General features: G+C 69.7%; 36 protein-coding genes and 1 pseudogene. 20 read left to right on the plus strand and 17 right to left on the minus strand.

Going from position 1 to position 43,517, the window contains the following annotated elements:
- The 4 genes from KIT86_RS12275 to KIT86_RS12290 all read left to right on the plus strand — a co-directional run.
- The coding region (locus KIT86_RS12275; protein ID WP_297398713.1) for a class I tRNA ligase family protein at positions 1-516 on the plus strand (516 nt) is incomplete at its 5' end.
- Positions 516-1,028: a signal peptidase II gene (gene lspA, locus KIT86_RS12280; protein ID WP_297398715.1), complete on the plus strand. Its 513-nt coding sequence runs from the start codon at positions 516-518 to the stop codon at positions 1,026-1,028. The genes KIT86_RS12275 and lspA, both read left to right, overlap by 1 nt.
- A gap of 70 nt (positions 1,029-1,098) precedes the next feature.
- A complete protein-coding gene (locus KIT86_RS12285) occupies positions 1,099-2,763 on the plus strand; it encodes a Na/Pi cotransporter family protein (protein WP_297398718.1) in 1,665 nt (554 codons plus the stop codon).
- A 76-nt stretch (positions 2,764-2,839) separates the two neighbouring features.
- Positions 2,840-3,988: an aminotransferase class V-fold PLP-dependent enzyme gene (locus tag KIT86_RS12290; protein ID WP_297398719.1), complete on the plus strand. Its 1,149-nt coding sequence runs from the start codon at positions 2,840-2,842 to the stop codon at positions 3,986-3,988.
- 25 nt (positions 3,989-4,013) lie between these two features.
- Here KIT86_RS12290 and KIT86_RS12295 read toward each other — a convergent pair whose 3' ends face one another.
- Positions 4,014-5,009, minus strand: coding sequence for a quinone oxidoreductase (locus KIT86_RS12295; RefSeq protein WP_297398721.1), 996 nt, complete (start codon positions 5,007-5,009; stop codon positions 4,014-4,016).
- Between the two features lie 120 nt (positions 5,010-5,129).
- Here KIT86_RS12295 and KIT86_RS12300 point away from each other — a divergent pair, with 120 nt between their 5' ends.
- Complete coding sequence (locus KIT86_RS12300) at positions 5,130-6,071, plus strand: DMT family transporter (RefSeq protein ID WP_297398723.1); 942 nt, start codon at positions 5,130-5,132, stop codon at positions 6,069-6,071.
- Positions 6,072-6,074: 3 nt separating this feature from the next.
- Here KIT86_RS12300 and KIT86_RS12305 read toward each other — a convergent pair whose 3' ends face one another.
- The 9 genes from KIT86_RS12305 to KIT86_RS12345 form a co-directional block, all read right to left on the minus strand.
- The gene (locus KIT86_RS12305; protein ID WP_297398725.1) at positions 6,075-8,003 is read right to left on the minus strand and encodes a methyl-accepting chemotaxis protein; all 1,929 of its coding nucleotides are present in this window, start codon (positions 8,001-8,003) and stop codon (positions 6,075-6,077) included.
- A 204-nt stretch (positions 8,004-8,207) separates the two neighbouring features.
- The gene (locus KIT86_RS12310) at positions 8,208-9,005 is read right to left on the minus strand and encodes an SDR family oxidoreductase (RefSeq protein WP_297398727.1); all 798 of its coding nucleotides are present in this window, start codon (positions 9,003-9,005) and stop codon (positions 8,208-8,210) included.
- Between the two features lie 16 nt (positions 9,006-9,021).
- Positions 9,022-9,951, minus strand: a complete 930-nt coding sequence (locus tag KIT86_RS12315; protein WP_297398729.1) for a DMT family transporter — start codon at positions 9,949-9,951, stop codon at positions 9,022-9,024.
- Positions 9,952-10,036: 85 nt separating this feature from the next.
- On the minus strand, positions 10,037-11,602 hold the full coding sequence (locus KIT86_RS12320) for a tripartite tricarboxylate transporter permease (protein WP_297398731.1): 1,566 nt from the start codon (positions 11,600-11,602) through the stop codon (positions 10,037-10,039).
- A gap of 22 nt (positions 11,603-11,624) precedes the next feature.
- Positions 11,625-12,131 carry a tripartite tricarboxylate transporter TctB family protein gene (locus KIT86_RS12325; protein ID WP_297398733.1) on the minus strand — a complete coding sequence of 169 codons (507 nt, stop codon included), beginning with the start codon at positions 12,129-12,131 and terminating at the stop codon, positions 11,625-11,627.
- Positions 12,132-12,156: 25 nt separating this feature from the next.
- A complete protein-coding gene (locus KIT86_RS12330) occupies positions 12,157-13,974 on the minus strand; it encodes a GspE/PulE family protein (RefSeq protein WP_297398735.1) in 1,818 nt (605 codons plus the stop codon).
- A gap of 7 nt (positions 13,975-13,981) precedes the next feature.
- Positions 13,982-14,764, minus strand: coding sequence for a spermidine synthase (locus tag KIT86_RS12335; protein ID WP_297398737.1), 783 nt, complete (start codon positions 14,762-14,764; stop codon positions 13,982-13,984).
- Between the two features lie 164 nt (positions 14,765-14,928).
- Positions 14,929-15,426, minus strand: coding sequence for a DNA-deoxyinosine glycosylase (locus KIT86_RS12340; RefSeq protein ID WP_297398739.1), 498 nt, complete (start codon positions 15,424-15,426; stop codon positions 14,929-14,931).
- Positions 15,423-16,256: a TatD family hydrolase gene (locus KIT86_RS12345; protein WP_297398741.1), complete on the minus strand. Its 834-nt coding sequence runs from the start codon at positions 16,254-16,256 to the stop codon at positions 15,423-15,425. The genes KIT86_RS12340 and KIT86_RS12345 overlap by 4 nt, the downstream gene beginning before the upstream one ends.
- 80 nt (positions 16,257-16,336) lie before the next feature.
- On the opposite strand from KIT86_RS12345, the gene KIT86_RS12350 reads away from it, so the two are divergent.
- Positions 16,337-16,762, plus strand: coding sequence for an META domain-containing protein (locus KIT86_RS12350; protein WP_297398743.1), 426 nt, complete (start codon positions 16,337-16,339; stop codon positions 16,760-16,762).
- Positions 16,763-16,810: 48 nt separating this feature from the next.
- Here the strand turns inward: KIT86_RS12350 and lolD are convergent, their stop codons facing one another.
- Complete coding sequence (gene lolD, locus KIT86_RS12355) at positions 16,811-17,485, minus strand: lipoprotein-releasing ABC transporter ATP-binding protein LolD (protein ID WP_297398745.1); 675 nt, start codon at positions 17,483-17,485, stop codon at positions 16,811-16,813.
- Positions 17,478-18,734 (minus strand): lipoprotein-releasing ABC transporter permease subunit, encoded by a 1,257-nt coding sequence (locus KIT86_RS12360; protein ID WP_297398747.1) that lies wholly within the window; start codon positions 18,732-18,734, stop codon positions 17,478-17,480. Before KIT86_RS12360 ends, lolD begins: the two co-directional genes overlap by 8 nt.
- A 52-nt stretch (positions 18,735-18,786) precedes the next feature.
- Between KIT86_RS12360 and KIT86_RS12365 the strand changes: the two genes are divergently transcribed.
- Positions 18,787-19,782 (plus strand): phosphoglycerate mutase, encoded by a 996-nt coding sequence (locus tag KIT86_RS12365; protein ID WP_297398749.1) that lies wholly within the window; start codon positions 18,787-18,789, stop codon positions 19,780-19,782.
- Positions 19,779-21,515, plus strand: a complete 1,737-nt coding sequence (recJ, locus tag KIT86_RS12370; RefSeq protein WP_297398750.1) for a single-stranded-DNA-specific exonuclease RecJ — start codon at positions 19,779-19,781, stop codon at positions 21,513-21,515. Before KIT86_RS12365 ends, recJ begins: the two co-directional genes overlap by 4 nt.
- A 201-nt stretch (positions 21,516-21,716) precedes the next feature.
- On the opposite strand, the gene KIT86_RS12375 is transcribed toward recJ, so the two are convergent.
- Both KIT86_RS12375 and KIT86_RS12380 read right to left on the minus strand, forming a co-directional pair.
- Positions 21,717-22,457: a LytTR family DNA-binding domain-containing protein gene (locus tag KIT86_RS12375; protein WP_297398751.1), complete on the minus strand. Its 741-nt coding sequence runs from the start codon at positions 22,455-22,457 to the stop codon at positions 21,717-21,719.
- Between the two features lie 48 nt (positions 22,458-22,505).
- Positions 22,506-23,567, minus strand: a complete 1,062-nt coding sequence (locus tag KIT86_RS12380; RefSeq protein WP_297398753.1) for a sensor histidine kinase — start codon at positions 23,565-23,567, stop codon at positions 22,506-22,508.
- A 147-nt stretch (positions 23,568-23,714) separates the two neighbouring features.
- Between KIT86_RS12380 and argH the strand changes: the two genes are divergently transcribed.
- The 6 genes from argH (at position 23,715) to KIT86_RS12410 (ending at position 36,518) form a co-directional block, all read left to right on the plus strand.
- Positions 23,715-25,166, plus strand: a complete 1,452-nt coding sequence (argH, locus tag KIT86_RS12385; RefSeq protein WP_297398755.1) for an argininosuccinate lyase — start codon at positions 23,715-23,717, stop codon at positions 25,164-25,166.
- Positions 25,167-25,243: 77 nt separating this feature from the next.
- Positions 25,244-31,183 carry an MG2 domain-containing protein gene (locus tag KIT86_RS12390; RefSeq protein ID WP_297398757.1) on the plus strand — a complete coding sequence of 1,980 codons (5,940 nt, stop codon included), beginning with the start codon at positions 25,244-25,246 and terminating at the stop codon, positions 31,181-31,183.
- Positions 31,180-33,339 carry a penicillin-binding protein 1C gene (gene pbpC / locus KIT86_RS12395; protein WP_297398758.1) on the plus strand — a complete coding sequence of 720 codons (2,160 nt, stop codon included), beginning with the start codon at positions 31,180-31,182 and terminating at the stop codon, positions 33,337-33,339. Before KIT86_RS12390 ends, pbpC begins: the two co-directional genes overlap by 4 nt.
- Positions 33,323-34,213 (plus strand): LysR substrate-binding domain-containing protein, encoded by an 891-nt coding sequence (locus KIT86_RS12400; protein WP_297398760.1) that lies wholly within the window; start codon positions 33,323-33,325, stop codon positions 34,211-34,213. The genes pbpC and KIT86_RS12400 overlap by 17 nt, the downstream gene beginning before the upstream one ends.
- 129 nt (positions 34,214-34,342) lie before the next feature.
- Positions 34,343-35,497: a mandelate racemase/muconate lactonizing enzyme family protein gene (locus KIT86_RS12405; RefSeq protein WP_297398762.1), complete on the plus strand. Its 1,155-nt coding sequence runs from the start codon at positions 34,343-34,345 to the stop codon at positions 35,495-35,497.
- A gap of 34 nt (positions 35,498-35,531) precedes the next feature.
- Positions 35,532-36,518 carry a tripartite tricarboxylate transporter substrate binding protein gene (locus tag KIT86_RS12410; RefSeq protein WP_297398764.1) on the plus strand — a complete coding sequence of 329 codons (987 nt, stop codon included), beginning with the start codon at positions 35,532-35,534 and terminating at the stop codon, positions 36,516-36,518.
- Positions 36,519-36,545: 27 nt separating this feature from the next.
- On the opposite strand, the gene KIT86_RS12415 is transcribed toward KIT86_RS12410, so the two are convergent.
- Entirely contained in the window at positions 36,546-36,857 is a 312-nt protein-coding gene (locus tag KIT86_RS12415; protein ID WP_297398766.1) for a DUF4124 domain-containing protein, read from the minus strand.
- Between the two features lie 163 nt (positions 36,858-37,020).
- Between KIT86_RS12415 and KIT86_RS12420 the strand changes: the two genes are divergently transcribed.
- From KIT86_RS12420 to KIT86_RS12435, 4 genes are all read left to right on the plus strand, one after another.
- The gene (locus KIT86_RS12420; protein ID WP_297398768.1) at positions 37,021-38,172 is read left to right on the plus strand and encodes an alpha-hydroxy acid oxidase; all 1,152 of its coding nucleotides are present in this window, start codon (positions 37,021-37,023) and stop codon (positions 38,170-38,172) included.
- 26 nt (positions 38,173-38,198) lie between these two features.
- On the plus strand, positions 38,199-39,440 hold the full coding sequence (locus KIT86_RS12425) for a DNA polymerase IV (protein ID WP_297398770.1): 1,242 nt from the start codon (positions 38,199-38,201) through the stop codon (positions 39,438-39,440).
- Between the two features lie 86 nt (positions 39,441-39,526).
- Positions 39,527-39,805 (plus strand): hypothetical protein, encoded by a 279-nt coding sequence (locus KIT86_RS12430; protein ID WP_297398772.1) that lies wholly within the window; start codon positions 39,527-39,529, stop codon positions 39,803-39,805.
- A gap of 86 nt (positions 39,806-39,891) precedes the next feature.
- Positions 39,892-40,734: an enoyl-CoA hydratase-related protein gene (locus KIT86_RS12435; RefSeq protein ID WP_297398774.1), complete on the plus strand. Its 843-nt coding sequence runs from the start codon at positions 39,892-39,894 to the stop codon at positions 40,732-40,734.
- Positions 40,735-40,749: 15 nt separating this feature from the next.
- On the opposite strand, the gene KIT86_RS12440 is transcribed toward KIT86_RS12435, so the two are convergent.
- Together KIT86_RS12440 and KIT86_RS12445 are read right to left on the minus strand one after the other, a co-directional pair.
- The gene (locus KIT86_RS12440) at positions 40,750-41,280 is read right to left on the minus strand and encodes a cysteine hydrolase family protein (RefSeq protein WP_297398776.1); all 531 of its coding nucleotides are present in this window, start codon (positions 41,278-41,280) and stop codon (positions 40,750-40,752) included.
- Positions 41,281-41,299: 19 nt separating this feature from the next.
- On the minus strand, positions 41,300-41,725 hold the full coding sequence (locus tag KIT86_RS12445) for an Lrp/AsnC family transcriptional regulator (RefSeq protein WP_297398778.1): 426 nt from the start codon (positions 41,723-41,725) through the stop codon (positions 41,300-41,302).
- A 121-nt stretch (positions 41,726-41,846) separates the two neighbouring features.
- Between KIT86_RS12445 and KIT86_RS12450 the strand changes: the two genes are divergently transcribed.
- Together KIT86_RS12450 and KIT86_RS12455 are read left to right on the plus strand one after the other, a co-directional pair.
- Positions 41,847-42,929, plus strand: coding sequence for an ornithine cyclodeaminase (locus tag KIT86_RS12450; RefSeq protein WP_297398780.1), 1,083 nt, complete (start codon positions 41,847-41,849; stop codon positions 42,927-42,929).
- Between the two features lie 47 nt (positions 42,930-42,976).
- A pseudogene (locus tag KIT86_RS12455) lies at positions 42,977-43,517 on the plus strand (histone deacetylase family protein); the annotation flags it as partial.

Genomic DNA, 43,517 nt, shown 5'->3' on the forward strand with positions numbered 1-43,517 from the left:
CTGCACCCGATCACCCACGCCATGCTGCGCTGGATGGCGCCGTTCATGAGCTTCACCGCCGAAGAAGCCTGGCCGGTGCTGGCCGGTGCCCAGAGCCGGGGCTCGATCTTCTTCGAGACCTACGCCCAGCTGCCCAGCGCCGATGAGGCGCTGCTGGCCAAGTGGGCGCGCCTGTGCGAGGTGCGCAACCTGGTCAACAAGGAGATCGAGACCTTGCGCGCGGCCGGTCAGGTGGGTGCCTCGCTGCAAGCCAACGTGCGCCTCACGGCACCGGCCGACGACCACGCCCTGCTGGCCTCGCTCGGTGAAGACCTGAAGTTCGCGCTGATCGTCTCGGCCGTGGACCTCGTGGCCGGCGACGAACTGTCGGTGCAGGTGGTGCCCTCTGGCGCCACCAAGTGCGAGCGCTGCTGGCACTACCGGGACGATGTGGGGACGGACACCGCCCACCCCACGCTGTGCGGGCGTTGCACCAGCAACCTGTTCGGCGCGGGCGAAGCGCGCACGGTGGCCTGATGTCGAGCAAAACCCCCAACAGCCACCTCTGGCCCTGGCTGGGCCTGGCGGCCGCCCTGCTGGTGGCCGACCAGCTCACCAAGCAGTGGATCCTCGCGGTGTACCAGCTGGGTGACAGCACGCCCGTCACCAGCTTCTTCAACCTCGTGCGCGTGCACAACACGGGCGCGGCATTCTCGTTCCTGGCGGGCGCGGGGGGCTGGCAGCGCTGGTTCTTCACCGCCGTGGGCGTGGGCGCTGCCGTCTTCATCGTCTGGATGCTGCGCTCGCACCCGGGCCAGAAGCTGTTCGCGTTCGCGCTGTCGTGCATCCTGGGCGGCGCCCTGGGCAACGTGATCGACCGGCTGTGGCATGGCTACGTGGTGGACTTCCTCGACTTCCACTGGTCCTTCCTGGCCGGCCTGTTCCCCGGCGGGCACTTTCCCTCGTTCAACCTGGCGGACATCGCGATTTCGGTCGGTGCCGCCACCCTGATCCTGGACGAGATCCTGCGCGTGCGCCGCCGCCGCTGAGGCACCGCGCGGCCCCGCGAGTCCGCACCGCCGACGGGGCTTCGCCCCGGGGCGTATAGTTTTGAGGTTCATGAAACATCTGTTGGACCTTCTGGCGGCCATCGCCCTGCTGGTTTGGGGCACCCACCTCGTGCGAGCCGGCGTGCTGCGCGTCTTTGGCAGCAACCTGCGGCAGTTCCTCGCCGCGAGCATGGGCAACCGCTTCACCGCCGCCCTCTCCGGCCTGGGCGTGACGGCCGTGGTGCAGTCCAGCACAGCCACCGCGCTCATCACCGCCTCCTTCGTCGGCCGCGGCCTGATCGCGCTGCCCGCCGCCCTGGCGGTGATGCTGGGGGCCGACGTCGGCACCAGCCTGATGGCGGTGGTGTTCTCCTTCGACCTGTCCTGGCTCTCGCCGCTCTTCATCTTCCTGGGCGTGACGCTGTTCATCTCGCGCCAGGGCACCCCCGTGGGCGACTTCGGCCGCGTGCTGATCGGCCTGGGCCTGATGCTGCTGGCCCTGCGGCTGATCTCGGCCGCCACCAGCGTGCTGACGCAGAACCCCGCCGTGCAATTGATGCTGGCCTCGCTCACCAGCGACCTGCTGCTGGAGATCCTTCTGGGCGCCGCGCTGGCCGTGGTGGCTTACTCCAGCCTCGCGGTGGTGCTGCTGGCGTCCTCGCTCGCACTGCAGGTGGTCGGGCTGGACGTGGCCCTGGGCATCGTGCTCGGCGCCAACCTGGGCAGCGGGATTCTGGCCGTGATCACCACGGCCAAGTCCGGCATCAGCACCCGCCAGGTGCCGCTGGGCAACCTGCTGTTCAAAGTGCTGGGCGTGGCCATCGCGATCTGGCTCATTCCCCTGTGGCTGCAGGTCATGCAGCCGCTGGTGCAGGACCCGGCCACGCTCACCGTGCTGTTCCACCTGAGCTTCAACCTCATGGTGGGCGCGGTCTTCATCGGCCTGACCAAGCCGGTGGCCCGCCTGGTCAACCGCCTGCTGCCGCTGAAGAAGGACAAGAGCCCGCTGGACCGGCCCAACCACCTCGACCCCTCGGCCCTGGCCACGCCCTCGCTGGCCATTTCCTGCGCCGCGCGCGAGGCCATGCACCAGGCCGATGTGGTGGAGACCATGCTGCGCGGCGTGGTCACCGTGATCCGCAACAACGACGCCAAGCTCTCGCAGGACCTGCGCAAGCTCGACGACACCGTCGACAACCTCTACTCGTCGATCAAGTACTACCTCACCAAGATCTCGCGCCAGCAACTCAGCGAGGCGGAAAGCCGGCGCTGGACCGACATCATCAGCTTCACCATCAACATGGAGCAGATCGGCGACACGGTCGAGCGCGTGCTGCTGGACATCGAGGACAAAAAGATCCGCAAGGGCCGCAGCTTCTCCGAAGCCGGCATGGCCGAGATCACCGAACTGCACGCGCGCCTGCTCGACAACCTGCGCCTGGGCATGAGCGTGTTCCTCAACGGCAACGTGCGCGATGCCCAGAAGCTGGTCGAAGAGAAAGTGCGATTTCGCGACATGGAGCGCGAGTACGCCGCCACCCACCTGGACCGGCTCTCGGGCATGACCCCGCAGAGCATGGACACGAGCTCGCTGCACCTGGACCTCATCAGCGACTTGAAGCGCATCAACTCGCACATCTGCTCGATCGCCTACCCCATTCTCGACAGCGCGGGCGTGCTGGCACCGAGCCGCCTGCGCGAGGCGACCCCGCCGTCGCACGCCAGCCGGCTCTGAGCGACCGCACGGCTGCAAGCCCGGGAGGGCTGTGCTACGCTGGCCCTCCGTTTTTGCGCCCGACACAGGAGACAACATGCCCGGACTGCTGCCCCACATCGACCCCGACGGTCTGCTCGAGTTCTCGGTCGTCTACACCGATCGCGCGCTCAACCACATGTCCAAACGCTTCCAGGGCGTGATGACCGACATTTCGGCCATGCTCAAGCGCGTCTATGGCGCCCACGCCGCCGTGCTGGTGCCGGGCAGCGGCACCTTCGGCATGGAATCGGTGGCGCGCCAGTTTGCGCACGGCCGACACGTGCTGGTCATCCGCAATGGCTGGTTCAGCTACCGCTGGACGCAGATCTTCGACATGGGCGGCATCCCCGCCAGCCACACCGTGCTCAAGGCCCGCCCAACGGGCGAAGGCGCCCAGGCCCCATGGGCGCCCGCGCCGATCGAAGAGGTGGTGGCCACCATCGCGCGCGAAAAGCCGGCCCTGGTGTTCGCACCGCACGTGGAGACCGCCGCCGGCATGATCCTGCCCGACGACTACCTCAAGGCCGTGGCCGATGCGGTGCACGCCGTGGGTGGGCTGTTCGTGCTTGACTGCATCGCCTCCGGCGCGATGTGGGTGGACATGAAAACCACCGGTGTCGACATCCTCATCTCGGCCCCGCAGAAGGGCTGGAGCAGCTCGCCCTGCTGCGCCATGGTGATGCTCAGCGAACGCGCCCGCGGCGCCATCGACGCCACCCAGAGCACCACCTTCGCCATGGACCTCAAGAAGTGGCTGCAGATCATGGAGACCTACGAAGGCGGCGGCCACGCGTACCACACCACCCTGCCCACCGATGCGCTGACGCGCCTGCGCGAGACCATGAAGGAAACCGAGGCCTACGGCTTCGAGCGCGTTCGGCAGGAACAGATCGCGTTGGGCGCGCAGGTGCGCGCCCTGCTCGTGCGCCACGGCTTTCCCAGCGTGGCCGCCAGCGGCTTCCAAGCGCCAGGCGTGGTGGTGAGTCACACCACCGACCCGGACATCCAGTCGAGCAAGAAATTCCTCGCGCAAGGCCTTCAGACCGCCGCCGGCGTGCCGTTGCAGTGCGACGAAGGCCCGGACTTCAAGACCTTCCGCATCGGGCTGTTCGGCCTGGACAAGTGGCACGACGTGCCGGCCACGCTGCGGCATCTGGAGCGGGCCCTGGCGGAGGTGGCCCCAAGGGTGGCCCAGCCCGCCTGAAACCCAGCGGCCTCGGCCGCTTTTTTTACGGCAACAGCACCGTGCAGCCGGTGGTGGCGCGCGCCTCCAGGCTCTTGTGCGCGGCCTGCACATCGGTGAGGGCAAAGCGCTGATCGATGCGCACCTTCACCTTGCCGCCCTCGACCACCGCGAACAGGTCATCGGCCATGGCCTGGGTGCGCTCGCGGCTGGTGATGTGGGCGAACAGGGTCTGGCGCGTCACATAGAGCGAGCCCTTGGTCGCCAGGATGCCAGGGGCAAACGGCGGCACGGGGCCCGAGGCATTGCCGAAGCTGGCCATCAGCCCGAAGGGGCGCAGGCAGTCCAGCGACTTGTCGAAGGTGTCCTTGCCCACCGAGTCGTAGACCACCTTCACGCCCTGGCCGTTGGTGATGTCCTTGACCCGGGCGGCGAAGTCCTCGGTGCGGTAGTTGATGGCATGCGCCGCGCCGTGTTCCAGCGCCAGCGCGCACTTCTCGTCGGAGCCTGCAGTGCCGATCAGCTGCAGACCGAGCGACTTGGCCCACTGGCAGGCGATCAGGCCCACGCCACCGGCCGCCGCGTGGAACAACACGAAATCACCCGCCTCCAGCCCCTCGACGGGGCGGCAGCGCTTGAGCAGGTACTGGGCGGTCAGGCCTTTGAGCATCATGGCCGCGCCGGTCTCGAAATCGATGGCATCGGGCAAGCGGCAGACGTTCATCGCCGGCATCACCCGTACATCGCAATAGCTGCCGGGCGGGTTGGCCGCGTAGGCCGTGCGGTCACCCGCCTTGAGGTGGGTCACGCCTTCGCCCACCGCCTCGATCACGCCCGCGCCCTCCATGCCCAGTGACAGGGGCATGGGGAAGGGGTACAGACCGGTGCGCTGGTACACGTCGATGAAATTCAGGCCGATGGCGTGGTGCCGGATGCGGACCTGGCCCGGCCCGGGTTCGCCCACGCTCACGGTATCGATCACCAGTTGTTCTGGGCCGCCCACGGCGTGGATGCGCACGGCGCGGCTGGTCTGCTCGCTCATCTCGGTTCTCCTCGGGTTTCTGAAACGGCCATGCTGCCACGAAACGCCCGCGGCGCGGGAGCCGCTTCGCATCACCCCCAGGCCATCGCCGGGCATGGGTGCACGGTTACAGTGCGGGCCATGCCCCAGAACGCCAGTGCCCGCCTCAGCCCCACCACCCTCCTGCTGCTTGTCGTTCCGCCCTTGATGTGGGCGGGCAACGCGGTGGTGGGCCGCATGATGCAGGGTGTGGTGCCCCCGGTCACGCTGAACTTCCTGCGCTGGACCCTGGCCTTTATGCTGCTGCTGCCGTTCGCCGGCCAGGTGCTGCGCCCGGGCCCCCAGGGCCTGTGGCCGCATTGGCGGCGCTTCGCCTTGCTGGGTCTGCTGGGCGTGGGCTGCTACAACGCCTTCCAGTACGTGGCCCTGAAGACCTCCACCCCCATGAACGTCACGCTGGTCGCGGCCAGCATGCCGGTGTGGATGCTGCTGCTGGGCCGCGTCTTCTACGGCGTGGCCGTCTCCCGGCGCGCGGCGCTGGGCGCCCTGCTCTCGCTCTGCGGTGTGGCGGTGGTGCTCTCGCACGGCGAGCTCGACCACCTGCTGGCCGTCAAGCTGGTGCCGGGCGATGGCTGGATGCTGCTGGCCTCGCTGCTCTGGGCCTGGTACAGCTGGCTGCTGGTGCGCCCCAGGCCCGGCACCGAGCCCGCGCACATCAAGGCCGACTGGGCCGCCTTCCTGCTTGCACAGATCGTCATGGGAGTGATGTGGTCCGGCCTGTTCGCCGCCGGCGAGTGGCTCACGCTGCCCGCGCTGGCCGAAGGGCAAGGCCACATCCAGTGGGGCTGGCCGCTGGCCGCCGCGCTGGTGTACGTGGCCGTGGGCCCCTCGCTCGTGGCCTACCGCTGCTGGGGTGCGGGCGTGGCGCGCGTGGGACCGGCCATGGCCTCGTTCTTCAACAACCTCACGCCGCTGTTCGCCGCCCTGCTCTCGGCCACCCTGCTGGGGGAGCCGCCCCGGCTCTACCATGCGCTCGGTTTCGTGCTGATCGTCGGCGGCATCCTGGTGTCGTCGCGCAGGTGATCTCTAGGCCAGCCTGAACGCCGCCACGGCCTGCACCAGCTGCTCGGCCTGCGACTTCAGGCTCTGCGCCGCAGCGGCGCTTTCCTCCACCAGCGCGGCGTTCTGCTGCGTGGCCTGGTCCATCTGCGTCACGGCCTCACCCACCTGCGATACGCCCTCGCTCTGCTCCCGGCTGGCCGCGCTGATCTCGCCCACGATGTCGGTCACACGGCGGATCGAACTCACCACCTCGCCCATGGTGCTGCCCGCGCGGTCCACCAGCGCCGTGCCCTGCTCCACCCGGTCCACGCTCACACCGATCAGGCCCTTGATCTCCTTGGCTGCGGCGGCGCTGCGCTGCGCCAGGCCGCGCACCTCGGCCGCCACCACGGCAAAGCCCCGGCCCTGATCGCCTGCGCGCGCGGCCTCCACCGCCGCATTCAGGGCCAGGATGTTGGTCTGGAAGGCGATGCCGTCGATCACACTGATGATGTCGGCGATCTGGCGGCTGCTGTCGTTGATGCCCTTCATCATGTCGACCACCCGCGCCACGGCCTCGCCGCCCTGCACCGCCACTTCAGAGGCGCCGATCGCCAGCTGGTTGGCCTGCTGCGCGTTCTCGGCATTGAGCTTCACGGTGGCGCTCAACTCTTCCATGGACGCGGCGGTTTCCTCCAGCGCCGACGCCTGCTGCTCGGTGCGCGCGGACAGGTCGTGGTTGCCCTGCGCCATCTGCGAACTGGCCGTGGCCACGCCCTGCGCGCTGCCGCGCACGCTGCCCACCACCCGCGTGAGTTCGGCCTGCATGGCCGACATGGCTTGCAACAGCTGGCCCATCTCGTCGCCGCCGCCTTGGGGCACGGCCTGGCTCAGGTCGCCAGCCGCCACCCGGGCTGCCACCGTGCGCGCCAGCGCCGCCGCACGCGTGATCGAGCGGCCGATCGCGAGGGCGAAGGCCACCCCTGCGCCCAGCAGCGCCGCGATGCTGCCCAGCACCCAGCCCAGCTCGCCCCGCTGCTCGGTGTAGCGGCGATCGATCTCCACGCCCAGTTCCTTTGTCGCGCGCTCGCTCAGGCCGTACATGCCGTCGATCGCGGTGGTGGTGGCCTTGAAGTAGTCGGCCGATGCGTACTGCAGCACGGGCGCTTCGATGATCTGCTCGCGCGCCAGCCTGAGCGCCGCTTCGAATTCCCCGCGCGCCTGCGCGTGCGAAGCCGCCAGGCGGGCCTGGAGGCTGGCGTCGTGCTCGAAGGCCTTCTCCAGGCTGACGTCGAGCTCGCGCGCCCCCACCCGCGCGCGCTCGACCAGGCTGGCGATCTGCGCCTTCTCCTCCGGCGTGGCCGACTGGCGCACCAGCAGCGCGGAGCCGCGCGCACGCGCCTGGCCCAGCATCTCGGTCAGGCGCGGCATCTGCTGCAGCGTGCCGATGACCAGGAAGTAGGTGGACTTGTCCGGGTCGGCGGTCAGCCCGAAGTGGTCCGACACGCGGTCGTTGAGTTCGATCAGGCCCGAGATCATCGCGGTGTGGCGCGCGAAGCTCTCCGGGCCGGAGACGCCGCGCGCGGCCACGGCCTGCGACAGCGACTGCCATTGCTCGGCCACCGCGCGCCAGTCGCGGCGGATGCGCGCGTCATCCACCCCGCTGGCCAGCAGCGCCTCGAAGCGCTGCACCGCCTGCAGCACCTCGGCCGCGCGCGCCTGGCGCTGGGGCTCTGCATCGGCCTTGCCACCGAGCACGGTGGCCGTCATGCCCCGGTGGATCTGCGCCAGGCGCACCACCTCCAGCAGCGAGCGCGAGGGCGCCAGGCCCTGGCGCTCGGCGTCGATGGCGGCAAGCCCACCCAGCGCGTCGCGCACATAAGCCGTCAAGGGCACAGCCACCAGCAGCGCGGCCATGAGGCCGAGCAGAAGGAGCTTGTGGGCCAGGCGCAGATTTCGAACCAGGGAAGACATGCGGGCCGATCGAAAGAGGGGTTGAACGTGGTCCCACTATCGACGGCCCTCCCCACAAGTTGAGGCATTCGCGCACGCCTTGTCCACGGCGATGCTCATCCCGCCAAACCGCATGGAAACGGTGCGGAAAATGCGCGTCGGTGGTGCGTTTTCACCGCCCCGGCACGCCCTCGCACAAGCCTGGTGCGACGGCGCCGCGAGGCCTCAGAAGGTGCCTGGGTAGGCGCCGCCGTCGGCCAACACGTTCTGGCCCGTCATGTAGCCCGCGTGCACGCTGCACAGGAAAGCGCAGATCGCACCGAACTCCTGCGGCTGGCCAAAGCGCTTGGCAGGGATGGTGCTGCGGCGCGATTCCATCACGGCCTCCAAGGGCTGGCCGGACTTGCTCGCGGCGCCGGCCAAGGTGGTCTTGAGGCGGTCCGTCTCGAACGCGCCAGGCAACAGGTTGTTGATGGTCACGCCCTGCGCGGCCAGCGGGCTGCGCGCGGTGCCCGCCACGAAGCCCGTGAGACCGCTGCGGGCGCCGTTGGACAGGCCCAGGATGCCAATGGGCGCCTTCACCGCGCCCGAGGTGATGTTGATGATGCGGCCGAAACCGCGCTGCGCCATGCCGTCCACCAACGCCTTGATGAGTTCGATCGGCGTGAGCATGTTGGCATCCAGCGCCTGGATCCAGTCGTCGCGATCCCAGGAGCGGAAATCGCCCGGCGGCGGACCACCTGCGTTGTTGATCAGGATGTCGAAAGCCTTGCCCGGCCCACCCGCCACCGACAGCGCGGCCGCGCGGCCTTCGGCTGCGGTGATGTCGGCGGCCACCCCCAGCACGCTCACACCGGGTGCCGCCGCCCGCAACGCGCTCACCGCCGCGTCGAGCGTGGCCGCGCCGCGCGCCACCAGCACCACGTTGACGCCTTCGGCCGCGAGCGCCTGCGCGCAGCCCAGGCCCAGCCCCTTGCTCGCGCCGCATACCAGCGCCCATTTGCCCTTGATGCCCAGATCCATGTGAGTTCTCCAGAAGTTATCTTTTCGGTGCCGAGCCAAAGCGCGTCACCAGGAACACGCCGCCGAGCACGAGCACCGTGCCCGCGACGATCCAGCGGTTGAAGGGTTCGTCCAGAATCACCACGCCCATCACGATGGTGGACATGGGACCGATCATCCCGGTCTGTGCCGACAGCCCGGCGCCGATGCGCTCGATCGCCATCATCACCATCATCACGGGAGCGAAGGTGCACAGCGTGGCATTGAGCAGCGAGAGCCAGATGACCTCGGGCGCCACGGCCGCCGCGCTCATGGGCCTGAGCAGCGCGAACTGCAACAGGCACAGCACGCAGGCCACGCTGGTGGCCAGGCCGACCAGCCGCATGGAGCCCAGCCGCTTCACAAGCTCGCCGCTGTACACGAGGTAGATCGCGTAGCTCACGGCGCTGGCGAACACCAGCGCCGCGCCCAGCCACGCGTCGGGCCCCTGGAAGCCAGCCTCGTGGCCGAACACGAGCAACACGCCCGCATAGCTCACGGCCATGGCCATGGCCTGCAGGCCGGTGATGCGCCGCTGGTAGAGCACCCAGCCCAGCACCAGCACCAGCGTGGGGTTGAGGTACAGGATCAGGCGCTCCAGGCTCGCGCTGACGTACTGCAGGCCCCAGAAGTCCAGAAAGCTCGCGAGGTAGTACCCGGTGAAGCCCAGGCCGGCCACGCCCACCCAGTCGCGCCGCGTCAGCGGCGCCGGCTTCGCGCCGCCAGGCCGGTGGCTGGCCCACCAGGCCAGCGCCAGGAACAGGGGCAGTGCGAACAGCATGCGGTACATGATGAGCGTGACCGCATCGACCCCATGGCGGTAGGCCAGCTTGACGATGATGGCCTTTCCGCTGAAGGCGATGGAGCCCGCGCTGGCCAGCAGCAGGCCGGTGGCCAGGTGGGGCGAGGGATGGGAAGTGGAAGGCACGGCGGGCATCCGGCCGATTATCCCGGCGCCGCGAAGGGCCGGCGGCACGCGGGGCTTCGTCTTTGGCGATGGCAGGCCGCGTGCCTCAGTCCGGCGCGCGGCGGCGCGGCTGCAGCACCACGACCAGCAGCAGCAAAATGGCCACCATCAGGAGCAGGGCCGACACCGGCCGCTCCAGGAACACGAACCAGTCGCCGCGAGAGAGTCTCAGCGTGCGGCGCAGCTGCTCTTCGAGGCCTGGGGCGAGCACAAAGCCCAGCAACAGCGCCACGCCCTCGCAGCCCAGGCGCTGGAGCAAGAAACCCAGCAGGCCCAGCCCCATGACCAGCCACACGCCCCAGCCGTGCGGCCCGAGCGCCAGCGCGCCCAGGCCCGCGGCCACCAGCAGGCCGGCCAGCAACGCGCGGCGCGGCACCCGCAGCACGCCCAGCAGCGCGGGTGCCCACCAGCGGGCCAGCGGCAGGTTGAGCAACAGCAGCAGCAGGTTGCCCACCCACATCGACACCAGCAAGCCCCAGAACAGCGCGGGCTGCACGCCCATGACCGAGGGACCGGGCTCGATGGCGTGCAACCCGAGCGCGCCCAGCAGCAGCGCCATCACGGCATTGGGCGGCAGACCCAGGGCGAGCATGGGCAGGTAGGCGGTCTGAGCGCCCGCGTTGTTGGCGGCCTCCGGCGCGGCCACGCCGCGCAGGTTGCCCTGGCCCAGCGGCGGCGTGCGCTGGCGCGAGACCACCACCTCCAGCCGGTACGCCGCCAGCGAAGACAGCAGCGCGCCACCCCCCGGCACCACACCGAGCACCGCACCCAGGGCCGTGCCGCGCAGCAAGGCCGGCAGCGCGTCCGCGAGTTCCTCGCGCGTGGGCCGCGTCGACAGGCCCGAGACCACCGGTGCGGCCGAGGGCGTGTCGCGCGCTGGCGCGGCAGGGGCCAGGGCGGAGAGGCCTGCCAGCTCGGCCGCCACCGGCGCGACCACGAAGAATCCCAGCGCCAGCGCAATGAAGCCCACGCCTTCGGTCAGGCCATGCTGGCGCCCCATCCAGGGCTCCAGTGCTTCGGGCACGAAGCGCGCGGTGCCGGTGTGCGCGTCCCAGCCCATCAGGCCGAGCAGCAGGCCCAGCACCGTCATGGCCAGCGCCTTGAGGAACGAGCCTGAGGCCAGCACCGTCGCGCCCACCAGCCCCACCACCAGCAGCAGGAAGCGCTCGGCCGCGCCGAACTGCAGGCCCAGCGACACCACCGCCGGCGCGAGCAGCGCCACCAGGGTGACGGCAAGGCAGCCAGCGGCAAACGAGCTGATGGTCGCCGTGGCCAGCGCCACGCCAGCGCGGCCCTGCAAGGCCATCGGATGCCCGTCGTGGCTGGTCATCACCGAAGAAGCCTCCCCGGGCTGGTCGAGCACGATGGCCGGCAGCGAGCCGCCGTATTGCGCGCCGTAATAGACCCCGGCGAGCACCAGCAGCGCGGGCAGCGAGGGCAGGCCCAGCGTGGCCGGCAGCAACAGCGCGATGGCAGCCACCGGCCCCAGGCCCGGCAGCACGCCGAACACGCTGCCCACCACCACGCCAAGCGCAATCAGGCCCAGCGCCTGCCAGCCCCACACCGCGGCCAGGCCCTGCGCCAGCGAATCCCACCAGGAAAAGTCCACCATGCCGTGCGATCCCGTGTCGTGCTCAGTGCATGGCGCGCGTGGGCCACACCGGCAGATCCAGCCCCAGGGGGCCCACCCACAGCGCGCACACCGCCGCCGACAGCGCGATGGCCCACAGCCACACGCGCCCGCTGGCGCCCTCAGGCTCGCCCGGCACGACCGCCAGCACCAGGCCCGCTGCGCCCGCCGCCAGGCCCAGCGTGGGCCAGCCGGTGAACCAGGTGCCGACCCACGGCCACTGCTCTGGCCCGCTGCAAAAGGCCAGCCACAGCAGACCACCGAGCAGGCGCAGCAAGGGCCGCCAGCCCCAGTGCCTCACGCGCCCGCCGCCCAGGGCCTCGAAGGTCAGCGCCTTGAACAGGATGAGCAGCCCCAGCAGCGCCAGCACGAGGCCGAGCAGCAGCGGCACGAAACCCGGGCCCATGTCGGCCGCGGAGCCCAGCGCATGGCGCGAGGCGGCCCAGCCGAAGCCAACGCCCAGGGCCAGGAACAGCAACCCGGCCAGAAAGTCCTGCAGGTTCTTGATCATGCGTCGCTGCGGTCGCGCCGGCGGCTTACTGCACGGGCGGCGTGCAGGCCAGCACTTCGTCCATGGTGGTCAGGCCCTCGGCCACGCGCGCCGCGCCCGCCAGGCGCAGCGGCCGCATGCCATCCTGCACGGCCTGGCGGCGCAGCGCATCGAGCACGGGCTCGCGGCTGACCTTGTCCTTGAAGGCCTCGGTGACCACCAGCAACTCGTACAGGCCCATGCGGCCGCGAAAGCCGGTCATGCGGCAGTCCACGCAGCCCACCGGCTGGTAGGGGCGGTAGCTGCCGCTGACCTGCCAGGGCTTGACCAGCTCGGTCAGGCTCGCCCGCGAGGCCGCGGTTTCGTCCTGGTCCTGCGGCCTGCGGCAGGCCGGGCACAGCGTGCGCACCAGGCGCTGCGCGAGCACGCCCAGCACGGTGGCATTGATGAGGTAGGGCGGGATGCCCAGCTCCATCAGCCGCATGATGGCCGAAGGCGCGTCGTTGGTGTGCAGCGTGGTGAACACCAGATGGCCGGTGAGCGCCGCCTGCACCGCCATTTCGGCGGTGGCCAGGTCGCGCACCTCGCCGACCATGATGATGTCCGGGTCCTGCCGCATCAGCGAGCGCAGACCCTGCGCGAAATCGAGATCGAGGTGCGGTTGCACCTGGGTCTGGTTGAAGGCCGGTTCGATCATCTCGATCGGGTCTTCCACCGTGCTTACGTTGACCTCTTCCGTGGCCAGGCGCTTGAGCGTGGCGTACAGCGTGGTGGTCTTGCCCGAACCCGTGGGCCCGGTCACCAGCACGATGCCGTGTGGCTGCCGCGTCAGGCTCTCCCAGCGCTGCGCGTCGTGCGCGGCGAAGCCCAGCGCGCCGAGGTCCTTCACCGTCGACTCGGGGTCGAAGATGCGCATGACCAGCTTTTCGCCGAACGCCGTGGGCAGCGTGGACAGCCGCATCTCCACCTCGTCACCGCGCGCGCCGCCCACGCCCGGGCGCAGGGTCTTGATGCGGCCATCCTGGGGGCGGCGGCGCTCGACCACGTCCATGCGGCCCAGCAGCTTGATGCGCGCGGTCATGGCGTTCATCACGCCAATGGGCATCTGGTAGACGGGATGCAGCACGCCATCGATGCGGAAGCGGATCACGCCCTGCTCGCGCCGCGGTTCGAGGTGGATGTCGCTGGCGCGCTGGTCGAAGGCGTACTGCCAGAGCCAGTCCACCACCTGCACCACGCCCTGGTCGTTGGCATCGAGCTGCTTGTTGGCCTTGCCCAGCTCCACCAGTTGCTCGAAGCTGCCGAAGCCGCCTGGCGCGCCGCTCTTGCTCGCCGCGCGCACCGACTTGGCCAGCGCGAAAAACTCGCCGGTGAAGCTCTTGATGGACTGCGGGCTGGAGAGCACCAGGCGCACGCTGCGCCGCGTCTGGCGCTCCACCTCGGGCACCCAGTCGCGGATATAAGGCTCGGCCGTGGCCACCACCACCTCGGTCGGGCTCACCAGCACCGGCAGCACCTTGTGGCGCTCGGCATAGGCCGCGCTCATCACGTCGGCCACCTTGCCCACATCGACCTTGAGCGGGTCAATGCGCATGTACTCCAGGCCGCTTCGCTTGGCGAGCCACTGTGCAAGCATCTCGACGTCGAGCACGTGCTGGTCGGCCATGCGCGCCATGCCCACCACCGCCAGCCTCTGCAGCGGGTGCTGCGAACTGTGGGCCGAGGCGCAGCGCGTGATGGTGCGCTCGGCCTCCTCGGCGGAGATCACGCCGTCCTCGCGCAACCAGCCGACCAGGCTGCGCCAGTCAAGCGGGCCATCGAATGCCATGGTCTTCTGCGGCGGTGACGTCGGCGAGGTCTTCATGCGTCGCTCAGGATACCGGTTTGAACAGCCGCAGCCACTTCACAGCGGGTAAACCCCAGCGCGCCTGCACCGCCTCGGCGCGGGCCAGCAGGGCCATGCGGGTGGGCCGCTCGGCGGTGCGCTGGGCCAGCACCACGGTGTTGCCCTCGCGCGTGGGCTTGAAGGCCCACACCGCATCGGCACCGAAGGCGGCGCAGAGGCTTTGCAGCGAGCGCTCGTAACTGGCGTCGCGGCCGAAGAGGTTGACGGTGAGGCAGCCGTCATCGGTCAACGCCGCGCGGCAGTCGGCGTAGAAGTCGGGGCTGTCGAGCACGGGTGCGGCGGCTTCGTGGTCGTAGAGGTCCACCTGCAAGGCGTCGTAGGCGCCCACGTGGTCGGCACGGCGGATCTCTTCGCCGGCGTCGGCCAGCAGCACGCGCAGGCGCGGCCCGTCGGCGGGCAGCTTGAACCACTGCCGGCACACCGCGACCACCTGGGGGTTGATTTCGATGGCCGTGGTGTCCATGCGCAGCTTCTTGAAGCAGAACTTGGTGAGCGCGGCCGAGCCCAGGCCCAGCTGCAGTGCGCGGCGTTTGGACACCGAGTCCGGCTCGACGAACAGCAGCCAGGCCATCATGCGCTGCACGTAGTCGAGTTCAATGTCGAACGGCGACTCCAGCAGCATCGAGCCCTGGATCCATTCGGTGCCCAGGTGCAGGAAGCGGACTTCGCTGTCTTCGGAGATGGTCACGTCCGGCAGGGTCTGTGCGGCGCGCCTTGCGCGCGCGGCGGCGTTGGCGCCGGCCTTCATGCCTTGCCCTCGCTGTCACGCGGGAAATGTTCGGAGGGGTGGGGGGAGTGCTGCATCTGGGTATCTGGCCTTGGGAGGACGATTATGAACACAGTGTCGGGATGCGTTTTTCTCCGGCGGCTCCCTGCGGTTCGCCCCGGGCCCGTGAGGTCATCCGAGAGAAATCAACCACCCACCCCATGCCGACGCAGCACCTCGGCCCAGGCCGCCAGCTTGCGATCAAAACTCCAGCTGGCATTCGCCGGGCTCGTGGAAGGCAGCCGGTACACCGGCACCCCCAGCTTCTGCGTTTGCCGCGCGTGCCGGAAACTCTCTCCTCCGTTGTGAGCAATCGCCTCCAGCAGCGGACACTCACGAAGCACCATCGAAAAATCGTTCAGCTCCGCATTCAGGATATCGGCGTCCAGACTGCCCTCGCGCTCGCAGGCCCCGTACACATCCCACACCCCCAGCCCGTGCTCGCGCAACGCCACCACCCGTTCCCCATACGGCATCGCGGGCAAGGGCAGCGCCCACAAAGCCCCCAGAATCTTCCAGAAATGGTTCTGCGGATGGCCGTAATACTGCTGCGCCCGCAAGGACGCCACACCAGGGAAACTGCCCAGCACCAGCACCCGCGTGTCCGGGCTCAGGATCGGCGCCAAACCCTCCAGCCGGCTCATGGCAAGGCACCCAGACGCGGCAAGGCCACCAGCGCGTTCGCGGTGCTGGCCTGCCTGAGCGCGTCCACCGACACACCACGCAAATCCGCCACCACCGTCCCGATGCGTGGCAGCTCCGCCGGACTGTTGATGCCCTGCGCACGACCCGCCTCGCGCTCGGCGGCCGTTACATACAGCCACTGCGGCGGAATGTCCGGCGCATCGGTTTCCATTACCAGGGCCGATAGAGGCAGTTCCGTCGCGAGCCGTCGCAGTTGGCGCGCGGGCTCGAAGGTGCACGCACCGCCGAAACCCAGCTTGAAACCCAGGTCGATGAAGGCTTGCGCCTGCTGCTCGCTGCCGTTGAAGGCATGGGCGATGCCGGCCACCGGCAACTCGCGCAGGTGCTTGAGCAAGCCATCGGCACTGCGCCGCACGTGCACGATCACCGGCAGGCCGTGCTTTCGCGCCAGCCGCAGTTGCGCGCGGTAGAAGACGGCCTGCCGCTCGCGCATCTCGGGGGTGCAGAGTTCGGGCACGAAAAAGTCCAGACCGATCTCGCCCACCGCCACCAGGCGGGGATCGTCGCGGTGTTCGGTGAGCGCGGCGTCCAGCGCCGTGAGGTCGTCCTCCGACGCCTGGGGCACGCACAGCGGATGAATGCCCAGCGCATAGGCGTCGCCCAACCGGTGCGCGAGCAGGCGCACGGTGTCGAAATTGAAGCGCGCCACGGCGGGAATGACGCAGCGGCCCACGCCGCGCTCGGCCGCGAGTGCGCGCAGGCTCAAAGCGAGGGCGTGGTCGGCGCCGAACTCGGGCGCATCCAGATGGCAGTGTGTGTCGATCCACATGGCGGTATAACGGCCATTGTGCCGGCAAGCGCCCGTGCACCGGCCCGCTCACAAGAATGCAAGCAAGAAAGGAAATCACCATGTCACACACCACGCGCCTCGGCTGGCTCGCCGTTCCCACGCTGCTGGTCCTCAGCGCCTGCGCCCTGCCCGGCGCGCCTGCGCCGGCGCCGCTGGTGGGCAGCGAATGGCAACTGGAAGACCTGGGCGGGCGCGGCGTGCTGGACCGCGTGCAGGCCACGCTCGCCTTCCCTGAGGCCGGCCGCGTGGCCGGCAACAGCTCGTGCAACCGCTTCTTCGGCTCATACACCCTGATGCAGGACCGCGTGGCCTTCGGCCAGCTGGGCGGCACGCGCATGGCCTGCCCCGAAGCCGTGAACGACCAGGAAATGCGCTATCTCGACGCGCTCCAGAAGGCGCAGCGACTGGAAGTGCAGGGCCGGACGATGCTGATGCACGTGCAGGGGCTGGACAAGCCGCTGCGCTTCACCCGCACGAAGCCCTGAGCCCGCACGCCGCGCCGCCGCGCGGGTCGCGGCCGGCAGCGGGTCGCCTCAGGTCAGCACGCCCGCGGTGAGCCGCAGCACGCGGGCGCAACGCGCGGCCAGGGCCTCGTCGTGCGTGACGACGATGAACGCCGTGCCCTGGTCGCGGGCCAGCGCCAGCATGAGCTGGAACACGCCTTCGGCGGTGCTTCGGTCCAGGTTGCCGGTGGGTTCGTCGGCCAGCACACAAGCCGGTTGCGTCACCAGCGCGCGCGCGATCGCCACGCGCTGGCGCTCGCCGCCGGAGAGCTCGGCCGGCCGGTGGTGCAGGCGCTCACCCAGGCCCACGCGCGCGAGCATCTGCTCGGCGCGTTGCGCCGCCTCGGCGCGCGGCAGGCGGCGGATCCACAGCGGCATCGCCACGTTGTCGCGCGCGCTGAACTCGGGCAACAGGTGGTGGAACTGGTAGACAAAGCCCAGGTGCTCGTTGCGCAGCGCGCCTTGCTGCGTGGCGCTCAGGCCCGAGAGCCGCTGCCCCATCAGTTCCACGCTGCCGCTGGTGGGCGCGTCCAGCCCACCCAGCAGGTGCAGCAAGGTGCTCTTGCCCGAACCCGATGCGCCCACGATGGCGACGGTCTCGCCCGCGCGCACCGTGAGATCGACGCCCGTGAGCACGGTCACGTCGAGCCGGCCTTCCTGGAAGCGCTTGGTCAGGCCCTGGGCCTGGAGAACGATGTCACTCATAGCGCAAGGCCTCGGCAGGGTTCACGCGGCTGGCGCGCCAGCTTGGGTAGATGGTGGCAAGGAAGGCCAGCACCAGCGAGATCAGCGCGACCGGCAGGATGTCGGTCTGCTGCGGGTCGCTGGGCATGCGGCTGATGAGGTAGATGTCCTGCGGCAGGAAGCTCGCGCCCAGCAGGCGCTCAAGCGCGGGCACCAGGGTGTCGATGTTGAAAGCCACGCCCAGGCCCAGCAGCAGGCCCGCGCCGGTGCCGATGATGCCCACCATGGCACCCTGCACCATGAACACCCCCATGATGCTCTGAGGGCTTGCACCCAGCGTGCGCAGGATGGCGATGTCGGCGCGCTTGTCGGTCACCGTCATCACCAGCGTGGACACGAGGTTGAACGCGGCCACGGCCACGATCAGCGTGAGGATGATGAACATCATGCGTTTCTCGAGCTGCACGGCCGCGAACCAGGTGCGGTTCTGGCGCGTCCAGTCGCGCACCAGCAGGCCGGGGTCGAGGTCGGAGGCGATGGACAGGGCCACCTCGCGCGCCTGGTGCAGGTTCTTGATCTTCACGCGCACACCCGTGGGGCCTTCCACGCGGAAGATGCGCGCGGCGTCGTCCTGGTGCAGCAGGGCCAGGGCCGAGTCGTACTCGAAGTGGCCCGAATCGAAGGTGCCCACCACCGTCATCTGGCGGATGCGCGGCACCACGCCGGCTGGCGTGACCTGCCCATTGGGCGCGATCAGCGTCACGCTGTCGCCCGCGATCACGCCCAGGCTGCGCGCCAGCTCGCCGCCGAGGATCACGCCGAACTCGCCGGGCACGAGGCGCGGCAGCATGGTGTCGGCCAGCTCCGCCGCCAGATCGGTCACCTTCGGTTCGAGCGCGGGGTCGATGCCGCGCACCAGCGCGCCTTTTATGTCCTCGCCGCGCGCGATCAGCGCCTGCGCCCCCACGAACGGCGCCGCGCCCACCACCTCGGGATGGCGCTCGATGCGGGCCAGCGTGTCGGCCAGGTTGGGGATCGCCTGGCCGCTGGGCTCGAACACCTCGATGTGCGAGAGCACCCCGAGCATGCGATCGCGCACCTCCTTCTGGAAGCCGTTCATCACCGAGAGCACGATGATGAGCGCGGCCACGCCCAGCGCGATGCCCAGCATGGACACGCCCGAGATGAAGGAGATGAAGCCGTTGCGACGGGTGGCGCGGCCAGCGCGGGTGTAGCGCCAGCCCAGGATGAGTTCGTAAGGGGTTTGCATGCAATAGGAGGTGGGATGCAGCGGGCATTGTGGCATCCCCGACAATCACGGCATGCCCACCCCCCGCCCGGCTTCTGAGCCTTCCTCGCACCTGCTGGTTCCTTTCGCCAGCGCGAGCGACCCCGCCTGCCGCGCCGCGCTGCCGGGTCTGCCCTTGCCAGAGCTCACCGCCCTGCTGGCCGAACTGGTGCCCGTCTACACCGATGGAGGCGATGACCACAGCCTGAGCCCGCCGCACGAGCGCGCGCTGGCGCAGGCGCTGGGCCTGGTGCGCGCCGACGGCTGCCCGTTCGGCGATGGCCTGATTCCCTGGGCTGCCATGGAAGACGCACAGCCCGACACGCCCCAGGCCTGGTTCACGCCCTGCCATTTCCAGGTCGGCATGGAACAGGTGACGCTGCTGCCCGGCGATCAGCTGGGCCTGACGGACGAGCACTCGCGCGCGCTGTTCGACGCCCTGGCGCCCTATTGCGCCGAGGACGGCATCGCCCTCACCTACCAGTCGGCCACGCGCTGGCACGCCCGCGGCGAACCGCTGCGCGGCATCGCCTGCGCCAGCCTGGACCGCGTGAGCGGCCGCTCGGTCGAAGCCTGGATGGCCGAGAGCACGGCCAACCCGGCCGGTGGCCAGTTGCTCAAGCGCCTGCAGAGCGAGGCGCAGATGCTGTTCTACACCCACGCCGTGCACGATGCGCGCGAGGCCGCGCGTTTGCACCCGGTCAACGGCTTCTGGGTCAGCGGGGCTGGCGCGCTGGACCGTGCCGTCAAGCCGGCAGCCCCGCCCACCCAGCCTGAAGACCTGCGCCGCGCCGCGCTGCAGGCCGACTGGACCGCGTGGCGGCAGGCCTGGGCCGCGCTGGACGCCGGCCCCATCGCGCAGTGGCGCGCACGCGCGCAGCGCGGCGAACCGCTCACCCTCACCCTGTGCGGCGAACGCGCCGCACAGCGTTTCACGAACGCCCCCCGAGGCGCTGGCGCGCGCATCGGCCGCCTCATCAAGAACCTGCTGGGCCCCGCCCCGGCCTGGAAGACGCTGGACACCCTATGAAGATCATCACCCGCGACGTCCCGCCCCGTGCTGCCTGGGCGCTGGAGCAAAGCGGCCTGCACCCCCTGCTGGCGCGCCTGTTTGCCGCGCGCGGCATCACCAGCAAGGACGAGCTCGACGACGCGCTCGCGCGCCTGTTGCCCCCCTCCTCCATGCTGGGCGCCCAGGACGCCGCGCGCGCCCTGGCCGACGCGATGGCCGCCGGCAAGTCCATCTGCATCGTGGCCGACTACGACTGCGACGGCGCCACGGCCTGCGCGGTCGGACTGCGCGGCCTGCGCCTGCTGGGCGCGCCGATGGGTTTTGACCGGGTGAACTACCTGGTGCCCGATCGCGTCACCGACGGCTACGGCCTGACCCCCTCGATCGCGAAGCGCGTGAAGGCCCAGGGCGCCGACGTGCTGGTGACGGTGGACAACGGCATCGCCAGCGTGGACGGCGTGCGCGCCGCGCGCGAACTGGGCCTGGACGTGATCGTGACCGACCACCACCTGCCCGCGCTCAAGGGCGGGGAGATCGCCCTGCCCGCCGACTGCATCATCGTCAACCCCAACCAGCCGGGCTGCACCTTCGAGAGCAAGTCGATCGCCGGTGTGGGCGTGATGTTCTACGTGTTGCTCGCGCTGCGGGCCGAATTGCGCGAGCGCGGTGTGTTCACGGCGCAGAACCAGCCCAAGATCGACACCCTGCTGCCCCTGGTGGCGCTGGGAACCGTGGCCGACGTGGTCAAGCTCGACGCCAACAACCGCCGCCTGGTGGCGCAAGGCCTCAGGCGGGTGCGCGCCGGTGCGATGCCCGCGGGCATGACGGCCCTCTTCAACGCGGCCGCGCGCAAGCCGGCCGCCGCCACCGGCTTCGACTTCGGGTTCGCCCTGGGCCCGCGCCTGAACGCGGCGGGCCGGCTGGCCGACATGACGCTGGGCATCGAATGCCTGACCACCGACGATGCGCTGCGCGCCGACGAGCTCGCGCGCACGCTGGACGGGATCAACCGCGAGCGCAAAGCCATCGAGGGCGACATGCGCGAGCAGGCCCTGCAGATGGCCGAGGAGATGTTCGACGAATCGGAAGAGCCACCGCCTGCGCTGGTGGTGTTCGACCCCGACTTCCATGAAGGCGTGGTGGGCATCGTGGCCTCGCGCCTGAAAGACAAGCTGCACCGCCCCACCTTTGTGTTCGCCGCCAGCGGCGCCGAGGGCAAGGAGCACGAGCTCAAGGGCTCGGGCCGCTCGATCGCGGGCTTTCACCTGCGCGACGCACTCGACCTGGTGGCCAAACGCCACCCCGGCGTGTTGTTGCGGTTCGGCGGCCATGCCATGGCGGCGGGCTGCACCATCGACGAGGAGCAACTGGAGACCTTTGAAGCGGCCCTGCAGCAGGTGGCGCACGAGTGGCTGGATGCCGCGACGCTGCAGCGCCGAATGGAGGCGGACGGCCCGCTCGACACGAAGTACCGGCGCGCGGATCTGGTGGACACGCTGCACCAGGAGGTGTGGGGCCAGGGTTTTGCTCCGCCGGTGTTCTGCGAGGAGGTGGTGGTGGTGTCGCAGCGCCTCGTGGGCGAGAAGCACCTGGCGCTGAAGCTCAAGCACCAGGGCGAGCCGGTGGACGGCATCTGGTTCGGCCACACGGAACCATTGCCGGCGCGGGTGAAGATCGCTTTCCGGCTGGATGCGGATGAGTGGCAGGGGCAGCGGCGGGTTCGGTTTCTGGTGGAGGCGGCGGAGGTCTGAACTTCCCTTTGTTCGTTGCACCTCGCGCCTGTGACAGGCAAGCGCACCCATGCAATGCGCCGTCTGCCTTGGAGGTCGACGGTGGTTGGGGTGATCGCCGCAGCGAAGTAAAGGAGTAGAACCGGCGAAGCCGGTTCGGGGGACATGAGCGGAGGCGATCACCCCAGCCGCCGGCGACCGGAGCCCCGCCAACGAAAACAATCAGCTCATCAAGGCTTCACGAACCGCAGCCAGTTGACGGCGAGAAACAGCCAGGCGTTCCTCCACCCCGTCGAGCCGCACCATCCAGCCCTCGCCCTCGACCGGGTCGTTGTGCTTCTCAACGGCGCGGACCGCCCGGCGCGACACCAGCGCGTTGCGGTGCACCCGCACGAACAGGTGGGCATAGCGCTGCTCCAGATCGCTCAGGGCGCCATCGAAGATGTGTTCCTTGTCCGCCGTGCGCACCGTGATGTACTTCAATTCGGCCTTGAGGTAGATCACATCGGCCAGCGCCACCCGCTCGCTGCGGCCCCGCTCCTGGATGATCAGGCTCTCGGGCAGACCCGCGTCCTGCGCGCCCTCGCCCGCGCTGCGCAGCTTCACCACCTTCTGCAAGGCCTGCTGCAGCCGCTCGCGCCGCACCGGTTTGGTCAGGTAGTCCACCGCCTCCAGCTCGAAAGCGTGCACCGCGTGCTCGGCATACGCCGTCACGAACACGATCGCCGGCGGCGCCGCCATCTGGCGCAAGGTGCTCGCCAGCGCCATGCCGTCCACGCCCGGCATGTGGATGTCCAGCATCACCAGGTCACAGCCCGTGCGCTGGATCTGCTCCATCGCCTGCACCGCGTTCGACGCCTCGCCCACCACATCCGCCCGTGGCTCGGTGCATTCGCCCAAGAGCGTGCGCAGCCGGGACCGCGCCAGCGCTTCATCGTCAACGATCAGTACCTTCAGTGCCATGTCACGCTCCGTTGCCAGATCCGGTTCGGTGGTTCATTCAAACCCCGCTTATACCGGTATTTCCAGTCTTACCTGAAACACGCCATTCACCAAGGCGCTCTGAAAGCGCCCTTGTACATCATGCAACAGCGTCAGGCGCTGGCGCACATTGTCCAACGCCAGGCCGTTGCCCCGCCGTCCGCTGCCCGCCGGCACGGTGTTGGTGACCTTGATCACCACCACACTGCCACGGCGCTGGGTGCTGATGCGCACCACCGCCCCGCTCGCACTGGGCTCCACCCCGTGCTTGACCGCATTCTCCACCAGCGGCTGCAGGATGAGGGGAGGCAATTTGGCCTTGGACGCCGTCTCGTCCACGCTCCACTCCACCTTCAGCCGATCGCCGAACCGCACCTGCTCGATCGCCAGGTAGTGCTCGGCCAGCTCCAGCTCCTGCCACAGGGGCACCGCCTCCTTGGCATCGGCCAGCGCGTGGCGAAACAGCTCGCTCAGGTCCTCAAGCAAGTTTTCGGCCTTGGCCGGCTCCTCGCGCACCAGCGCGATCGCGCTGTTGAGGGTATTGAACAGGAAATGCGGGCGGATGCGGGCCTGAAGCTCGGCCAGGCGGGCGGTGGCGCCAGCGGGGCCGCGCGCCTTGGAGCGCCACATCAGCGCGGCCACCAGGACCCCGGACACGAGCGCGCCCGAGGCGGCGCTGGCCAGCCAGGGCGAGGGCTCGGCCAGGCCCATCCAGACCAGCAGGCCGCAGCCGTAGAGCCCCGAGAGCGCGCCAAATCCGATCGCCGCCCCCCACTGGCCCGGCATCGGCAACAGGCCCAGCTGGCGCTTGAGGCCGCACACCGTCAGCAGCCAGGCCAGCACGGCAGGCAGGGCGGCACCGGTGTAGATGGCCAGCTGCGTGACCCAGGCCACGAAGGTCTGGGCGCCGAACAGGGCGGCCACGGCCACGATGGCCTGCACGAACAGCACCGCGCGCAGCACCGTGCCGACCTGGCAGGTGTCAAACACCTGCACCCTCACGCGCAGGTCCTCGGGCATGTCCGCGAGCGGGCGCGCACCTGCGGCATGCGCCAGTTCCTGGAAGCTCGATAAAATTCTGGAATCTTTCATGGGAAGCACTGATCCGTCTTCGGGTCGGCCCCGTGAGGGCCTCTACAGGGGTCTGCCGCGCCGACAACCGGCCGGGGCCCACTGCCCCAAGCCCCATCCCAGGCGCACTCGCGCTCCATCCTTCTTCCATCCAGCCGCTGGTACACCATGTCCACCAACCAACTCGACAAAAAATCCGAAGCCTGGTCCGCCCTATTCTCGGAGCCCATGAGCGAGTTGGTCAAGCGCTACACCGCCAGCGTCTTCTTTGACAAGCGCCTGTGGCAAGCCGACATCACCGGCAGCCTCGCCCACGCCGAGATGCTGGCGCACCAGGCCATCATCGGCGCCGCCGACCTCGAGGCCATCCAGCGCGGCATGGCCCAGATCACGGCAGAGATCGAGTCCGGCGAGTTCGAGTGGAAGCTCGACCTCGAAGACGTGCACCTGAACATCGAGGCGCGCCTGACCCAGCTCGTGGGCGACGCCGGCAAGCGCCTGCACACCGGCCGCAGCCGCAACGACCAGGTCGCCACCGACGTGCGCCTGTGGCTGCGCGGCGAGATCGACCTCATCGTCCCCTTGCTCAACGAGCTGCAGCGCGCGCTGGTGGCGGTGGCCGAGAAGAACGTGGACGTGATCCTGCCCGGCTTCACCCACCTGCAGGTGGCGCAGCCGGTGAGCTTCGCGCACCACCTGCTGGCCTATGTGGAGATGTTCTCGCGCGACGCCGAGCGCTTCGCCGACGTGCGCCGCCGCACCAACCGCCTGCCTCTGGGCAGCGCCGCGCTGGCCGGCACCACCTACCCGCTGGACCGCGAGCGCGTGGCGCGCACCCTGGGCATGGTGGACGAGCACGGCGAGCCCCAGGTGTGCCAGAACAGCCTGGATGGCGTGAGCGACCGCGATTTCGCGATCGAGTTCACCGCGGCGGCCAGCCTGTGCATGGTGCACATCAGCCGCTTCAGCGAGGAACTCATTCTCTGGATGAGCCAGAACTTCGGCTTCGTGAAGATCGCCGACCGCTTCACCACCGGCAGTTCCATCATGCCGCAGAAGAAAAACCCCGACGTGCCCGAGCTCGCGCGCGGCAAGACCGGCCGCGTGGTCGGCCACCTCATGGGCCTGATCACGCTCATGAAGGGCCAGCCCCTGGCCTACAACAAGGACAACCAGGAAGACAAGGAGCCGCTGTTCGACACCGTGGACACGCTCAAGGACACGCTGCGCATCTTCGGCGAGATGGTGGGCGGCCAGCTGAACCCGGCCACCGGCACCAAGGAGGGCGGCATCACGGTCAATGCCGTGGCGATGGAAGAAGCCGCCAAGAAGGGCTATGCCACGGCGACCGACCTGGCCGACTACCTGGTGAAGAAGGGCCTGCCCTTTCGCGACGCGCACGAGACCGTGGCCCACGCGGTCAAGGCTGCCGTGTCGCACAACTGCGACCTCTCGGAGTTGCCGCTGACCGTGCTGCAGGGCTTCAATGCCTCGATCGAGAAAGACGTGTACGAGTGCCTGAGCCTGCGCGGCAGCCTCAACGCGCGCAACACCCTGGGGGGCACCGCGCCGGCCCAGGTGCTGGCGCAGATCGCGCGCCACCGCAAGCGCCTCGGCTAAGCTTGCGCGCCCCGTGCAGGGGCATCGGATCGGCAGCGGGCTTTGAGCTACCCTTGGCGTCTGCCATGGAGGAAGCCTTGAAGAACAACATCCCGCTCCGTTGGGTCGCCACCGCGTGGCTGGCCGTTGCCCTGCCCGCCTCCGCGCTTCAGATCACCAGCGTCTCGCCCCAGGGCGAAGTGGCCCGGGTGCGCCAGGTGGTCGTCAAGTTCAATGAGAGTGCCGTCAACTTCGGCGACGCCCAGGCGCCCGCACCGGTCTCGCTGAGCTGCAGCGACGCCCAGGCCACCCGGGGCAACGGCCGCTGGACCAGCGACCGCGAATGGGTTTTCGATTTCGAGAACGATCTGCCGCCCGGCGTGAATTGCTCGGTGCAGGTGAAAAGCGGCTTCAAGTCGCCCAAGGGCACGGAACTGGCCGTGAGCCGCAGCAGCTTCCACACCGGTGGCCCGTTCGTGCAGCAGGTGCGCCCGGGGCCCTCGTCGCGCATCGACGAGGAACAGCACTTCGTTCTGCGGCTCAACGGCGCGGCCACCACCGCCAGTCTGCAATCGCAGGTGTGGTGCGCGATCGAAGGCCTGGGCGAGCGCGTGCCGGTCCGGCTCATCGAAGGCAGGGACCGCGCCGATCTGCTCAAAGCCAATGGCTGGGACAAGCTGGCGGACAAGGAGCCGCAGCGCTACGCGACGCTGGCCTGCAACCGCCGCTTCACGCCAGACACCAAGGTCTCCCTCGTGTACGGCAAAGGCGTGGTCACGCCCTCGGGCATCGCGAACAGCGTGGAGAAGCGCTTCGACTTCCAGGTCCGCGAGGCCTTTACCGTGGGCTTCAGCTGCGAGCGCGAGAACGCCCAGGCCGCCTGCCTGCCGATCCGCCCGATGACGCTCAACTTCAGCGCACCCGTGCCGCGCAAGTTGGCCGAGGGCATCCGCCTGAAATCGGCCCAGCAGACGCACCCACCGGTGTTCGACGCGGACAGCCACGCCGACGGCGACAGCGTGGTCACCGAGTTGTCGTTCAAGCCCCCCTTCGCGGAACAGGCCGCGTTCACCGTCGAGCTGCCGAAGAACTTCAAGGACGACGCGGGCCGCGCGCCGGCCAATGCCCAGGGTTTTCCGCTGGCGGTGGCCACGGGCGCGATGCCCCCCTTGGCCAAATTCGCCGCTTCGCCCTTTGGCATCGTCGAGCGTTTCGCCGAACCGGGCGGCACCCCGCTGCTGCCCGTGACCTTGCGCAACGTGGAGGCCGCGCTTCAGGTGCAGGGCCTCAGCCCCGGTCAGGTGAACGAACTGCAGCCCAAAACCGACGCGGAGATCATTGCCTGGTTCCGCAAGCTGCAGCGCTACGACCAGTTCAACGTCTCGCGCAAGCTGGCGCAGGCCGACACGGTGGGCCCGCTGCCCAAGGTGCTGGAAGACCGGGACAAGCGCTGGGTCGAATCGCGCGCGGTGTCGCTGCTCAAGGGCCAGGCCGGGGTGAAAGCGATGGAACTGCCCCGGCCCGCCACCAACGACCCGCGCCCCTTCGAGGTGGTCGGCATTCCGCTCACGCCGGGCTTCCATGTGGTGGAGATCGCATCCCCCGCGCTGGGCGGTGCCCTGCTGGACGCGCGCTACGGTGGCTCGCGCACGATGTACGTGCGCACCTCCGCGCTGGTGACCAACCTGGGCGTGCATTTCAAGCTGGGGCGCGAAAACGCGCTGGCCTGGGTGACCACGCTGGACAAGGGCAAGCCGGCCGCCGGCGCCCGGGTGCGCGTCTCCGACTGCGCGGGCAAGGAAGTCGCCACCGGCACCACCAACGCCCAAGGCGTGGTCGAATTCAAGGACGTGCCGCCGCAAGCACCCCGCTGCAGCAGCGGGGACGGTGAAAGCACGCAAGCCTATTTCGTCAGCGCGCGGCTCCAGGACGGCGCCACCGAAGACATGGCCTTCACCTGGAGCGACTGGTACCGGGGCATCGAACCCTGGCGCTTCAACGTGCCGACCAGCCGCGATCCGCGCCCGGACGCGCGCGCCCACACCGTGTTCGACCGCACGCTGCTGCGCGCGGGCGAGACGGTGTCGATGAAGCACCTGATCCGCACCGAAACCAGCCAGGGCTTCAGCCTGCCGGAAACCCTGCCCGACACCCTGGTGATCACGCACACCGGCAGCGGCCAGCAGTTCACGCAGCCCGTGGCCTGGCGCAAGACGGCCACCGGCGGCCAGAGCGCTGAAAACAGCTTTGCCGTGCCCGCCAGCGCCAAGCTGGGCAACTACGAGGTCACGCTCAAAAGCGCCGACGAGCGCCAGCGCCAATACAGCAGCGGCGAGTTCCGGGTGGAGGAGTTCCGCCTGCCGGTGCTCGAAGGTCGCATCGCGCCGCAGGCAGGCCAGGCACTGGTCAACGTGAAGAGCGTGCCCACCCAGCTGCAGGTCAGCTACGTCTCGGGCGGCGGCGCGGCCAACCTGCCGGTGCGCGTGTCGGCCTCGGTGCGCGACAAGTTCCTCAGCTTCCGCGACTTCGACGGCTTCAGCTTCCAGCCGCCCCGAGCGGACGGCGCGCCGGGGAACGAAGAAGGCGAAGAGGAAGCCGCGGCCTCGCAGGACCAGCGCGTCATCGCCGACAAATTGCCCATCACGCTGGACCGCAACGGCGCGGGCGCGCTGACCATCGAGCAGGTGCCCACCGCCCCTCAGCCGCAGGAACTGCTGCTGGAGGCGAGCTACGCCGATCCGAACGGCGAGGTGCAGACGCTGCGCAGCGTCTCCACCGTGTGGCCAGCGAACGTGATCGCGGGCATCAAGACCGAAGGCTGGGTGTCGGCCAGCCAGAAGATCCAGTTCCAGGCGCTGGCGCTGGATCTGGCGGGCAAGCCCGCGGCCAAGGTCGCGCTGAGCGTGAAGGCGGTGGCCCGCATCACCACCACCAGCCGCAAGCGCATGGTGGGCGGCTTCTACACCTACGACAACCAGACCCAGACCAAAGACCTGGGCACGGTCTGCAGCGGCCAGAGCGATGCGCGCGGCCTGCTGCTGTGCGAGGCCAGACTGGGCGAACCGGGTGAGGTGGAACTCATCGTGACCGCCCAGGACGCGGCGGGCCTGAGCATCCAGGCGGCCAGCTCGGTGTGGGTCACGCGCCAGGGCGAGCTCTGGTTCGGCGGCGAGAACCACGACCGCATCGACCTGCTGCCCGAGAAGAAGACCTACCAGCCCGGCGAGACCGCGAAGTTCCAGGTGCGCATGCCGTTCCGCTTCGCCACCGCGCTGCTGACGGTGGAGCGCGAAGGCATCCTCGAGACGCAGGTGGTGCAGCTCAATGGACAGGACCCGACGGTGCAACTGAAGGTCCAGGAAGGCTGGGGGCCGAATGTGTACGTCAGCGTGCTGGCCCTGCGGGGCCGGTTGCGCGAGGTGCCGTGGTACTCGTTCTTCACCTGGGGCTACAAGGCGCCGCGCGAGTGGTGGACCTCGTTCTGGTACGAGGGCCGCGAGTACGTCGCGCCGACCGCGCTGGTGGACCTGAGCAAGCCAGCGTTCCGCCTGGGCCTGGCCGAGATCCGCGTCGGCACGCGCGCCCACCAGCTCGACGTGAGCGTCAAGGCCGACCAGGAAAGCTACCCGGTGCGCGGTCAGGCCCGGGTGACCATCACCGCGAAGCTGCCCAACGGCCAGCCGGCGGCGAACGCGGAAGTGGCGCTCGCGGCGGTGGATCAGGCCCTGCTGGAGCTCATGCCCAACCGCAGCTGGAACCTGCTCGACGCGATGCTGCAACAGCGCGCCTGGGGCGTGGAGACGTCCACCGCGCAGATGGAAATCATCGGCCGGCGCCACTACGGCCGCAAGGCGGTGCCCGCCGGGGGCGGCGGCGGCAAGAGCGGTGCGCGCGAACTGCTCGACACCCTGCTGCTGTGGAACCCCAACGTGGTGCTGGACGCCAAAGGGCAGGCGGTCGTGACCGTGCCGCTCAACGACGCGCTCACCACCTTCCAGATCGTCGCCGTGGCCGACCTGGGCACCGGCCTCTTCGGCACCGGGCAGACCAGCGTGCGCGCCACGCAGGACCTGCAGATCATCAGCGGCCTGCCGCCGCTGGTGCGCGAGGACGACCAGTTCCGCGCGCAGCTCACGCTGCGCAACACCACCCAGAAGGCGATGAAGGTGGCCGTCTCGCCGCGCGCCACGCTGCTCGAGCTCGCGCCGCAGACGGTGGACATCCCGGCCGGCGAGTCGCGCGAAGTGGCCTGGACAGTCACGGCGCCGGCACAGCTGGCCCAGACGCGCGCCGAAGCCATCCTGTGGGACATCGAAGCCAGGGATGTGCTGGGCGGCGCGAAGGACGCGCTCAAGGCCCGGCAGCGCATCGTGCCCGCCGTGCCGCTGGCGGTGCAGCAGGCCACGCTGGTGCAGGTGGATGGCGCGTTCCAGCTCGACGTGGCGCCGCCCGCTGGCGCGCTGCCGGGCCGGGGCGGCCTGAAGCTCGCGCTGCAGCCGACGTTGGCCGAGGGCCTGCCCGGCGTGCGCGACTGGTTCGCCAACTACCCGTTCGTCTGCCTGGAGCAAAAGGCCAGCAAGGCCGTGGGCCTGCGCGATGCGAAGCTCTGGCAGGGCGTGGTCGCGCAACTGCCCACCTACCTCGACGCCGACGGCCTGGCCAGCTACTTCCCGCCGCGCGAAGGCGACGCCAACCGGGGCAGCGACACGCTCACGGCCTACCTGCTGGCGGCCACGCACGAGGCCTCGGCCATCGACCCGGCCTTCGGCTTGCCCGACGAGGCGCGCGCGCCCATGGAGCGCGGCCTGATCGCGTTTGTGGAAGGCCGCATCTCGCGCGAGTTCTGGAGCCCGCGCAAGGACCTGGACGTGCGCAAGCTCGCCGCCATCGAAGCGCTCTCGCGCTACGGCAAGGCGCGGGCCCGCATGCTGGGCAGCATCACCCTCGCGCCCAACCAGTGGCCCACCAGCGCGGTGATCGACTGGGTCAACATCCTGCGGCGCGTGAGCGACGTGCCGCAGCGCGATCAGCGCCTGACCGAAGCCCTGCAGGTGCTGCGCGCGCGCCTGAGTTTCCAGGGCACCAGGCTGGTCTTCAGCACCGAGCAGGACGACTACTGGTGGTGGCTCATGGCCAACGGCGACGTGAACACCGCGCGCCTGATGCTCGCGGTGATGGACGACCCGGCCTGGCGGGACGACATGGGGCGGCTGGCCAGCGGCTTCATCGGCCGCCAGCAGGGCGGCGCCTGGCACACGACCACCGCCAACCTCTGGGGCGGCCTGGCGCTGGAGAAGTTCTCCGCCCAATTCGAAGCCACACCGGTCTCAGGGACGACGCGCGCCACCCTGGGCACGGGAGCCGCCGCCATCGACTGGGCCAAGGTCGATCGGGTCAAGACCACCGATGCGCTCGGCGCGCCCAACCGGACGACCTGGTTCGGCGCCCCCACCGGCCCGGGCAACCTGAAGAACAACACCGGCTTCCTGCCGTGGCAGGCCGATGGCGGCAAGGGCACGCTGGGCGTGACGCACCAGGGCAGCGGCAAGCCCTGGCTCACGCTGCAGTCCATCGCCGCCGTGCCGCTCAAGGCGCCGTTGAGCGCCGGCTACACCATCCGCAAGACCATCACCCCGGTCGAGCAGGCCGTCGGCGGCACGCACACGCGTGGCGACGTCTGGCGCGTGGCGCTGGAAGTCAACGCCGCCGCCGACATGACCTGGGTGGTGGTCACCGACCCGATCCCGGGCGGCGCGACCATCCTTGGCGGCGGGCTGGGCCGCGATTCGCAGATCGCCACCGCGGGCCAGAGAAGCCCGACCGGCAACGCCTGGCCGGCCTTCGAGGAGCGCAGCTTCGAGGCCTACCGCAGCTACCACGAGTACGTGCCCAAGGGCGTCTTCAGGATGGAATACACGGTGCGACTGAACAACGTCGGCGAGTTCTCGCTGCCGCCCAGCCGCGTGGAGGCGATGTACGCACCCGAGATGTTCGGCGAGATGCCCAATGCCCGCGTGAAGGTGGAGGCCGTGCGGTGAATGGGCGCCACGCGCTCGCGGCGCTGGCGCTCGGCCTGGGCCTGGCGCTGCCCGCGCAGGCCCTGCCCGGCTTTGCCGAGGTGCGCGCGGGCTGGCGCTCGTCCGACGCGCGCGTGCTCGACCGCCAGGGTGAGCTGCTGCAGCGCGTGCGCATCGACCACCATGCGCGACGGGGCGAATGGATCGCGCTGGCCGACGTGTCGCCCGCGCTGCGCACGGCCTTGCTGCTGAGCGAAGACCAGCGCTTCTACCAGCACAGTGGCGTGGACTGGCGAGCGGTCTCGGCCGCGGCCTGGGGCAACCTGTGGAACAGCCGCACACGCGGCGCCTCCACCATCACCATGCAGCTGGCCGCGCTGCTCGACGAGCCCGACGGCGAGCTGCAGCGCGGTGCGGGCGGCCGCCGGCTGACGCAGAAGCTCGGCCAGGCGGTGGCGGCCCAGCAACTGGAGCGCCGCTGGCGCAAGGACCAGATTCTGGAGGCCTACCTCAACCTCGTGCCGTTCCGGGGCGAGCTCGTGGGCATCGACGCGCTTTCGCGCACGCTGTTCGGCAAGGCCTCCCATGGCCTGGACGAGCGCGAGGCCGCCGTGTCCGCCGCGCTGGTGCGCGCACCCAACGCCAGACCCGCCCAGGTCGCGCAGCGCGCCTGCGGCGTGCTCAAGCTCATGCAGGCCGGCACGCCGGTGGATTGCGGCGAGTTGCGCATCCTGACCACCATCGCGCTGCAAGGCCGCGAATTCGCCGCCAGCGAGGGCATCGCGCCCCACCACGCGCGGCGCTTGCTGGCGGCCGGGCCGGCGCAGTCGGTGCGATCCACCGTGTCCGCCCCGCTGCAGCGCTTCGCGCTCCAAACGCTGCAGCGCCACCTGCGCGAACTCCAGGGCCGCCATGTGCAGGACGGCGCGCTGGTCGTGCTCGACAACGCCAGCGGCGACGTGCTGGCCTGGGTGGGCTCGTCGGGCGAGCTGAGCGCCGCGTCGGAGGTGGACGGTGTGACCGCGCTGCGCCAGCCGGGCTCCACGCTCAAGCCCTTCCTCTATGCCCAGGCGATCGCCGAGCGGCGCATGACGGCCGCGTCCCTGCTGGAGGATTCGCCGGCCGCGATTCCCACCACCAGCGGCCTCTACATCCCGCAGAACTACGACCGCCGGTTCAAAGGCTGGGTCTCCGCACGCACGGCGCTGGCGGCGTCGCTCAACGTGCCGGCGGTGCGCACGCTGGTCATGGTCTCGCCCGACGCGTTCCACCACCAGCTCGGCGCGCTTGGCCTGCCCCTGCGCGAGCCCGCCGGTTACTACGGCTACAGCCTGGCCCTGGGCAGCGCCGAGGTGCCGCTGCTCTCGCTGACCAACGCCTTCCGCACGCTGGCCAACGGCGGGCGCTACGGCCCTGTCGGCGAGCCCCCGCAAGCGGCACCGGCCATCGACCCGCGCGCCGCCTTCATCGTGGGCGACATCCTGAGCGACAGCAACGCGCGCGCGCGCACTTTCGGCACGGACAGCATCCTGGCCACCCGCTTCTGGTCCGCCGTGAAGACCGGCACCAGCAAGGACATGCGCGACAACTGGGCGGTGGGCTGGTCCGAGCGCTTCACGGTCGGCGTGTGGGTGGGCAACGCCGATGGCGCGCCGATGTGGGACGTCAGCGGCACCAGCGGCGCCGCGCCCGTCTGGGCCAGCGTCATGCAGCACTTGCACACCCACACCCCCAGCCGCGCACCGCGCCCGCCGGCCGGACTGGTGCAGGCGCGCACCTCGTTTGAGGGCGCGCAGGGCACGCGGCCGCTGGAGGCGGCGCGCAGCGAGTGGTTCCTCGCCGGCACCGAGCAGACCCGTTTTGCCATGGACACGCCCGCCCCGGCGCGGGCCTCCGGCAGCGTGCTGCGCATCCGCAGCCCGGCCCCCGGCACCATCGTCGCCCTGGACCCGGACATTCCCCCCAACCGCCAGCGCCTGGGTTTCGTGGCCAGCGGCCCCGGTGGCCGCTGGCGCCTGGACGGCAAGCCCCTGGGCCAGGGAACCCGGCTGCAGTGGCTGCCGTGGCCGGGCCGGCATGTGATGCAGCTCACCGATGCGCGCGGCACGGTGCTGGACGAGGTGCGCTTCGAAGTGCGCGGCGCCGGTGTGAGAGAAACCCATGCAAGAAACCATTGACCTGAGCACCTTGCGCGTCGTGGTGGCGGCGGCCGACCTCGGCTCCATCAGCGCCGCCAGCGAACGCCTGCAACTGGCCGTGGCCGCGGCCAGCTCGCGCATCACGGCGCTGGAGGAATCGCTCGGCTTCCGGGTGTTCGAGCGCTCCTCGCGCGGCGTGCAGCTCACGCCAGCGGGCCAGATGCTGGTGCAGCGCAGCCGCGCGCTGCTGACCGATGCCGACCGGCTGGCCCAGCACCTGCGCGGCTACAGCGAAGGCCTGCAGGGCCATGTGCGCGTGCTGGCCAACACCTCGGCGCTGCTGGAAGTGCTGCCTCAGCGGCTGGAGCAGTTCATGAAAGCGCACCCGCTGATCCGCATCGACCTGGAGGAGCGCGGCAGCCCGGAGATTCCGCTGGCGCTGATCGAAGGCCGGGCCGACTTCGGCGTGGTGGATTTGCCCGTGCCGCCGGCGGGCCTGGCTTTCGCGCCCTTCTTCAGCGACACCCTGGTGCTGCTCACGCCGCGCTCGCACCGCCTGGCGACCCGGCGCCGGCTGCGGCTGGCCGATGCGCTGGACGAGGCCTTCATCACGCTCACGGACGGCACGGCCCTGTCGAACCGCCTGCTGGCCTCGGCAGCCGACGCAGGCAAGCCGCTGCACGTGCGCATGCGCATGCGCGGCTTCGACGCCGTGTGCCGCATGGTGGCCGCCGGCCTGGGGGTGGGCGTGCTGCCGCTGGAGGCGATCGCACCCCAGCTGGCGCACCTGCCGCTGGCGGCGGTGCCGCTGTCCGACCCCTGGGCACGGCGCACCCACCACATCGCCACCCGCACCGACGCGCCGCCGGCACCGGCTGCGCTCACACTGATCCGCGCGCTCACCGCCGGCTGATCGGGCTTTCGCGAAACGCGAAAGCCGCCTTTGCCACACACCATTGCGGCCCACACGGGGCCGTTCCTACACTGGCGCCCAGCCCCCCACAACATCAAGCGCCGCCACCCAGGCCGCGCCGGAGACTTCATGAAAATCGCCCGCGTCAGCGCCACGCCGCTGAACCTGCCCGTCACCGTGCAATCCCCCAGCCGCAGCCAGACCACCAGCCTCTCGGTCTGCCTGGTCACGATCGAAACCGACACCGGCCTCGTCGGCACCGGCATGACCGCCATCACCGAGGAAGAGGTGATCGGCAGCATCGTCAACGACATCGCCGCGCACCACCTGGTGGGCATGGACCCGATGCGCCACGAGCAGGTCTGGGAGCGCCTCTACTGGCTGCTCACGCCGCGCGGCCAGTCGGGCTACGCCAGCCACGCCATCGCCGCGATCGACCTCGCGCTGTGGGACATCAAGGGCCAGGCGCTGGGCGAGCCCTGCTGGCGCCTGCTCGGTGGCGCGCGCGCCGAGGTGCCGGTGTACGCCACCTTTGGTTTCAACTTCTTCGACCGCGACGAACTCGCCGCCGCCGCGCGCGAGTGGGTGGGCCGCGGTTTCTCGCGCCTGAAGATGACGGTGGGCCACCACGCGCTGCAACGCCGCGACGAGCCCCGGCCGCTGGACCAGGTGATCGCCGAGGACGTGCAGCGCATCCGTGCGGTGCGCGAGGCGGTCGGGCCGGACGTGCAGATCTACATCGACGCCAACTGCAGCCTAGATTACTTCCACGCGCTGTCGCTGGCCAGGAAGGTGGAGCCCTACGACATCAGCTTCTTCGAAGAGCCGGTGTCGCAGAACGACATTCCCAACCTCGCGCGTTTGCGCGCCAAGACTTCGATCCCGCTGGCCGCAGGACAGAACGAAGGCCTGGCCTCGCGCTTTCGCGACATGCTGGTCGCGCAGGCGGTCGACGTGGTGCAGCCCAACGCCTGCATCAGCGGCGGCTTCACGCAGTGCAGCCGCATCGCGGGCATGGCCGCCGCCTTCAACACCCGCTTTGCCAATGGCGGCGCCTGGCCCCACCACAACATGCACCTGCACGCCGGCCTGGCCAACGGCTCGCTGGTGGAATACCACTCGGTCGCCGTGCAATGCTGCGAGCTGGTGTTCGACGACCTGCCCAAGCCCGAGCGCGGCGTGCTGCGCCTGCCAGAGACACCGGGCCTGGGCTTCAGGCCCAACCCCGAGCGGCTGGCGGAGCTTGCCAAACGACCCGGCTCGCGCGGCGCCGGCAAGGCCTGACACCGATTCCCCACGAAAACAACGGAGACAAGACATGCAGCACCTCAACAACCGCTTTTCGATCGGCCGGCGCGCCGCGCTGGCCCTCGCCCTGGCCGCCACCCTCGGCAGCAGCGCCTGGGCGCAGGCCTGGCCCAGCAAGCCGGTGCGCCTGCTGGTCGGTTACTCGGCAGGCGGCGGCGTCGATGCCATGGCGCGGCTGATCGCACCGCGCATGTCCAACCTGCTGGGCCAGCAGGTGGTGGTGGACAACCGCACCGGCGCGGCCGGCCTGATCGCGGGCGACGCGGTGGCGCGCGCCGCACCCGATGGCTACACGCTCATGCTGGGCGACAGCTCGCTGCTGATCGCCCAGCACCTGCAGCCGCGCATGAGCTTCGATCCCATCAAGGCCTTCTCGCCCGTGGCCGGCGTGTTCACCCTGCCCCTGGTGATCGTGGCCAACAACGAAGTGCCCGCCAAGACGCCGGCCGAGTTCGTGAAGCTGCTCAAGGACAACCCCGGCCGGTACTCCTATGCCACCTCGGGCGTGGGCACGGTGCACCACCTGGGTTTCGAAATGCTCAAGGGCCAGGCGCGCAGCTTCGTTGTGCACATTCCTTACCGGGGGGCGTCGCAGATCGTGCCCGACGTGATGAGCGGCCAGGTGCCCTTTGGCGTGGTGAGCGCGACCTCGGCCATCGCCCAGGCCAAGGCGGGCAAGCTGCGCGCCGTGGCCGTGATGAACCCGGTGAAGCTCGCCGGCGCCGAGGACATCATGCCGCTGTCGGACGCACTGCCCGGGTTCTCGGCGGTGCCGCGCCTGTATGTGCTGGCACCGGCCGGCACGCCGGCGGCCATCGTCGAGCGCCTGAGCGACACCCTGCGCACCGTGATGGAAGCCCCGGACATCGCGCAGATCGCCGCGCAACAGGGCGCCGTGCCGGCCTACATGCCGGCCGGGCCGCTGGCCGCCGACATCGTGCGCGAGTCGGCCGAATGGGGCAAGGTCATCCGCGAGCAGAAGATCACCGCGCAGTGAGCCCTCGGGGCCAGGACCGGCCCAGGCTCAGGTGCAGGGGTCGGGCTGGGGCACTTCGGTGCAGCGCTGGTAGGCCTCGGGCTTGAGTCCGCCGCCGACCACGCGGTACTGGTCGAAGCAGGCTGCACTGGCCATGTAGCGGTGCCAGCGGGCCTCGCAGGCGCTGGTGCCCGGCGGCAGCGGCGCATCGGCCGGCACGGCCCGGGCCCGGTGTTGCGGCGGGACATGGGTGCCATAGACCCACTGGCCACGTTCGTCGACCCAGCGGTAGACGTCGGCCGCCAGCAGCGCGCCGGGCACTGACAGGGCCAGCGCGAGAGCGAGGGTGTGCAGCTTCATGGCGGTGCGACTCCGCCGGCACCGGGGCGGTTCCGCCGTTCGTCTGCCTGAGGCCGCTGCACTGCAGCAAAAATTTCAAAGGGGTCCGCCCCGCTTTCACAAGCCAATTGCAGGGCGCGCGGCTAACATGCCACGTCACCCAAAACAACGGAGACTTCCCGAGATGACCGTCATCACCAATGTGGAGGACCTGCGCGTCCTGGCCCAGCGGCGCGTGCCGCGCATGTTCTACGACTATGCCGACAGCGGCTCGTGGACCGAAGGCACCTACCGCGCCAACCACGAGGACTTCCAGAAAATCAAGCTGCGCCAGCGCGTGGCGGTGAACATGGAAAACCGCAGCACGCGCAGCACCATGGTCGGCCAGGAGGTGGCGATGCCGGTGGCGATCGCGCCCACCGGCCTGACCGGCATGCAACACGCCGACGGCGAGATCCTGGCCGCGCGCGCCGCGCGCAAGTTCGGCATCCCGTTCACGCTCTCCACCATGAGCATCTGCTCGATCGAAGACGTGGCGCAGCACGCGGGCGAGGGATTCTGGTTCCAGCTGTACGTGATGCGCGACCGCGCTTTCATCGAGCGCCTGATCGACCGCGCCAAGGCCGCCCGGTGCGGCGCGCTGGTGCTCACGCTGGACCTGCAGATCATCGGCCAGCGCCACAAGGACCTGAAAAACGGCCTGACCGCGCCACCCAAGATGACGCTGGCCAACATCCTCGATATCGCCAGCAAGCCGCGCTGGGCGCTGGGCATGCTGGGCACCAAGCGCAAGCAGTTCGGCAACATCGTCGGGCATGTGAGCGGCGTGGAGAACATGGGCAGCCTGAGCGAGTGGACCGCCCGGCAATTCGACCCCTCGCTCAACTGGGGCGACGTGGAATGGATCAAGAAGCGCTGGGGCGGCAAGCTCATCCTCAAGGGGATCCAGGACGTGGAAGACGCCAAGCTCTGCGTGGCCTCGGGCGCGGACGCGCTGATCGTGAGCAACCACGGCGGCCGCCAGCTCGATGGCGCGCAGAGCAGCATCGAGGCCCTGCCGGCCATCGTGGATGCGGTGGGCGGCCAGATCGAGGTGCACATGGATGGCGGCATCCGCAGCGGGCAGGACGTGCTCAAGGCCCGCGCGCTCGGCGCCCGCGGCGTCTACATCGGGCGGCCCATGCTCTACGGCCTGGGCGCGATGGGCGAAGCCGGCGTGAGCAAGTGCCTGGAGATCCTGCACAAGGAACTCGACCTCACCATGGCCTTCTGCGGCCACACGCAGATCGAGAAGGTCGACAAAGGCATCCTGCTGCCCGGTACATATCCGCGGTAGACAACCCACCCTGCGGCATCGCCGCTATGCTCACCGCCGTGACCACTCCCACGGCCCGCATCCGGCGCATTGCGCACCTCGACATGGACGCCTTTTTCGCGTCGGTCGAGCTGCTGCGCTACCCACAGCTCAAGGGCCTGCCCGTGGTGATCGGCGGTGGGCGGCGGCGCGAGGACGACATGCTCGCGCGGCTGCGCGAGACCTACCCCGAGCGCGAATGGACCGGTGAGGACCTGGCCCACATCCCGGTCGAATTCTTTCCCCGCCTGGAGACCTACGTGGGCCGTGGCGTGGCCACCACCGCCACCTACGCCGCGCGCCAGTTCGGCGTGGGCTCGGCCATGGGGCTCATGAAGGCGGCCAAGCTCTGCCCCCAGGCCATCCTGCTGCCGGTGGACTTCGACGAGGTGCGCCGCATCTCGCGCCTGTTCAAGCACACCATCCGGGAGATCGCGCCGACGGTGGAAGACCGGGGCGTGGACGAGGTCTACATCGACTTCACCGACGTGCCCGGCGGCCAGCGCGAAGGGGGGCGCGTGCTGGCGCGCCTGATCCAGAAGAGCATCTTCCAGGCCACGGGCCTGACCTGCTCGATCGGCGTGGCACCCAACAAGCTGATCGCCAAGATGGCCAGTGAATTCCACAAGCCCAATGGCATCAGCATCGTGCACATGGAAGACCTGCAGACGCTGATCTGGCCCCTGCCCTGCCGCAAGATCAACGGCGTGGGCCCCAAGGCCGACGCCAAGCTGCAGGGCCACGGCATCCACACCATCGGCGAGCTGGCGCAGCGCGAGCGGCCATGGCTGGTGGCGCACTTCGGCAAGAGCTATGGCGCCTGGCTGCACGAGGTGTCCTGGGGCCGCGACGAGCGCGCGGTGCAGACCGAGAGCGAGCCCGTGAGCATGAGCCGCGAGACCACCTTCGACCGCGACCTGCACGCCGTGCGCGACCGCGCCGAACTCGGCGCCATCTTCACCCGCCTGTGCGAGCAGGTGGCCGAGGACCTTCAGCGCAAAGGCTACGTGGGCAAGACCATCGGCGTGAAGCTGCGCTACGACAATTTTCAGATCGTCACCCGCGACAGCACCATCGCCCATTTCACCAGCGACGCGGCCAGCATCCGCCGCCATGCCGGGCTGTGCCTCAAGCGGGTGGATCTCACGCGCCGCATCCGCCTGCTGGGCGTGCGCGTGGGCTCCCTGGCCAAGCTCGGCGAGGTGCCTCCCGAGCCCGAACGCCCCCCGGAGCCGGCCCAATTGTTCTGAGGCCGCGCGGCGGCCATTGACGCAAGCTGACGCGAAACTTACAGTGGAAGCGACTGGATGTCAGCCGCATTCCCGTGAGGTCTGCCATGAATCTCTGTCTCAGGCTTGACGAGTTGGAGCGCATCAAACGCTGGCACGTGGTGCACCGCCGCGACCACCCGCTGGAATACCAGCTGTGGGACGGCATGCTCACGGCCTGGGTGATGGGCTGGGTGGGTTGCGTGCCTGCCTTCTTCTCGGACGCCCTGTGGCTGCTGCCCTTCTGCGTGATGGGCATCTGGGCGCCCGGGCTGTACGTCGGCTGGCGCCGCAAGGTACACCGCTCGCATCGCCTGCGCTGCGACTGGCTGGGGCCGCCGAACTGAGCGGCCTGGGCCGTCCGGGTCGGGACAGTCCGCCGGGCCGGTGCGGGCTACAGTGGGCCGTTGCCCACCACCGAGACCCGCCCGCCATGACCGCACCGACCTGCTTCACCCTCACCACGGCCGACCACGTTGCGCACCTGGTGCTCAACCGGCCGGCCGAACTCAACACCATGCACCCGGCCTTCTGGCGGGAGCTCGACGCGCTGCTCGCGCAGCTGCACCACGAGGGCCAGGCGCGCGCCCTCGTGATCAGCAGCACGGGCAAGCACTTCAGTGCCGGCATGGCGCTGGAGACCTTTGGCGGCGCGATCCAGATGGACGACCAGAGCCCCGAGGGCCGTGCCGCCATCTTCGACTTGCTCACCGACATGCAGGCCACCTTCACGCGGCTCGAGAACCTGCGCATGCCGGTGATCTGCGCGATCCAGGGCGGGTGCATCGGCGGCGCGGTCGACATGGTCACCGCCGCCTGCATCCGCTATGCGAGCGCCGACGCGTTCTTCTGCATCCAGGAGATCAACATCGGCATGGTGGCCGACGTGGGCACGTTGCAGCGCCTGCCCAAGCTCATCCCCTTCGGCGTGGTCAAGGAACTCGCCTACACCGGGCGCCGCCTGCCGGCGAGCAAGGCGCTCGGCTATGGCCTGGTGAACGAGGTGTTCGACACGCACGAAGCCACCGTGGCTGCCGCGCTGCAGTGCGCGAAAGAAATCGCCGCCAAGCCCCCGGTGGCGATCTGGGGGACCAAGCAGGCGGTGACCTATGCGCGCGACCACTCGGTGGAAGACAGCCTGCGCCAGATGGGCTGGCTGCAGGGCACGGTGTGGAGCAACGCCCACGTCCGTGAGGCGATCAGTGCCATGAAAGACAAGCGCGCGGGCCAGTTCACGGCGCTGGCCGGACTGCAGTCGTTCAAGGCCCTGGGCTGATCCGCGCGGCGCGGGTCACGACAGGTCCGCGCTCCGGACCGTGCGCACGCGCGGGCCGAAGCTGGCGATGTTGGTCAGTGTCGCGTTGTGGTGCGCGATCACCTGCGGCGCGGTCAGCACCGCGTTGCCGGCCGAGGTGTGGGCATCGGCCACCAACACCACGGGATAGCCCAGCGCGAGCGCGCGGCGTGTGGTGGTGTCCACGCAAAACTCGGTGTGCATGCCGCAGACGATGAGCTCCTTGACTTCGCGGCTCCTGAGCAGCGCTTCGAGGTCGGTGTTCAGGAAAGCATCGGGCGTCTTCTTGCGCACCCTCAGGTCGCCGGGTTGCAGTTCCAGGCCATCGGCCAGTTGCCATTCGCGGGTGCCGTGCTCCAGGTAACCGGTGGCGGACTCGTGCTGGATGAAGATCACCGGCGCGTCCGCCGCCCGCTGCCGGGCCGCCACGCGGTTGATGCGCGCGATCACCTCGTCGCTCGCGTAGGCGCGCCCCTCGCCTTCGCACAGGCCCTGTTGCATGTCGATGATGAGCAAGGCGGTTTTCATGAGTGCTCCCGTGGAGTGGTCAGGACAGGCGGTACGTCGCCAGGTGCAGGCTGGTCTCGGTGCTGCTGATGCCCCGGATGAGGCGGATGCGTTCGAGCACCTGGGACAGCTCCGTGAGGCTGCTCGCGCGCAGTTCGGCAAGCAGGTCCCAGCGCCCATTGGTGTCGTGCAGCTCCGCCACGCCAGGCTCGCCCAGCAGGCTGGCGATCACCGCACGGGTCTGGTTGCCTTCCACCGCCACGCTCATCCAGGCGCTGATCTCATCGGGCTTGGCATCGGGCCGCAGGCGCACGGTGTAGCCGACGATGACCCCGCTGTCTTCGAGCCGAGCGATGCGGTTGGTGACCGTGCCGCGCGACACGCCCAGCTTCTTGGCCAGCGCGGCCACGTTGGTGCGCGCGTCCTTGCGCAACAGGCCGATCAATTGCTGGTCCAGGGCGTCCATCGAGGCATTATGCGATTCGATGCTGTCTTTTTGGCAATCTTCTGACGAAATTCAAGCAAAGTTGCCGATTTACATTGAACAGGCCCTTGGCGACACTGAAGACATCACCCAAGGATTCCCCATGAAACCCGCTGCCTTCCCCGCCCTGCCCACCCTGTTCCTCAGCGCGCAGGATGTGGCCACCCTGGTCCACCGCCTGGGCCTGCCCGCGACGCTGGACCGCCTGGCCGGCACCCTGCACGCCGACTACCTGCGCTGGCCGTCGTTCGACAAGTCGGCCCGCGTGGCCAACCACTCCACCGACGGCGTGATCGAGTTGATGCCCATCGCCGACGACGCCACCTACGCCTTCAAGTACGTCAACGGCCACCCCAAGAACACCCGCAGCGGCCTGCCCACGGTGATGGCCTTCGGCGTGCTGGCCGACGTGGCCACTGGCGTGCCCGTGCTGTTGAGCGAACTCACACTCACCACCGCGCTGCGAACCGCCGCCATGTCGGTGGTGGCCGCGCGCGCCCTGGCCCGCCCAGAGAGCCGGCGCATGGCGCTGATCGGCAACGGCGCGCAGAGCGAATTCCAGGCCCTGGCTTTCCATCACCTCATGGGCATTGACGAGATCCGGCTGTACGACACCGATTCCGCCGCCACGCGAAAGCTGATCGGCAACCTCGCGGGCCAGCCCGGCCTCCGGCTGATCGCGTGCGACAGCATCGCCCAGGCGGTGCGCGGCGCCGACATTGTGACCACCGTCACCGCCGACAAGACCAACGCCACCATCCTCACGCCGGAAATGGTCGAGCCCGGCATGCACATCAACGGCGTGGGCGGCGACTGCCCGGGCAAGACCGAGCTGCACCCCGATGTGCTGCGCATGGCCGCCGTGTTCGTCGAGTACGAACCGCAGACCCGCGTCGAAGGCGACCTGCAGCACCTGCCCGCCGACTTCGCCGTGACCGAACTCTGGCACGTGCTCGCCGGCCACACCCCGGGTCGCACCGACGCGGCGCAGGTCACGCTGTTCGACTCGGTGGGCTTCGCGCTGGAAGACTATTCGGCCCTGCGCTTCCTGCGCGAGGCCGCAGGCGAACTCGGCCTGGGCCAGGCGCTGCCGCTGATCCCCGCGCTGGCCGACCCGAAGGACTTGTTCGGCCTGCTGCACCGGGCCGCCGAACCCCGGCCGGTGGCGCTCGCGCTGGCGGCCTGAGGCGGCCGCTGCCGCTACGATGGGCCTCCCCTCCCGTTCGCGTTCCCATGAAAACCTTTCACAACCCCCATCACGCCGGCCATGTCGGCCAGCAGGAAATGTTCCGCGGCCGCATGGTGGCCTGCCACGAAGTGCCCGCGCGGCTGGACTTCGTGCTCGCCGAACTGCAGCGCCGCCCGCTGGGGCCCCTGGCCCCGCCGGCGGTGGACGCCGCCGCGCTGGACGCGGCCATCGCGCGCGTGCACGGCGCGCGCTACCTGGCCTTCCTGGCCACCGCCTGGGACGACTGGGTGGCCATGGACCCGGCGAATTCGCAGCGCGACGCCCTGCCCTCGGTGTGGCCCCTGGCCAACCGCCACGGCTTTCGCCACGACGTGCTGCCGCACAACTTCGCGGCGCGCCTGGGCCTGTTCTCGTTTGACTCGGGCTCGCCCCTGACCGCCGGCACCTGGGCGGCCGCGCGCGGCGGCGCGGCCTGCGCGCTGGCTGCGGCGCAGACCGTGGCCGGCGGCGAACGCAGCGCCTTCGCGCTCACGCGCCCGCCCGGCCACCAGGCGGCGCCGGACTTCCTGGGGGGCTACTGCTTCC

The sequence above is a fragment of the Hydrogenophaga sp. genome (assembly GCF_026125825.1).
Lineage (GTDB): Bacteria > Pseudomonadota > Gammaproteobacteria > Burkholderiales > Burkholderiaceae_C > Hydrogenophaga.

Coding starts and splice junctions, on each gene's coding strand:
- lolD (WP_297398745.1), bottom strand. CDS start 17,485: ATGAGTGACATCGTTCTCCAGGCCCAGGGCCTGACCAAGCGCTTCCAG.
- KIT86_RS12365 (WP_297398749.1), top strand. CDS start 18,787: ATGCCCACCCCCCGCCCGGCTTCTGAGCCTTCCTCGCACCTGCTGGTT.
- KIT86_RS12340 (WP_297398739.1), bottom strand. CDS start 15,426: ATGAGCCGGCTGGAGGGTTTGGCGCCGATCCTGAGCCCGGACACGCGG.
- KIT86_RS12300 (WP_297398723.1), top strand. CDS start 5,130: ATGCCCCAGAACGCCAGTGCCCGCCTCAGCCCCACCACCCTCCTGCTG.
- recJ (WP_297398750.1), top strand. CDS start 19,779: ATGAAGATCATCACCCGCGACGTCCCGCCCCGTGCTGCCTGGGCGCTG.
- KIT86_RS12320 (WP_297398731.1), bottom strand. CDS start 11,602: ATGGTGGACTTTTCCTGGTGGGATTCGCTGGCGCAGGGCCTGGCCGCG.
- KIT86_RS12445 (WP_297398778.1), bottom strand. CDS start 41,725: ATGGACGCCCTGGACCAGCAATTGATCGGCCTGTTGCGCAAGGACGCG.
- KIT86_RS12375 (WP_297398751.1), bottom strand. CDS start 22,457: ATGGCACTGAAGGTACTGATCGTTGACGATGAAGCGCTGGCGCGGTCC.
- KIT86_RS12310 (WP_297398727.1), bottom strand. CDS start 9,005: ATGGATCTGGGCATCAAGGGCAAATGGGCGCTGGTATGCGGCGCGAGC.
- KIT86_RS12420 (WP_297398768.1), top strand. CDS start 37,021: ATGACCGTCATCACCAATGTGGAGGACCTGCGCGTCCTGGCCCAGCGG.
- KIT86_RS12440 (WP_297398776.1), bottom strand. CDS start 41,280: ATGAAAACCGCCTTGCTCATCATCGACATGCAACAGGGCCTGTGCGAA.
- KIT86_RS12430 (WP_297398772.1), top strand. CDS start 39,527: ATGAATCTCTGTCTCAGGCTTGACGAGTTGGAGCGCATCAAACGCTGG.
- KIT86_RS12285 (WP_297398718.1), top strand. CDS start 1,099: ATGAAACATCTGTTGGACCTTCTGGCGGCCATCGCCCTGCTGGTTTGG.
- KIT86_RS12400 (WP_297398760.1), top strand. CDS start 33,323: ATGCAAGAAACCATTGACCTGAGCACCTTGCGCGTCGTGGTGGCGGCG.
- KIT86_RS12295 (WP_297398721.1), bottom strand. CDS start 5,009: ATGAGCGAGCAGACCAGCCGCGCCGTGCGCATCCACGCCGTGGGCGGC.
- KIT86_RS12335 (WP_297398737.1), bottom strand. CDS start 14,764: ATGAAGGCCGGCGCCAACGCCGCCGCGCGCGCAAGGCGCGCCGCACAG.
- argH (WP_297398755.1), top strand. CDS start 23,715: ATGTCCACCAACCAACTCGACAAAAAATCCGAAGCCTGGTCCGCCCTA.
- KIT86_RS12380 (WP_297398753.1), bottom strand. CDS start 23,567: ATGAAAGATTCCAGAATTTTATCGAGCTTCCAGGAACTGGCGCATGCC.
- KIT86_RS12450 (WP_297398780.1), top strand. CDS start 41,847: ATGAAACCCGCTGCCTTCCCCGCCCTGCCCACCCTGTTCCTCAGCGCG.
- KIT86_RS12290 (WP_297398719.1), top strand. CDS start 2,840: ATGCCCGGACTGCTGCCCCACATCGACCCCGACGGTCTGCTCGAGTTC.
- KIT86_RS12415 (WP_297398766.1), bottom strand. CDS start 36,857: ATGAAGCTGCACACCCTCGCTCTCGCGCTGGCCCTGTCAGTGCCCGGC.
- KIT86_RS12435 (WP_297398774.1), top strand. CDS start 39,892: ATGACCGCACCGACCTGCTTCACCCTCACCACGGCCGACCACGTTGCG.
- KIT86_RS12360 (WP_297398747.1), bottom strand. CDS start 18,734: ATGCAAACCCCTTACGAACTCATCCTGGGCTGGCGCTACACCCGCGCT.
- KIT86_RS12425 (WP_297398770.1), top strand. CDS start 38,199: ATGCTCACCGCCGTGACCACTCCCACGGCCCGCATCCGGCGCATTGCG.
- KIT86_RS12410 (WP_297398764.1), top strand. CDS start 35,532: ATGCAGCACCTCAACAACCGCTTTTCGATCGGCCGGCGCGCCGCGCTG.
- KIT86_RS12350 (WP_297398743.1), top strand. CDS start 16,337: ATGTCACACACCACGCGCCTCGGCTGGCTCGCCGTTCCCACGCTGCTG.
- KIT86_RS12405 (WP_297398762.1), top strand. CDS start 34,343: ATGAAAATCGCCCGCGTCAGCGCCACGCCGCTGAACCTGCCCGTCACC.
- KIT86_RS12330 (WP_297398735.1), bottom strand. CDS start 13,974: ATGAAGACCTCGCCGACGTCACCGCCGCAGAAGACCATGGCATTCGAT.
- KIT86_RS12345 (WP_297398741.1), bottom strand. CDS start 16,256: ATGTGGATCGACACACACTGCCATCTGGATGCGCCCGAGTTCGGCGCC.
- KIT86_RS12305 (WP_297398725.1), bottom strand. CDS start 8,003: ATGTCTTCCCTGGTTCGAAATCTGCGCCTGGCCCACAAGCTCCTTCTG.
- KIT86_RS12325 (WP_297398733.1), bottom strand. CDS start 12,131: ATGATCAAGAACCTGCAGGACTTTCTGGCCGGGTTGCTGTTCCTGGCC.
- lspA (WP_297398715.1), top strand. CDS start 516: ATGTCGAGCAAAACCCCCAACAGCCACCTCTGGCCCTGGCTGGGCCTG.